This window comes from Dyella sp. (assembly GCF_036746095.1).
Taxonomy (GTDB): domain Bacteria; phylum Pseudomonadota; class Gammaproteobacteria; order Xanthomonadales; family Rhodanobacteraceae; genus Dyella_B.
Genome location: NZ_DAIOEU010000003.1, coordinates 1 through 57,671, shown reverse-complemented (window position 1 = coordinate 57,671; position 57,671 = coordinate 1). Strand labels below are relative to the sequence as shown.

General features: G+C 60.8%; 46 protein-coding genes and 5 tRNA genes (1 of these 51 running past the window's edge). 40 read left to right on the top strand and 11 right to left on the bottom strand.

The genetic code is table 11. The features are described 5' to 3' along the window. From V7M64_RS02395 to V7M64_RS02275, 25 genes are all read left to right on the top strand, one after another. Positions 1 to 1,158, top strand: partial view of a DNA packaging protein gene (locus V7M64_RS02395; RefSeq protein ID WP_333676759.1) — the 3' portion only. 411 nt of this gene lie to the left of the window's left edge; the window shows 1,158 of its 1,569 coding nt (coding positions 412-1,569); the start codon falls outside the window, past its left edge; the stop codon is at positions 1,156 to 1,158. After that, positions 1,155 to 1,331, top strand: a complete 177-nt coding sequence (locus V7M64_RS02390) for a hypothetical protein (RefSeq protein ID WP_333676758.1) — start codon at positions 1,155 to 1,157, stop codon at positions 1,329 to 1,331. The genes V7M64_RS02395 and V7M64_RS02390 overlap by 4 nt, the downstream gene beginning before the upstream one ends. After that, positions 1,331 to 1,825 (top strand): hypothetical protein, encoded by a 495-nt coding sequence (locus tag V7M64_RS02385; RefSeq protein ID WP_333676757.1) that lies wholly within the window; start codon positions 1,331 to 1,333, stop codon positions 1,823 to 1,825. Before V7M64_RS02390 ends, V7M64_RS02385 begins: the two co-directional genes overlap by 1 nt. A 3-nt stretch (positions 1,826 to 1,828) precedes the next feature. Further along, positions 1,829 to 4,039: a hypothetical protein gene (locus tag V7M64_RS02380; protein WP_333676756.1), complete on the top strand. Its 2,211-nt coding sequence runs from the start codon at positions 1,829 to 1,831 to the stop codon at positions 4,037 to 4,039. A gap of 13 nt (positions 4,040 to 4,052) precedes the next feature. Beyond that, on the top strand, positions 4,053 to 4,976 hold the full coding sequence (locus V7M64_RS02375; RefSeq protein ID WP_333676755.1) for a hypothetical protein: 924 nt from the start codon (positions 4,053 to 4,055) through the stop codon (positions 4,974 to 4,976). A gap of 1 nt (position 4,977) precedes the next feature. Next, positions 4,978 to 5,223, top strand: coding sequence for a hypothetical protein (locus V7M64_RS02370; RefSeq protein ID WP_333676754.1), 246 nt, complete (start codon positions 4,978 to 4,980; stop codon positions 5,221 to 5,223). Positions 5,224 to 5,298: 75 nt separating this feature from the next. Then, positions 5,299 to 6,426, top strand: coding sequence for a N4-gp56 family major capsid protein (locus V7M64_RS02365; protein WP_333676753.1), 1,128 nt, complete (start codon positions 5,299 to 5,301; stop codon positions 6,424 to 6,426). 84 nt (positions 6,427 to 6,510) lie between these two features. Next, the gene (locus V7M64_RS02360) at positions 6,511 to 6,993 is read left to right on the top strand and encodes a hypothetical protein (protein WP_333676752.1); all 483 of its coding nucleotides are present in this window, start codon (positions 6,511 to 6,513) and stop codon (positions 6,991 to 6,993) included. Positions 6,994 to 7,056: 63 nt separating this feature from the next. After that, positions 7,057 to 7,521 (top strand): hypothetical protein, encoded by a 465-nt coding sequence (locus V7M64_RS02355; RefSeq protein ID WP_333676751.1) that lies wholly within the window; start codon positions 7,057 to 7,059, stop codon positions 7,519 to 7,521. Between the two features lie 7 nt (positions 7,522 to 7,528). After that, positions 7,529 to 8,212: a hypothetical protein gene (locus V7M64_RS02350; protein ID WP_333676750.1), complete on the top strand. Its 684-nt coding sequence runs from the start codon at positions 7,529 to 7,531 to the stop codon at positions 8,210 to 8,212. 3 nt (positions 8,213 to 8,215) lie between these two features. Then, positions 8,216 to 8,890 (top strand): hypothetical protein, encoded by a 675-nt coding sequence (locus tag V7M64_RS02345; protein ID WP_333676749.1) that lies wholly within the window; start codon positions 8,216 to 8,218, stop codon positions 8,888 to 8,890. Positions 8,891 to 8,895: 5 nt separating this feature from the next. Then, a complete protein-coding gene (locus V7M64_RS02340) occupies positions 8,896 to 9,486 on the top strand; it encodes a hypothetical protein (RefSeq protein ID WP_333676748.1) in 591 nt (196 codons plus the stop codon). A gap of 10 nt (positions 9,487 to 9,496) precedes the next feature. Beyond that, the gene (locus V7M64_RS02335; protein ID WP_333676747.1) at positions 9,497 to 10,006 is read left to right on the top strand and encodes a hypothetical protein; all 510 of its coding nucleotides are present in this window, start codon (positions 9,497 to 9,499) and stop codon (positions 10,004 to 10,006) included. Positions 10,007 to 10,227: 221 nt separating this feature from the next. Next, positions 10,228 to 11,043, top strand: coding sequence for a hypothetical protein (locus tag V7M64_RS02330; RefSeq protein WP_333676746.1), 816 nt, complete (start codon positions 10,228 to 10,230; stop codon positions 11,041 to 11,043). A 346-nt stretch (positions 11,044 to 11,389) separates the two neighbouring features. Next, positions 11,390 to 12,673: a hypothetical protein gene (locus V7M64_RS02325; protein WP_333676745.1), complete on the top strand. Its 1,284-nt coding sequence runs from the start codon at positions 11,390 to 11,392 to the stop codon at positions 12,671 to 12,673. Between the two features lie 190 nt (positions 12,674 to 12,863). Then, positions 12,864 to 13,448: a hypothetical protein gene (locus V7M64_RS02320; RefSeq protein ID WP_333676744.1), complete on the top strand. Its 585-nt coding sequence runs from the start codon at positions 12,864 to 12,866 to the stop codon at positions 13,446 to 13,448. A gap of 3 nt (positions 13,449 to 13,451) precedes the next feature. After that, entirely contained in the window at positions 13,452 to 16,073 is a 2,622-nt protein-coding gene (locus tag V7M64_RS02315; RefSeq protein ID WP_333676743.1) for a hypothetical protein, read from the top strand. Then, the gene (locus V7M64_RS02310) at positions 16,073 to 16,537 is read left to right on the top strand and encodes a hypothetical protein (protein WP_333676742.1); all 465 of its coding nucleotides are present in this window, start codon (positions 16,073 to 16,075) and stop codon (positions 16,535 to 16,537) included. The genes V7M64_RS02315 and V7M64_RS02310 overlap by 1 nt, the downstream gene beginning before the upstream one ends. A 10-nt stretch (positions 16,538 to 16,547) precedes the next feature. Beyond that, positions 16,548 to 17,006 (top strand): hypothetical protein, encoded by a 459-nt coding sequence (locus V7M64_RS02305; RefSeq protein ID WP_333676741.1) that lies wholly within the window; start codon positions 16,548 to 16,550, stop codon positions 17,004 to 17,006. Positions 17,007 to 17,016: 10 nt separating this feature from the next. Continuing rightward, a complete protein-coding gene (locus tag V7M64_RS02300; protein WP_333676740.1) occupies positions 17,017 to 17,634 on the top strand; it encodes a hypothetical protein in 618 nt (205 codons plus the stop codon). A gap of 244 nt (positions 17,635 to 17,878) precedes the next feature. Further along, entirely contained in the window at positions 17,879 to 18,370 is a 492-nt protein-coding gene (locus V7M64_RS02295) for a hypothetical protein (RefSeq protein WP_333676739.1), read from the top strand. Continuing rightward, complete coding sequence (locus tag V7M64_RS02290; protein WP_333676738.1) at positions 18,370 to 19,689, top strand: hypothetical protein; 1,320 nt, start codon at positions 18,370 to 18,372, stop codon at positions 19,687 to 19,689. The genes V7M64_RS02295 and V7M64_RS02290 overlap by 1 nt, the downstream gene beginning before the upstream one ends. Then, the gene (locus V7M64_RS02285) at positions 19,689 to 20,825 is read left to right on the top strand and encodes a hypothetical protein (RefSeq protein WP_333676737.1); all 1,137 of its coding nucleotides are present in this window, start codon (positions 19,689 to 19,691) and stop codon (positions 20,823 to 20,825) included. The genes V7M64_RS02290 and V7M64_RS02285 overlap by 1 nt, the downstream gene beginning before the upstream one ends. 12 nt (positions 20,826 to 20,837) lie before the next feature. Further along, the gene (locus V7M64_RS02280; protein WP_333676736.1) at positions 20,838 to 22,460 is read left to right on the top strand and encodes a hypothetical protein; all 1,623 of its coding nucleotides are present in this window, start codon (positions 20,838 to 20,840) and stop codon (positions 22,458 to 22,460) included. A 110-nt stretch (positions 22,461 to 22,570) separates the two neighbouring features. Continuing rightward, positions 22,571 to 30,757 carry a PLxRFG domain-containing protein gene (locus V7M64_RS02275; RefSeq protein ID WP_333676735.1) on the top strand — a complete coding sequence of 2,729 codons (8,187 nt, stop codon included), beginning with the start codon at positions 22,571 to 22,573 and terminating at the stop codon, positions 30,755 to 30,757. Here the strand turns inward: V7M64_RS02275 and V7M64_RS02270 are convergent, their stop codons facing one another. Both V7M64_RS02270 and V7M64_RS02265 read right to left on the bottom strand, forming a co-directional pair. Further along, positions 30,758 to 30,931 carry a hypothetical protein gene (locus tag V7M64_RS02270; RefSeq protein WP_333676734.1) on the bottom strand — a complete coding sequence of 58 codons (174 nt, stop codon included), beginning with the start codon at positions 30,929 to 30,931 and terminating at the stop codon, positions 30,758 to 30,760. Between the two features lie 57 nt (positions 30,932 to 30,988). Continuing rightward, positions 30,989 to 31,135: a hypothetical protein gene (locus V7M64_RS02265; protein ID WP_333676733.1), complete on the bottom strand. Its 147-nt coding sequence runs from the start codon at positions 31,133 to 31,135 to the stop codon at positions 30,989 to 30,991. Between the two features lie 493 nt (positions 31,136 to 31,628). On the opposite strand from V7M64_RS02265, the gene V7M64_RS02260 reads away from it, so the two are divergent. Next, positions 31,629 to 33,968, top strand: a complete 2,340-nt coding sequence (locus tag V7M64_RS02260; RefSeq protein WP_333676732.1) for a glycoside hydrolase family 31 protein — start codon at positions 31,629 to 31,631, stop codon at positions 33,966 to 33,968. Positions 33,969 to 34,001: 33 nt separating this feature from the next. On the opposite strand, the gene V7M64_RS02255 is transcribed toward V7M64_RS02260, so the two are convergent. Both V7M64_RS02255 and V7M64_RS02250 read right to left on the bottom strand, forming a co-directional pair. Further along, entirely contained in the window at positions 34,002 to 36,845 is a 2,844-nt protein-coding gene (locus tag V7M64_RS02255) for a type 2 lanthipeptide synthetase LanM family protein (protein ID WP_333676731.1), read from the bottom strand. A 105-nt stretch (positions 36,846 to 36,950) separates the two neighbouring features. Beyond that, positions 36,951 to 37,154: a DUF6229 family protein gene (locus V7M64_RS02250; protein WP_324147740.1), complete on the bottom strand. Its 204-nt coding sequence runs from the start codon at positions 37,152 to 37,154 to the stop codon at positions 36,951 to 36,953. A 442-nt stretch (positions 37,155 to 37,596) separates the two neighbouring features. On the opposite strand from V7M64_RS02250, the gene V7M64_RS02245 reads away from it, so the two are divergent. From V7M64_RS02245 to V7M64_RS02205, 9 genes are all read left to right on the top strand, one after another. Continuing rightward, a tRNA-Leu gene (locus tag V7M64_RS02245) sits at positions 37,597 to 37,681 on the top strand. Positions 37,682 to 37,763: 82 nt separating this feature from the next. Beyond that, positions 37,764 to 39,056 carry a trigger factor gene (tig, locus tag V7M64_RS02240; RefSeq protein ID WP_333676730.1) on the top strand — a complete coding sequence of 431 codons (1,293 nt, stop codon included), beginning with the start codon at positions 37,764 to 37,766 and terminating at the stop codon, positions 39,054 to 39,056. A gap of 236 nt (positions 39,057 to 39,292) precedes the next feature. Then, entirely contained in the window at positions 39,293 to 39,922 is a 630-nt protein-coding gene (gene clpP, locus V7M64_RS02235; RefSeq protein WP_333676729.1) for an ATP-dependent Clp endopeptidase proteolytic subunit ClpP, read from the top strand. Positions 39,923 to 40,028: 106 nt separating this feature from the next. Beyond that, positions 40,029 to 41,336 carry an ATP-dependent Clp protease ATP-binding subunit ClpX gene (gene clpX, locus V7M64_RS02230; protein ID WP_333676728.1) on the top strand — a complete coding sequence of 436 codons (1,308 nt, stop codon included), beginning with the start codon at positions 40,029 to 40,031 and terminating at the stop codon, positions 41,334 to 41,336. Between the two features lie 263 nt (positions 41,337 to 41,599). Beyond that, complete coding sequence (gene lon / locus V7M64_RS02225; protein WP_333676727.1) at positions 41,600 to 44,092, top strand: endopeptidase La; 2,493 nt, start codon at positions 41,600 to 41,602, stop codon at positions 44,090 to 44,092. A 328-nt stretch (positions 44,093 to 44,420) separates the two neighbouring features. Then, positions 44,421 to 44,693 (top strand): HU family DNA-binding protein, encoded by a 273-nt coding sequence (locus tag V7M64_RS02220; RefSeq protein WP_284323064.1) that lies wholly within the window; start codon positions 44,421 to 44,423, stop codon positions 44,691 to 44,693. Between the two features lie 17 nt (positions 44,694 to 44,710). After that, positions 44,711 to 44,785, top strand: a tRNA-Val gene (locus tag V7M64_RS02215). A gap of 7 nt (positions 44,786 to 44,792) precedes the next feature. Next, positions 44,793 to 44,869: transfer RNA gene (locus tag V7M64_RS02210), tRNA-Asp, on the top strand. Between the two features lie 86 nt (positions 44,870 to 44,955). Further along, the gene (locus V7M64_RS02205; protein ID WP_333676724.1) at positions 44,956 to 46,878 is read left to right on the top strand and encodes a SurA N-terminal domain-containing protein; all 1,923 of its coding nucleotides are present in this window, start codon (positions 44,956 to 44,958) and stop codon (positions 46,876 to 46,878) included. 433 nt (positions 46,879 to 47,311) lie between these two features. Here V7M64_RS02205 and V7M64_RS02200 read toward each other — a convergent pair whose 3' ends face one another. Next, positions 47,312 to 48,358, bottom strand: coding sequence for a LysM peptidoglycan-binding domain-containing protein (locus V7M64_RS02200; protein ID WP_333676722.1), 1,047 nt, complete (start codon positions 48,356 to 48,358; stop codon positions 47,312 to 47,314). A gap of 191 nt (positions 48,359 to 48,549) precedes the next feature. Beyond that, the gene (gene gloB, locus V7M64_RS02195; protein ID WP_333676720.1) at positions 48,550 to 49,317 is read right to left on the bottom strand and encodes a hydroxyacylglutathione hydrolase; all 768 of its coding nucleotides are present in this window, start codon (positions 49,315 to 49,317) and stop codon (positions 48,550 to 48,552) included. A gap of 297 nt (positions 49,318 to 49,614) precedes the next feature. Here gloB and V7M64_RS02190 point away from each other — a divergent pair, with 297 nt between their 5' ends. From V7M64_RS02190 to dnaQ, 3 genes are read left to right on the top strand one after another with little or no spacing between them, the layout of a single operon-like run. After that, positions 49,615 to 50,253 carry a methyltransferase domain-containing protein gene (locus V7M64_RS02190; protein WP_333676718.1) on the top strand — a complete coding sequence of 213 codons (639 nt, stop codon included), beginning with the start codon at positions 49,615 to 49,617 and terminating at the stop codon, positions 50,251 to 50,253. A 41-nt stretch (positions 50,254 to 50,294) separates the two neighbouring features. Continuing rightward, positions 50,295 to 50,738, top strand: a complete 444-nt coding sequence (gene rnhA / locus V7M64_RS02185; protein WP_333676970.1) for a ribonuclease HI — start codon at positions 50,295 to 50,297, stop codon at positions 50,736 to 50,738. Next, a complete protein-coding gene (gene dnaQ, locus V7M64_RS02180) occupies positions 50,735 to 51,454 on the top strand; it encodes a DNA polymerase III subunit epsilon (RefSeq protein ID WP_333676716.1) in 720 nt (239 codons plus the stop codon). The genes rnhA and dnaQ overlap by 4 nt, the downstream gene beginning before the upstream one ends. A gap of 39 nt (positions 51,455 to 51,493) precedes the next feature. Here dnaQ and V7M64_RS02175 read toward each other — a convergent pair whose 3' ends face one another. The 4 genes from V7M64_RS02175 to ppsA form a co-directional block, all read right to left on the bottom strand. Continuing rightward, positions 51,494 to 52,195, bottom strand: coding sequence for a protein phosphatase 2C domain-containing protein (locus V7M64_RS02175; RefSeq protein ID WP_333676714.1), 702 nt, complete (start codon positions 52,193 to 52,195; stop codon positions 51,494 to 51,496). 327 nt (positions 52,196 to 52,522) lie between these two features. Beyond that, positions 52,523 to 52,612 (bottom strand) — tRNA-Ser (locus V7M64_RS02170). Positions 52,613 to 52,687: 75 nt separating this feature from the next. Then, positions 52,688 to 53,383, bottom strand: a complete 696-nt coding sequence (lepB, locus tag V7M64_RS02165; protein WP_333676712.1) for a signal peptidase I — start codon at positions 53,381 to 53,383, stop codon at positions 52,688 to 52,690. 121 nt (positions 53,384 to 53,504) lie between these two features. Continuing rightward, the gene (gene ppsA, locus V7M64_RS02160) at positions 53,505 to 55,880 is read right to left on the bottom strand and encodes a phosphoenolpyruvate synthase (protein ID WP_333676710.1); all 2,376 of its coding nucleotides are present in this window, start codon (positions 55,878 to 55,880) and stop codon (positions 53,505 to 53,507) included. A 226-nt stretch (positions 55,881 to 56,106) separates the two neighbouring features. On the opposite strand from ppsA, the gene V7M64_RS02155 reads away from it, so the two are divergent. Then, a complete protein-coding gene (locus V7M64_RS02155; protein WP_333676969.1) occupies positions 56,107 to 56,922 on the top strand; it encodes a pyruvate, water dikinase regulatory protein in 816 nt (271 codons plus the stop codon). A gap of 19 nt (positions 56,923 to 56,941) precedes the next feature. Beyond that, the gene (locus V7M64_RS02150; RefSeq protein WP_333676708.1) at positions 56,942 to 57,400 is read left to right on the top strand and encodes a DUF1249 domain-containing protein; all 459 of its coding nucleotides are present in this window, start codon (positions 56,942 to 56,944) and stop codon (positions 57,398 to 57,400) included. Positions 57,401 to 57,479: 79 nt separating this feature from the next. On the opposite strand, the gene V7M64_RS02145 is transcribed toward V7M64_RS02150, so the two are convergent. Beyond that, a tRNA-Asp gene (locus tag V7M64_RS02145) sits at positions 57,480 to 57,556 on the bottom strand. Positions 57,557 to 57,671: the final 115 nt, after the last annotated feature.

The following is a 57,671-nucleotide window of genomic DNA, read 5'->3' as shown; positions in this document are numbered from 1 at the left end:
AAGATCGAGGTAGGTTTGAGCCATCGCGGCGGAACGCTGCAGTGGCTATGGATCAGTGAATACGGTCCGATGTGCGCCTTCTACCCGAAGCGCGCAGAGGAAGTGAAGAGTGGTGCGTTAAACACGCTGGTGCCTGAAGGCCTGGTGACGTTCGAGAGCACAGCGCACGGACGGGGTAATGACTACCACCTGATGTGCACCCGAGCACAGCGGCTCGCGAACCTGGTGGAAGCCGGCACGGCGATCTACACCACGCTGGACTATAAGTTCCACTTCTTCGCATGGTTCGAAGATGCGGCCAACCAGCTCGATCCGACTGGCGTGCCGATATCGCGGGAACTGGAAGATTACTTCGAGCAACTCGAAGTCGAGCACAAGATCCCCCTGACACCAGCGCAACGCGCTTGGTACGCCAAGAAGGCGGAAGAGCAGGGCGAGGACATGAAGCGGGAACACCCGTCGACGCCGGAGGAAGCCTTCGAAGCGGCGATCGAGGGTGCGTACTACGGGAAGCTGCTGGTCAGGGCCGAGAAGGAAGGTCGCATATGCGATCTACCGATCATCCCGGGCATTCCAGTGAACACGTTCTGGGATATCGGCTTCAACGATACGACGGCCATCTGGTTCCACCAGCAGGTCGGACCGTGGCACCACTTCATCGACTACTACGAAAACTCGGGTGAGCAGGCCGCGCACTACGCGGACGTGCTCACCAAGCGCGGGTACCAGTACGGCAGGCACTACCTGCCGCACGATGCCGTGAATACGGACTGGTCGGGCAACAACGGGAACCTGACGCGTGCGCAGGTGCTATCCGGCCTGATCAGCGGCAAGGTCGAATGGGTACAGCGCATCGACCACATCGGCGACGGCATCGACATGGTGCGTCAGGCATTGCCGCGGTGCCGGTTCGATCGCACGCGTTGCGGCGAAACGAAGCCCGGCGAAGGCCGCGGCGGATTGCTGTCGCTGGCTGCGTACCAGAAGCAGTGGAACGAACTGACGGATACGTGGCGGGATCACCCGCTGCACAACTGGGCATCGAACGGCGCGGACGCTTTCCGCCAGTTCGCCCAGGGCTACCCCATCAACGGCGTAAACGACGCAGGCACACGCAGCCGGCGTCGCGAACGCGATCGCAATTGGAAGACGGTATGAACCAAGACATCCAGCGGCCCGCGTCGATGACCGAGCCGTTGCCGCGCTATCGCGTGCTGACGATCTGCATACGCGCAGCCATCGCGGTGGGCGGCTGGGATAACCCGACGGTCGCGCACATGGTTGAACGCAACCAGATGCTGGATCTCGCCAAGCAATCGGGAGTCCTTTGATGCAGCCCAAGGACGTCGGCGGCCAGAGCGGTTACGTCAACTTCGCAGCGTTGCTGAAACCGGGCATCGGCAACAGTGAAGACGACAACCCGACCATTCGTTGGCGGGACGTCGGCAAGAAGGGCGACCTGCGCGTGGAGTTGCACTACGGCGACTTCAAGACTGGCCACGGCCGGCAGGCTGCGCTGTGCTTGTACAAGCAGGACAAGCCACAGGCGCAGTACTTCGTGCCGCTGAGCGAGATGTGGATGTACGACCACGGCGAAAGCCTGGCGATCATGGCTCCGGAGATCGCCAAGCGACTGTATGGGTTTGTCACGAAGGACGACTGCTACCGCGTGTTGGATGCGGTGCTTGATTACCTCGACGACCTGCGCAAGTCGCCACCGGAACCCGAGTTCCTGAAGTGCAGCACGCTCAACGCCTTCCTGCAGTCCTGCGACGACGAAGGCCTCGAATTCTTCGCCGAAAAGAACGGCAAGCGGATCATCTAACCCATGATCAACGGAACGCCCGAAGCCCTGCAGGCGACTGCCAAGGGCGATAACACGGCGGGCATCGATCCGAACGTCACGCCAGGCGCAACGCCAAGCTACCTCGACAGCGAGCCGAGCCTGCGACTGGTGCGGCTGCTCGAAGACTGGTGGACCGAGGCGCGCGAAATGCACGCGCAGAACCGGCGCGAGATGATGATCGACGCCGATTACTACGACTCGATTCAGTGGCGAAACGATGAGGCCATGATCCTGATGGATCGTGGCCAAGCGCCGTTGACGTTCCCGCTGATCAAGCAGATGTGCGATTGGGTGATCGGTACCGAACGCCGCACGCGCATCGACTGGGACGTGCTGCCGCGCAAGGACTCTGACGTCAAGCTGGCGTACGTGAAGAAGGAGGTCCTGAAATGGATCTCCGACATCAACGGCGCCGGATGGGAGCGCTCCAAGCAGTTCGCTGACCAGATCCGCGTGGGCGTGGGCTGGACGGAAGAGTGCTACAACAACGACAAGTCCGAAGAGGCGGTCACCGTTCGCCATCAGGATTGGCGTGGGCTGTGGTGGGACCCGTACAGTCAGAGCAACACGCTGCGCGACTGCCGCTACATCAGCCGCGCGAAATGGCTGGACATTGATTACGGCATAGCGATGTTCCCCGATCGCGCCGAGCAGATTGCGGCCCGCGCGATCGACACGCTGGACCCGACCATGGAAATGATGGTCCTGGAAGCCAGCCTACCGCAGATGTTCTACAACACGCCGAACCCGTACATGACGGGCTTCAGCGCCGGTGCGTTCTCGCTGTTCGGTTCCACCATGATCGCCAAGCGTCCGCGCAAGCGCGTGCTGGCGATCGAGACGTGGTTCAAGAAGGCGGTCAACACGCCGATGCTGCTGGGCATCACGGACGATGATCTTGACAAGGTCATCTACGACAGGAATGACCCTCTACACCAGCAGGCGCTGGCCAACGGTTCGGTCAGCCTGATCGATAGCGTCACCGAAGAAATGTGGTGCGCGATCTGGACGCCTGGCGCGCTGTTGCGCGTCTTCAAGTCGCCGTACAAGCACAACAAGTTTCCGTTCACACCATCATGGGGCTATCGCCGGCACCGCGACGGCATGCCGTACGGCTTGATCCGGCCGGCCCGCGATGCGCAGGACGAGTACAACAAGCGTCGCTCGAAGATTTTGTTCGACCTCAACACTAATCAGGTGATTTACGAGGTCGACGCCATGGATGAGGCGGACGAAGATCGCAACCTCGAAGAGGCCAAGCGGCCAGACGGCGAGATCCGGTTGAAGTCCGGCAAGATGGATGGCTTCAAGATCGACCGCGGTGCCGACCGCGTGCAGGGCCAGATCGAGATGCTGGCCGAGGCCAAGCAGAACATCTACGAGACCAGCGGCGTCACGCGCGAAAACACCGGCAGCAGCACCGGCGACCAAAGCGGCCGCGCCATCCTGGCCAAGCAGCAGCAGGGCAGCGTCACAACGGCGGAGCTGTTCGATAACTTCCGGCAGGCCATCCAGGAATCAGGGCAGAAGATGCTCTCGCTGTGTGAGCAGTTCCTGTCGATGCCGAAGATCGTGCGCATCGTGGGCCCGGATGGTGCGGCCGACTGGCTTGGCATCAATCAGCCCATCTACGACCCGATGAGCGGCCAAGTGCTTTGGCAAAATGACATCACTGCATCGGAAGCAGACTTCATCGTCGACGAGACCGATTATCGCGAGACGGTTCGCATGGCGATGTCGGAGATGTTGTTCGAGTTGGTCGGCCGCATGCCGCCATCCGTCGCCATGGCGCTGCTCGATATCGCGGTCGAGATGACAGACCTACCGAACAAAGCGCAGCTGGCCAATCGCATCCGGCAGGTCACCGGTCAGATGGCGCCGGGACAGGAAGACTCACCCGAGGCGCAGGCCGCGCAACAGCAGCGCCAGCAGATGGAGCAGGCAAACCAGCAGCTCGATCTCGCGCAGAAGAAAGCGACCGTCGACTTCACACAATCACGCACGACCGCGAACAACGCGAAAGCGGGTCTCGACACGACCAAAGCCAACACCGAACAGGTGGCTGGCAAAGGCGAAGCCATGCGCACGGCCGCGATGGTGCATCAAGCACCGCAGCTCGCCCCCGCAGCCGACAAGTTGTGGAACCCGCTCAACGCGTTCCCCGCTCCACCCAACCAGTACGTCGCTGAATAACTGAGAGGTCACCATGGAAAACGAATCGACCACTACCGATAACCTGATCGATGGTGGCACTCCCACACCCCAAGAAGCTGCGCTGACGCAGGAACTGGCCAACGAGAATGCGGGCACGCCGACGGCTGCACCAGCCGCTGCTCCCGCACCGGCGCCTGCCGCAGCGACGCCGTCGCCGGCCGTCGTTGATCCGAATGCTGCCGCTGCCGTAGTGGACGCTGCGGCGAGTCCCGCCGCGTCGCCGGCGGCTTCTCCCGCACCCGCCGCACCGGATCCGACTGCCGCCGTCGCACAGGCAGCCTCGCAAGCGCTGATCAGCACGCCACCGGCACCGCCGAAGGACTTCGATGCCGAGTACGCCAGCCTGCAGCAGCGCTACGACGGCGGCGAAGTGGATGCGGTGGCGTATCAGAAGGAACTGCGCGCGCTGACGCGAGAGGAAAGCAGCTGGACCACCAAGCTGGAAATCTGGCAGCACAATCAGACCAGCGTCGTCGAGCGTGCGAAGAACGACTTCAATACCATGGCACTGGATTGGGAAGCCCGCAATCAATCCTTTATGGCGAATCCGCTGCGCGCCACGGCGATGCAACAGGCCATTGCTGCGGTCGACGCACAGACCCCTGGTCTTGCACCGAACGATCTGCTGTCGCGCGCCGAGAAGATCGCCTTCGAGGCCTACGACTGGAAAGGCTCGACAGATGGCAATGCGGCTGTCGCAGCCGCCGTGCAGGCACGCACGCCGTCACCGACGCCCGCCACCCTGGCCGCCGCGCCGGCAGCTGGACCAATTGACCCGCCTCAGGCGAATACCCAGTTCGCAGGTCTTGACGCGCTGGACATCAATCAGCTCGAAAACGCACTGGCCGCCATGCCGGCCGCGCAGCGCGAGGCGTATCTGCGTAGTTCGCCAGGCAGTAACGCCACGGGCGAGTGATATGGCGTTCTATCAGGAGCTCTTGCCCGGCGACACGCTGGTGGTTGGCAACTCGCGCATTCAGATCGAGCGCAAGACCGGTCAGCGGGTGCGCGTGGCAATTGATAGCACCGAGCACGTCGAACGCATCAAAGCTGGCGAGACCATGCCGGCGCAACAACCAAAGCAGCCGGCGCAGACACAGCCCGCAGCACCACAGCAAACGGCCTTTCTAAAACGACCCACCGTATCTACGCCGACGGGCTAATCCGTCAGCGCGCCGGCGCACGAGTGCTGGCATCCCGAACCAGGCGCATGAGTGCCATCCTCGAGGAATCTCGTCATGGCACAGACCATTGTTGGTTTGAATAGCCCGATCGCCGTCAAGCGGTGGTCGGCCACTCTCTTCTCGGACATGGCCCGCGAGTCGTACTGGGGTTCGCGCTTCATGTCGAAGAGCCCGGACGCTCCGACGCCCATCCAAGTGTTGACCGAGCTGGAAAACGAAGCCGGCGATACCGTCAGCTACGACTTGTTCGTGCAGCTGAAGCAGAAGCCGACCTACGGCGATCAAGTGCTCCGTGGCCGCGAAGAAGCGCTGAACAACTTCACGGATAAGATCAGCATCGACCAGGTACGTTGCGGCGTGAACGCCGGTGGCCGCATGAGCCGCAAGCGCACGCTGCACGACCTTCGCAGCGTGGCGCGCCAGAAGATGGCCGAATGGTGGGCACGCTGGACGGATGAAGTGACCTTCATCTATGGCTCCGGCATGCGCGGTACCAACCCGGACTTCATTGAAGATCCGGATTACGCCGGTTTCGCCAACAACGGGCTGACCGCACCGGATAGCGATCACGTGTTGCTCGGCGGCAACGCGACGAGCGATGGCACGATCGCCGTGGCTGACACCTTCGATCTCGGCATCATGGAACGCGCGGTGACCAAGGCGGACACCATGGGCGGCGGCTCGGACGGCAAGATCAAGATTCGCCCGATCAAGATCAACGGCGAAAAGCGGTACGTGATCGTGATGAGCACGTTCCAGGAGCACTCGCTGCGCCTGTCGGCCAACGGCACCAGCCAGTGGCTCGACATCCAGCGTGCGGCGGCGGCGGCGCAGGGCGCGAACAACCCTATCTTCACGGGTTCGATGGGCATGTATCGCGGCGTGATCCTGCACAGCCACCCGGCCGTGATTCGCTTCTATGCCGGCACCGATGGCCTGCAGCCCTGCGCTCGCGCGCTGTTCCTGGGTGCGCAGGCCATGGTGATGGCGTTCGGCTCGCCGGGTTCCGGTCTCCGTTACGACTGGAACGAGGAAACGGAAGACCGCGGCAACCAGATCGTGATCAGTTCCAGCACGATCCTGGGCATCAAGTCGACCCAGTACAACGGCGCTCGTTTCTCCGGCCTCGCGCTGGATACGTACGCCGCCGATCCTAACGTGTCGCCGCCGTCGACCAACTGATCGTCGCTTGCCATTGGGGCAGGGCCTTGAACGCGGTGCTCTCGGGCACCGCGTTCCTTTTCCAAGCTTTAAGAGGACACTCTCATGACTCAGTACAACAATGCTTTGCTGAAGTCGATGATCACGCCCGAAGCCAGCGGCGCGGTCTATGTCGACCGTCAGCAGCAGAATCTTGCGTTTCCCAACGTGGTGCCTGCGGCACTGAACATTGGCGATCAGTTCCAGATCGGCGTTGTGCCGGCTGGCTGCGTGCTCATTCCGTGGCTGTGCAATCTGCATTTCCCGGCATTGGACAGCAACGGCTCGCCCACGCTGGCCGGTTCGATCGGTACCGCCAACACGCCGGCCGCGCTCGCTGCTGCAGGTGCATTCACTGCCGCAAAGAACGTCGCTGGTTCATCGCTGCTCAATCCGCAGCAGGTGATCGGCGATCCTGAGGTGGACACGCCGATCTACCTCACCGTGACGGCGGCGGCGACGACGCCCGCGAAGACCGGCCTGATCTGGGCCGACCTGGCGTTGCGTGCGTGGCGTGACGACACCGACAGCGGCAACCAGACCGCGTAATAGGTCATTTACCTTCACCCGGCGCAAGCCGGGTGATCCCTTCTCCCCAAGCATGGTGATCGCATGAAGATCTGCAGCAAGATTCCCGCGCACAAGGGCAATGCCCGCGAAGTGGATATCCACGGCACGCGCTATGCCTTCAAGCACACGCTCGACAACCAGGATCGCGTGCACTACGTGGCAGACGTGAAGAACACGCACCACCAGGAAGTGCTGCTCAATAGCGGTGACTTCTATCCGTTCGATCCGAACGACGAGCGGCAATCAACGCTGCGCCGTGAGGAAAAGCCAAAGGATGAAACGACGCCGCCTGCAGATCCCGGCTTCGACCAGGCGACATTGGATGAAGCGAACAAGCTTCTGCTGGGCAACGTGCAAGCCGTATGCACAGGCATCGCCAAGGTGTCCAGCGCCAAAGTAGTCCTGGCGGCCATCGCCCTGGAGCAAAAAGACGCCAATCGCAAGGGCGTGCTGACGGTGCTTAACACCACTGTCGAAGGTCTCAAGGCAGCAGGTAAGTTGACCTAAGGCCGCCATGAACCTCCAGCAGCTGCGCTGTGCAACCCGTGAGGTGCTGAGAGATTTCGCCGAGCCGGTCTATTGGTCGGACGAGCAGATCAATCGGTACCTCAACAATGCAGTACGCGAAGCCTGTATTCGCGCGCGGCTGCTGAAAGACGATCACCTGAGCAATCCTGATCTGTGCCGTTACACCGTGGCACCCGGCAATCCAGTGATCAAGTTGAAGCCGGAAGTGCTGGTGGCGCGATCAGGTCATCTGGGCTGTCAGCGCGAGAAGTTGTGGATGGTGACGGCCGAGTCGATGGATCGGATTTATCCGCAGTGGGAAGCGGACACGGCATGTCCAGGGCAGGCCGGGTACGGGATCATGGACCTAGCGCAGAAAACCATTCGACTCTTTCCGCGGCCGATGGCTCCCGACGTGCTCCACCTGCGCGTATGGCGCTATCCGCTGGCGAGCGAGTTGATGTGCCGGGACACTGACTCGCCCGTGATCGTGCTGCCCGACGCGGAAGAGCTGAAGCACTGGGCGGCGTACGAGTGCTACCTGGCGCGCGATGGCGAGGAAAACCTCGATACGCGCGGGGCCACGCACCTCGCCACGTTCGAACAGCGATTCGGATCGCGGCCAAGTCTTCATGAAATGGCCCGGTGGGCGGATTCGCCGCCGCGGCACCGTCGCTCTGTCTTCTGGTGATCCATGGAACCCATCAAGCAGAATATCGAGATCCAGCAGGGCGCGACGTTCCAGCAGAGCCTGCAATGGTGCAACGGCACGCCCACGTTCAAACCGATCAGCAACGTCCAGATCGGACTGCCGACCGTCATCACGGTCACGGCGCACGGCCTGACGCAGCCCACGCCGGTGTGGATCACGAACGTGCGCGGCGCATGGTCGCTCAATACCAAAGGGTATCGGGACACGCAGCCGCGCTACGCCACAGTGATGGACGTGAACACCCTGGCGATCGACTTCGATACGGGCGACCAGCCGGCGTATCAGTCGGGCGGTGTGCTCACCTATTACGCACCGATGGATCTCACCGGTTATACCGCACGCCTGCAGATCCGGCCGGCACCAGGTCCGATCTTCGACAGTTATCCCCCAGGGCAATACAGTCCGGGTTCTATTCCGCCACCGTATATCGAACTCAACACGACCAACGGTGGCATCACGATCAATTCGACGGCGGGCACAATTTCGCTGTTGATCAATGCCACGCAGACACAAGGCTTCACCTGGCAGAACGCGGTGTATGACTTGCAGCTCACGGCAGCCGACGGCGTTACCGTCACGAAGCTGGCCGAAGGCGACGTGTCCGTAATCATGGCCGTCACACAACCGCCGTCACCGACGCCTACGCCGTCACCGTAACACCCATGGACCAGGACTCGCCGACCATCGTCGTTCGTGATGACGGTGACGCCACGCCCGTGGTAATTGATCCTGCGCCGCTCGTCATCGTCTCGGAGCGGCCGCAATTGATCGTGGTCAACGGGCAACCGTTGCAGCCGGTGGTGGTGAGCGATCAAGTGCGCTCGCAGCCAGTGATCGCGCCGAGCGACAAATCCGCAGTGGTTCGCATGGGATTGGCCGGGCCGCAAGGGGTGCCTGGGCAAAACGGCGATCTGAGTTTCACGGTGACGGCAGGGGTTGATCTCGGTTACCCACAGGTGGTGGCGATCTTTGATGGCGTTGCACACCTCGCCGACCCGACGAGCGTTGCGGATATGACGGCGGAGTTGGCCATCACTACGCAAGCCGCCGCGGCGGGGAATCCCGTAACGGTAAACATCACCTTCAGCCTGTCCGAGCCTGGATGGAACTGGCAGCCGGGCCGCATGTACCTGGGCCCCGCAGTGGGACAGATATCGCAATCACCGGCGACAACAGGCGCGCTTTTGGAAGTCGGCCGCGCCCTCAACGCGACCACCATCAACTTCAACATCCGCACGCCCATCATGCAGTGAGGCAAGAAACATGACCGTTCAAAAGCTGCTGGTTCTCAACAGCAATGGTATGGAGCAGCAATACACTCCGATAACGTCAAGTGCAGGATCAAGTAGTGCCGGGCAGATTCCCGCACTGGGAGCAGGTGGGCAGCTGGATGCGTCGTTTATCCCAAGCACGACAGGATCAATGAGCGCACCCGCCACCGAGGCGATCGCTGCCGGCGCAGCGGTAAATATCTACAACAACGCAGGCACCATTTCGCTGCGAAATGCAAACGCCACTGATGCGACGAAGCCCTGCAACGGCTTCGCGCCGTCCGCTATTGCAAGCGGATCAAGTGGCATGGTGAACTTTCCTGGACAGCTCAATAGCGGGGTATCAGGACTTACGCCCAGTGCCCTAGTATTTCTTGGCACCACCGCAGGTCAGTTCACGTCGACGCCACCAAACACCACGGGGAATCTCGTCCAGCCGTGCGGTTACGCACTGACAGCTACCGAAATGCTGCATCTGTGGTCGCCAGGAACGATTTGCTAAGCCATGTCGACAAGCCCGGCTTTAATCCTTGGTTCGAATGGTCTGCCACGGCAGCGTACGTCATCGGACACCTTACTGGTAACCGAAGCCGACGTAGCAACCGCACTATCCATTTCTACATCCCAGCTTGAAATGATTGTGGCACTTTGCCCGGACTTCCGTGCCACGGACACTACGGGAAGCAATCGCGTTAGTGATGCGGGCGCGTACAGGACTATCGTATGAGTCTTACACCCGTTCAGATTATCAATCTGCCATCGGCATCATCACTCAATGGAACGGAACAAATCGAGTTGCAGCAGGCTGCTGGAGGGGCAGGTTCTAGCCAACGTACTTCACTTACAGATATCGTTGCGCTTGGCCCTTCAATTGACTACATATCTGGGCTAAAAATGGAATGGGTAAGCGCCAACGCGCTTACCGTGACGTCGGGTGCTGCGTACATTCCAAGCCTTGGGTGCGTGTTGCGAGTGTCAGCATCCATCGCCAAAACTGGCTTGGTGCTCACTGCATCCACCATGTACCACGTCTATTTGTGGCTCAACGGAGCCAACGCGGATGTAGATATCGTGACTACTGCTCCGGCCGCGCCGTATGTTGGGACGGCCCGATCAAAGACCGGCGATACATCGCGTCGATATCTCGGCAGCGTGCTGACGGATGCAAGCGGGAATATCTACAACTTCCTTCATGATTCGTCGGACTTCATCTGCTATCTGACTCCAACCAACACAGCACCTTTTCGTTGCTTATCGGGCGGCACAGCTACAGCTGCGACGCCAGTTTCGTTGGCTGGATTGATTCCAGTCTCAACACAGACGGCAAAGCTCAACTTCCTCAATACCGACACGGCTGCACCGTTGGGACTCGGTAATTCACTCACAGGCAGCAACTATATTCATGTGATAAGACCCACATCAGGCACATTCGGCACATTCCCGACCGACGCTTCGCAAGCTGTCACATATTTTTTCGTTTCTGCACCTACTGGTGGTCTTGCTTACATCGATGTTCTTGGATATGGGCTTAGCCGATGACCATGTATGCCACAACTTCTACGGGCTACCGCGCGATTTCATCAGCCGATCAGGCGTTGCCGAATGAAATGGCGGTCGATGCGGTTCCCGAATCATTGCTTTCTGCCCTGTTGGAAGCAGAAGTTAGGCAGGAGCGCGATGGGTTGCTAACTGCGAGCGATTGGACGCAAGTGGCTGACGGGCCTCTTTCGTCCACGACGAGGGTAGCTTGGGCAGCGTACCGAGAAGCGCTACGGAATGTCCCACAGCAGGAGGGTTTCCCGGCCACGATCGAGTGGCCAACCGCACCAAATTGAAAAGTTCGGGGCGCCGAGCTGCGCTAACAGCTACCTTAGAGACATATTAAGTGATGGTAAGTCGTGAGGATGGATACACGGATCTGGAGTTTGGCGGCGGTGTCGATAACCGCAGCCGACCGATCAAGGTCAGCGATCGCCACGTCGTCCGAGCCGACAACGTCGATATTGACAAGGATGGCGTCGTCACACGCCGCACTGGCTATACCCCCTTCGCGGCGCTGGTGAACGCGCACTCGTTGTGGTCACATGACTTACTGAGCTTTGGACTTGTGGCCGACACCACCCAGCTCTATCGCATCGATAGCGATGGAAACCTTACCTCGATCGCCCAGAACCTCAACGGGGGCGATGTGAGCTGTGCCGTCATTGGCCAGCGGCTGCGCTGGTCCAATGGTGCGCAAACAGGACAGATGGACTTGTCGGGCACGGTGGCGCCGCTCGGTGTGGAGACGCCATTGCCATCGTTCGACGTGGTGGCGAACGCAACAGGCGGCCTGCCGGCTGGGCGTTACGGCGTTACGATGACGTTCGCCAACGCGATACGGGAAGAGGGTGGTGCGCCGGACACCACGTTTGTGGACGTCATCGACGGTGGTGGCATTCAGATCGTCGACGTCCCGACATCGCAAGCTGGCGACGCGGTGGAAGCAAGGATGTACGTCACGGAACCGAACGGAACGGAACTGTTCTACGCAGGATCGACACTTCCGGGTGCAGGCGCCTTTTTGATCGGTACAGGTGTACGGGCCCGCATCTTAGCCACGCAGTTCTGCGAGCCGTTTCCACCGGCCAAGAATCTCCTGGCCAAGGCTGGTCGGCTTTTCGGGACACTGGGCCGGCGCCTGATATGGTCGGAGCCGATGTACTACGGGCTATGGCGGCCTACGCTCAACGGTTTGCTGTTGCCTGACGACATCACGATGATCGCCGCTCCGGATACGCCACGCTTTCTTCTTTACCTCGGCACGAAGAAAAAGACCTATGTGCTCCAGGGCGATGCCATCGATTCCACGACGCTATCCGTTGCTTGTGCGGCCGGGGTGATTCCGGGCTCGATGGCGATGGCGCCCTCTGAGGTGCTCCATCTGGAAAAGGTCGACAAGCCAGTGCCACTTTGGGCAGGCACCGATGGCATCCCTTATGTCGGTACCGAGCTGGGCGTGCTTCCCTTGAGCAGTGTGTTTACGTATCCGATCTACGACCAGGCCGCCGCCGCATTCGTCCAACAAGACGGACTGAGTCGGTTCATCGTCAGCGGGAAGGGCGGAAGCCCCGCCTCGCTCGCCATGAACGATCGCGCCGTCGCGACCATCATCCAAAACGGCACATGACCCTTAAACAAGTTTTCGAGAAGGCGCCCGATGAAACCATCGACGCACGCCTGGCGGCCTGTCGCGCCTGTCCATCGCACGGGGAACTTCCCGTGGTGAAAACCGAAGTCTGCAAGGTGTGTGGTTGCCCCTTGCTCAACAAGACGAAGTTCCTTAAATCCACATGCCCTCAAGGGAAATGGTGATCGCCATGCACATGATTGATCGACTGAAAGCCGAGTTGGCGCGCGCGATGCGCAATTTCCGCTACGAGCGCACGGGCTCGGGGATCTTCTTCCCAGCGCAACGCATCGCATACGGCGGCATCTTCTTCACCAGTGAGAACGGTTCAGCGTTCGTGTCGAATGCCAACACGGTGGCGTACGAAGGCCTGGATGACCAGCTCAACTGCTACTTCAACAACGGCTCACCCCCGACGCTGTTCTCGATCGCGCCCTTCAGCAACAATGTGTCGCCGGCAGCATCGCTCACCGCCGCCACGTTCGCCTCGACGCAGGGCGAGTACACGGGCTACACGCAGGCAACGCGCCAGCAGTGGATCTCCAACGGTGCGTCCAGCGGGCAGACGGTCAGCAGCAGCAACTCCCCGGCGACGTTCACCATCGGCGCCTCCGCTGCCACGATCACGGGCGCTGGGATGATTGCCGGCGCATCGGCAAAGGGCGCGACGACCGGCAAACTGATTGCAGCCGCTTTGTTCGATAGCCCCCAGTCGCTCGGCGCGAACGGCCAGATCCAGATCTATTACCAGCTGCAGGCCACACCGCTGGGTTGATCGGTGTCTTCGTACGACGGCATCTGGTGGTTGAATTCAACACAACCTGTTCCGCCGAACGTTGTTGCTCTTGCACGTAAGCTGGTCGGCAGCATGGTGGATATCGGTGATATCCAACAGCGAACGCAGCGGCTTGCTGATGGGACCACCATCCACGCGCAGCTGGTGGATGGGCTACCGCGTGTCACCATCACAGCACCGGGAGAACAGACGTCTCAGCCAGCAGTCGGCTCGTCGCTTTGGGTGCCACGCGGATTCGTCGTCTATCCGGCGTGGTCGGATGCGCCGTTCGGCGTCGGCATCCCCATCATTCCGGATGCGAGTGCAGGACCCTACGATGCGCTAAACACGGCGCCAGGGTTGGATAGGACGCGCTGGACGGCCGGTGGCGTGTGGGGTGAAGTGCTGCTGTCGGCGGACCCTGATGCGGGCTATGGACCGCGCGAAACCGTTGCGGTGCCATTCCTGTATTACTCGCTTCGTGGGCCGCAATATCAAGGTGGTTCGCCTCAAGAAGGTACGGTGCCGACAGGTACATGGTCGTCATTCCGGCTTGAACTGGCTCCCTTCGTGCCGTTGTTTCAAGCCGATAACATCGCGGTACAGCAAGGTTTGTTCGAGGGCTTGAACGCTGTACGTGTCGCCGCTGGCCAACAGCCAGCAACCTTGCGCCTGCGTGGTTACGGTCGCCTGGCGGAAACCACCGCGCGTCTTATGGCGGTAAATGGCACCGATGTCGCCAGCAGCGCGGTGTATCCGCCGACGTACCAGAACGCGTACGACCGCTTGACGAAGGAAGGTTACAGTGCCGACTGGATCGTTGGACCGTTCACAGGCTTCACGCGCAAAGATGTTTTCTCAACGTACGAATTTCGGGCGGTGACGGGAAGCGCCGCGGCAGCCATTGCGGAATGGAATATTCCGGATAGTCCACTGGTCGCCAACTTCGGACGGTCGGCTCTCGCGGACGCCGGTTGTTGTAATGGGTATTGCGCACTCACCCTTGCCGACAACGACCGATGGATTCACGCCGGCAACATGGCATGGAAGAGTAGCGATGAGGCGTTGCCGCCACTCAGCTGGCACGGCTTCGCCAGCGTGAACCTGGCATGGGAAACCTACCCTGCCACGTATGGGACCGCCGACGCACCGCTCTCGCCGCTGTACGAGTTCACCAATGCCGTCGGCGATTGTTGGTTGACCTATCCACGTGCGACGTCACCTACCAGTAGCGACGTCGAGCCGGGCATGGGGCGGCATATCTTCAGCCGCGGGCGAGCGATCGCGCTGGCGCCCAACGGTGGGCTTGTCTGGGGTGCGTGTGTCATGCCCAATGGCAACAGTGATCGCCTGATTGCGTTGATCCACCATCCTGCCGATCAGCCTTCGGACTTCACGCACAACGGATGGACGCGTTATCTGAGGGTTTGGTGGGCCGACGTGCCGGTACGCGCGCTGCGTATTGACCCGGAACAGGTGATCTGCGGCACAGACACCACGGATCCCTGGGGGTGGCGTGGTGGCACGCTCGTCGACATGGGAGCAATGCCACCGCCTTCGACGGGTGGCACGCTACCGCCGGATACCTGCAGCAGCCTGAAGTACGCCAGCCAGTGGCGTTTCAGCAGCGATGGAACACGGGCAGTTTGCCTTCGCGATTACGGCACCTACGCGGATTACAGTGCGCTCGATACGCGCGGGCAAAGCCAGCCCAATGGCATGGAGGGTCGTGCGGTAGAACTGGTCTTCGCGATCAACGGTGCCGATGTGGGCACCAGCGTGGTGTGGCATGACTACACCGGCAATCCGACGCAGCCCGCGACGAACGTGGGTGCGATAACGAAGTTTCGCGCGATTGCGCAGGCGGTCGATTACGGACCGAACAACGAGCTGGTGTTCGCCTTCGTGGCCAACACCAACGAAACGGAAGGCATCGCCAACTCGCCCGATACCCATTACCTTGGCATCGGTGATGCATCCGCACAGTGGTTTACCGACCTGACGCACTGCGTGCAGTACGCGGTCGAGTTCAAAACGAAAGCGCAAAACTTCACGCCCAGCGACGTGCTGGTGGCAGATGTCCGCCAGGCTGCTTTTGTAGTCGCTGGCATGCGGCCAGAATTCATCGCGGGCGAGTCGGGAGGCATCATCGGTGTCAATCCCGACTGGCAGCAGTGCTGGCCCTTCACGCCAGCCAACGCGCATGGTGTTCGGATGTTCAAGGGTGGCGCGCTCATCGATGAGCACTGGTATCCGATCCCGGATGGTGTCGTGGTGTGTCCGGTCTTTACGTGCACGATACCGGTCGAGGGATCGAGTGATTTCCTGACATGGTTATCGCCGGCGAACAGCGCGACGGTGCAGGCCTACTGGGTCGAGCGCTTCGGCGAATGGATTTTCAGTTACCAGGTGAGTCCGGTACCGCAGTGCTGCCGTGTGCTTTCGGGCGATCCGCCTGTCGCACCGCCGCCATACACCAACTGTGGTTGCTGGGTCTCCACGTACGACGTCATCAATAACGCGGCCTGGATGACCGCCGCACAACTCAACCCGCGAGGCGGCCGAGCACTGGCCAGTGTCCCGCTTCCCGACCATGACTGGCTGATCTTCTCAAAGGTTGTCTAATGGCTCTCAACCTCTCTACGGCGTTCAAGCAGCTGCTGCTTGGGCCGCATGCCTTCGCAGACATTTTCAAGAACGGAGCCATCCGCGTCTTTGCGGGCACACAGCCAAGTTCAGCAGATGCGGCCGAAGTCGGCACGCTGCTTGGCGTGATTACCAACCAAGGTGCGCCATGGGTCGCCGGGCAACCGGCCAATGGGTTGGAGTTCCAATTGTTCGGGTCGTCCATGTCAATCGCGCTGGGTCAGAACTGGCGCTTGTCCGCAGCACTGAGCGGCACGGCCGGATGGTTTCGTCTCGTCGCCAACGGCGTAGATGGTGGTGGCGACAGCCTCACGCTTCCCCGCATCGATGGTGCGATCGGCACCACGTCGGCACCGGCCGAAATGATTTTGGCCCAGCCGCTGCTCACAGCGGGCGTGCAGTACCCGATCAACGCTTTTGTCTTCGCTCTTCCACCACTCTGAGGTACGCGTCATGTCCTGTCTTTGGTCTACCGCTTTGTCGAATGGCTCCTTCACCACCGGCAGCGTGAAGTCGCAGCTGGATGGCGGCTTTCTGTACATCTTCAGCACCAACGCGGGCACCATCCCGGCCAGTGCGGACGCCGCTGTCGATGCGAGTGCGGTGTTGTTGTGCAAGATCAGTTTGACAGGGGGAGCGACGGGTTTGACCTTCGCGACGCCCGCCGTCAACGGCGTCTTGTCAAAGACGGCATCGGAAGCGTGGAAAGGCACGAACGCGGCCTCGGGCAACGCGGCGTTCTGGCGCTTCTGCGCGAACAGCGCTGACGACGGCACTACGGCTGATACCACCTTCATCTATCCGCGCGTGCAGGGCACCTGCGGCGTTGATTCGAGCGCGGAGATGATCCTGCCGTCCGTCGCGCTGGTGTCCGGTGCCGAGCAAGACATCAACTTGTTCAACCTGAGCTGAGCATCGACCGGTGAGCTGCTTTTGGACGGACTTTGTCGGCTGCGTGGAAGACTGCCCTGCGGCGCCGGCCGCTTTCAACGTAGCGACATGGGATGTGAGTATCATAGGCTGCTGCAATGGTGGGCTACCAACTTGCTTCACGCCGCCTGCATCCGGCGATATCGCCGACACGTTCAACGACTACTCCAGCTTCTCGCAGAGTGCGTCGGGTTCGTTTGGTCCTGTAGGTATGACGGCGACGTTCGATGTGCCCTGCAATGCAGTGACGCGGACGCCGGTGCCGGCATGCATCGCCAATGGTGCCTCAGGTGCATCCTGGACGCTGCAAGGCACGTTGACGGTTACCCCTAACGCCAGTGCGTCTTACCAGCTTTCGTCAGGTTGTACCGTGACGCTGCTTGATGCCAATGGAACGGCCGTATGGACCCAAACACTCAATGTGTCGTTCCAGACGGGAAGTGGTTCGGTGGCCTACCGCGCGACACTGCTTGATCCAACATCCAACACCATCAATGTGACGGGCGGCAAGCTGCGTTTTTCTTTCTCCTTCCCGAGCGGCTTTAGCGGTGTCCCGACATTCACCATCTCAGCGGTCACCGGCGCGGTGATCGGAGACTGCCCGTGCTGATCAAACCGTTCGAGCAAACGTACGTGCCACCGGTACCAGGGAACGCCTATCAGCCCTATAGCCGCACGTGCCCGCCTCGGGCGCCCGCACCGTCACCATCACCGGCGCCTGGATTGACTGGCTGTTACGTCACCTACATCTGCCAAGGCCCCTATGGCGTGCAGAGTTTCACGTTCAAGGAAGGGTCTACTTTCACGTTGCCGAATGGCTACGCCGTTCTCACCGTGACAACGGCGTGCTATCCATGAGCGGGATCGACTGCAGCTTCGATGCATCCGGCTGCCTGGTTTGCCCGGAAATTCCAGCGGTGGCACCGGCGCCCGGCTACGTGAAGACAACGGCGGTCGTGGGCTGGAATGCAGGTGCCAACAGCATCCAGCAGCTCGATGGCAATCTGCACACCGTCTTCGTGGTACAGGCGGGTGATATCGGCACCGTCATCGGCTTGAAGTCGACGCGAATGCATCAAACCGTTCCGGATACACTGGACTTCGGCCTGTATTTTCAGTCGACCAACAGTAGCGATATGGTGCAGGTCGTCGAGCACGGCGTCCCTAAAACATCGGCCGTCGCGCGAGCCAGTAGCGATAAGTTCGAGATCCGCCGCTCGGGAGGCATTGTCAGTTATTTGCAGAATGGGACGCTCCTTTACACCTCAGCTGTAAAGAGCACTGGGCCACTCGTGGTCAGCGCTTGCATGTACGCAAGCGGTGATGCCGTGGGAGGGCTGAGTTGATGGATATCATCTTCGAAGCCTACGAAGGCCTCACTGCATCGGTCACCGCCGCGCATGCCCACCATGCATTCGCACTTCCGGTGTCGGAAACCATTGTTACAGGACAACGCGCCCGAGCCGCGACGATCAACGCAGGCACGACGTCCACGGCCACTGTGCAGGCGGTACGGCGCAAGCGAGCACGATTGAGTAGCGCTCTAGACCTCGTGGGCGCCAAGCATCTGCATGCTGCGACCGCAGCGGCGGCATCGCTGGCGCCGTCCTACGGTCTCGTCAATGCACAGCGTGCCCATGTAGCCAACGCCATCGCGGCCACGATCTATGACGACAGTGTTGCCGCGACGCGCAAACGCGGTGCATTGGCCACGGACCAGACCTCGATCGTCAGGGCGCAGCGCGGTCACCAGGCCCAAGTCCTCACACCGATTCCGTTCTCCGGCATGGTGTTGGCCCTGGCGGGTCCCACGCTGAACATCACCAACAGCGGGCTACCGATCTATGCACTCGTTGACCAGTTGAGGTTGGGCGACCAGGCCGATGCCAACTTCATCCTGGCGCTCCTGGACTTCTTCACAATCTCGGATCGGTCCAGCGCGCTGGCGCGCGTGCTGCAAGGACTCATGGATACGATGAGCCTTGCCGATGTGGCGGCATTGATCGTGCGAATGGGCTTGGTAGATCACTTCCTGGCCAGCGCTACGCTTGCCGGTTCTGCCCAGATCACCGTCTTCCTCAACGATACGCTGGTGATGGCCGATGGCATCAGTGAGATCGCCAAAATCCTGGCCGGTATCCGCGACGGATTTCATGTCGGGGTATCGCTAAGCACCGGGCAGGACACCTACACTGCGTGGGTGATGACAGCCGAAACGAAGGCGATGCGCAGCTATTCGAACTTCCCGTTCAACAGCTACGCGATGATCGGCGGTCAGCTGTATGGTGCGTGTGCTACGGGCATCTACCTGCTCAGCGCCGAGACGGATAACGGTGCCGCGATCCAGACGTCGATCATCACCGGCCTAAAGAATTTCGGTACGTCCAGCTTGAAGCGCATCGACAGGGCCTATCTGGGCACGAGCGCGCAAGGCGACCTGTACATGCGCGTGCAGGCCACGACGTTCGATGGCGAACTTTGCACCTACACCTACCGCATGCAGCAGGGACGGCCGGGCGACCCGCGCGAGCACCGCGTGGATATCGGTCGCGGTTTTCGCTCGGTGTACTGGCAGTTCGAGCTTTGCAACGACCCCACGGGCAGCGACTTCGAACTCTATGACGTCCTGGCACTACCCATGGTCCTCACCGGGAGATTGATCTGATGTCGAGCCAGCCCGCACTTCTTTACCCGGCGGCCACCGGTGCGGAACCGATCGTCTACGATGCCTACGATAAGTGGTCGGGGATCGCGCAGCAGGCCTTTGCGACCGCGCAATTGCTGGCAAGCGAGATCGCCAACCTGCCGGTGTCATCGGTCAACTTCAACGCGAACTTTTCGCCGCAGTTGGCCTTGAGTGGCTTTCCCACGCTTGCCGCGCCCAATGCACCGGGCGACCTGACGCTGACACCGCCGCCGGATCCGGGAACACCACCGGTGATCACCGTGCCCGTCGTCCCGCCCCTGCAATACGTCTCGGACTTGGCCAGCACGATTCGCAGCACGCTTATGACGCTGCTGGGTGGCAACCCGCTGCCGGCATCGGTCGCCCAGGCGATGCGCAATAGGGCGTATAGCGAAGCCTATGCCGAAGAGCAGCGCGCGATCTCGCAGGCCTTCGACGAATACGCGTCGCGGGGATTCGAGGAACCGAACGGGCTACTCAACAAACGCGTGACGGAAGCACGTGCCGATGCGAGGAACAAGCGGCAGCAGATCAATCGCGACGTCTACATTCAAGAGCAAACCATCGCCATCGAGAACCTGCGTTTTGCGGTGACGTCAGCCATCCAAGCCGAAGGTCAGAACATCGAGCTTTACCGCGCCCAATCGCAGCTTGAGATCTCCAACATGCAGGTGGCCATCGAGCAGAACCGTCTGGTTCTGGATGGATGGCGTGCGCAGGTCGAGCTTTACGACACACGTCTGAAAGCCGAGATCGCGATCGTCGATACCGCGCTGAGAGAATTCGACGCGCAAGTGGAGGTCTACAAGGCAAGTGCGCAGGTCGCGACAGCGGCCGGCGCGTACGATGAGCGGCGATTCCAGCTTAATGTGGCACAGCAGCAGGCGATCGTCGACACCGAAATGAAGCGTCAGGACCAGCTCTTCGAGCAGATGAAGTACATCACCTCCGTCATGCTTCAGGTGAAACAAGCCCTGGCGGATGTCGGTGCGCGGCTTGCATCAGCAGCGATGAGCGCGGTCAACATCGGTGCGACGGTCTCCAGCCAGACAAGCGAAGCTGTCGATTACAGCTTGCGCGTCGACTACTACGGTCAGATGGATTCCACGTCCTGATAGGGGGCAATCATGGCTAACAACTTTCCTGGCCTGGCGGGTATCGATCAGGGCATATTGGACGATGAGTCCAAGAACAACGCACCGAACGCACAGAGCGCGCTGCCTGTATTGAAGTGGAACGCTGCGAATGGTTATCAGGGAGCGCCTGCGCCGTCGCCAGCAGCAAAGACAAACGACAATACATGGTTCAAGCTGGGACCTGTCACAATCACGAAAGGCTTTCCCGAGGGCAGTGCGCCGGCACCAGGTTCGCCGATGGCGCTTGCTGATGCAGGCATTCCACACCCCGATCTATCGAATGTCACGGGCAGCGTCGTCACCCAACGCTCGAGGCCAGCGCAGCGAGAAGCTGCAACGCTACAGCGGGCATCTCTCAGTCTGCCCAGCGTACCCACGGTTTCGCCGGGGCCAGCCGCGCCGGGAACCGGTGTCGTCGGTGGCTGGGGGGGTGATGGCTTCTCTGCTCTCGATTTTGGCAACGGATCACCGAACGCCAACACACTCACGCCAGCGCAGGTAGCTGCGGCTGCGCCACAAGCAAAGGCCTATCTCTCGCGAGTGGCCAGCGCACCCGTTGATCCCACGACGGTAACGAATCCGGCTGCCGTGGTCCGCGGCCCGCAACCATCCCTGGCCAACGTCACGGGTGCCGTGCAGACGACGCTTGGGCCACGACCTTCACTGGTCGATCAAGGCGTAACACTGTCAGGTGGCCGCCGCTTGAATTACGGCGCGATGGTCAATGGAGTTCCCACCTTCAGTGATGGCAGTTCGGGCATTCCTGGGCGCGCAGGCAGCGTGCCACGCACGATGACGGATGCCGACATCCAGAACCTCGGCTCGCAACTCAGCACCTACGACCACAACGCAGGTCCACTGGCCAGCGATGCGCTCGGCTACACACCATCCACGGACCAGCGAGTCGCTACGCTCGTGCGCAATATGCAAAACGCCGGCACCGGCTTCACGCCCAGCGCATCGGATTACGCGCGCGCAAATGCGGCCGATATCGCCAGTGGCGACTGGCGAAGTGCTGCCGGCACCGTGGCACACAACCTCGGCGTCGATGCGCAATCGGGAAGTAGCGAGAACCGCAGAGCGGCATTGCAGCGGCTCGGCCAGTACACCAGTGCCGTGAACCAGGCCGACACGCTTGATCAGGATGCCGCCACCAAATCCGCACAGCTTAGTCAGCAAGGACAACAGGCATTGCAGCAGGAAAACCTGCGCGGACAGTACGGACTGCAGGAAGCCATGATGCCGGGCAAGCTCGCTCAGCTGTATCGCGAACGACACCCGCTCACGCTCTCCGACGGCACGATTGCCACCATGGATCCGATCACTGGGGACGTGCGGACGGCCACGTTGTCGAATGGCCAACCGGCGAAGGCATTCCAGCCGAAGGATGATGCAGCGACAAAGCGTACGGATCAGGTCACGGACGATCTCAACAAAGCAGCACTCGAATTCGGCAAGAACTTCATGCCAACAAAGGATAAGCCCGCACCCACGGCATCCGACTATTCCGCATGGCGTATGCAGGCCGCGAAGACGATGGGTCTCCCGACGGCGACGAATCCGAAGACCGGACAGAGCGTCGTCAACATCAATGGGCAGTGGGTGGCGCTCTAATGGCCAATAATCTCCAGCCACCATCTGGCTTCATGCTTGACGACAACGGTGGCAGCAACGGCAGTCCGTCACCAACGCTTCGGTCGCCTACTGCACCACCAGGATTCGTCTTGGATGGTGCATCGGCCGCCGCAACGCCCCAGGCTCAGCTGAAGCCACCCTCCGGCATCGGAGGCTGGGTTCGCTCTCAGTTGCAAGGCACTGGCCAGCAGGATTACGGGCAAGGTCTCGGCTATCTGGTCGACAACCCTGTCACACGTGGTCTCGGTGGCGCAGCCAACAGCGTCGCCACCGGCGCGGCCGAACTTGCGCAGCGCGGCGTAGGCGTCGTCAGCCCAAGTGGCGAAGCATGGTTGAAGCGAAACGTTACGACACCGCTGGCGCAGCGGCAGGCGCAATTCGAGGCACCGCAAAGCGCAGGTTTGGGTTCAAATGTCACGCAAGCGCTATCCGGTCTTGGCGCGCAAATCTCGGCCGCGGTGTTGAGTGGCGGCGAGGTGCCAGAAATGGAAGGGGCAGCCGCCGCGCCAGGCATCCTGTCGAAGGTTGCGCCGTACCTAACGCGTCCCGCACTACAGGGCGCCGCCACACTGGGCCTCACGCAAGCGGGCAGCGAAGCCGCGCAGCAAGAAGCTGCTGGGCAGCAACCCGAATCCACGGCGGCACTGTTGGGCAAGGGCTTGTTCGACACCGCCGCCAACCTGGTACCGATGGGTGGCCGCGGCAGTGTGTTGAAGCGCGCTCTCACCGGTGCTATCGCTGGCGAAGGAGTCAACGAAGCGCAGAACCTGGTCAACGGCCAGCCGGTCGGTACCGGCGCGCTGCTATCCACGGCGCTCGGTGCGGGCCTTGGACTGGTGCCGCATGCCCATGTGCCATATCCCGAAGCGCAGCCTGGATCGATGGCTGATGCCGCCAACACCATTGCGGAATCCAATGCGCGGACCTCAACGCTTCAGCGTCCATCGTTGAACCCCACCGAGGCATCGCCTGCACAACCTCAGGCAGGAGCAGCGCCGGCTCCGGCAGCAGAGCAAACGTCGCAGGCGTCCAATCGCGTAGCCCCAGCTGTGCCGCCATGGATCAATCCCGATACGGGCGAAATCACAGCACCGACGAAGGATCAGCTCACGCAAGCTATGGCAGACCACATGGCGGCGCAGTACGCGGCGACGGACGACATGCGCATCGTTCCAACGCAGTTGGCCCGCGAGTGGAATGTTCCGCAGACCGATGTCGCCGCAGCGAGGAAGGGCGCGCTCAAACTGGCGCAGGACAATCTGGCCTCGGCGGAGCGCGCAGCGATGCAGCCTCGCACGCCAGACGCGGCGCCGGAAACACCGGGCGAAGCTTCGGCGGCAACCAGCATGCTCGGCACGAGCGGCGATAATCCCGGTCAGCCGCTGCACCCATGGACGCCTGTGGACAACACCAAGCGCGTGCCGTACGCCGGCGGCGTAGCCAGCGATGGGCGCACCATCTATCTCGATCCTGCGCTGCCACAGAACGTCAAGGTCGATGGGAAGGATGTGAACGCGCACGATGCCGTGGCGTACCACGAGAGTGTCGAATATCCGCTCATGCATCTCACTGCGCCGATGTCCGATGCGGATTTGCAGGGACTTGCCGAACGCGCTGGCTTGAAGTCACCCGACGAGCTGCCGCCACAGGTGCTTTCCGATCTGAAGGAAGGCAAGAGCCTTGACTACGGCCCGGCGCACGACATCGCGACGCTGTCCGAGAACAAGTACGTCGCCGATCACTACGGCGTTGACCCTGAGAAATATCAGGCTGCGCTTCAAGAAGGGATCGACGCCGCACGCAAGGAAGCGCCTGGATCTGGCCAGACGCCAGCGGATCTCGATGCGAAGCCCTACGTCAACCAGGGCGAGTCTTCACTCGCCAATGGTATCGAGCCAACGACCGCCGATGCCGCCAACGAAGGAGACGGCCATGCCGCAGAAGTACGAAGCGATCAAGCAAGCGTTCCTGAAACGTCACATGCCGATGGAAACAGCGGAGCAGAAGGCAGCGAAGATCTACAACGCCCAGCGCAAGCCGAATCAGGCGCCAGTAACCAGGTACAGCGACAAGAAGAAGTAGCCGCCAAAGAGCCCAAGACTGAGACCCCGCCTGTTGGCGGGGTTGCTGCTTCTGAACGGAAGATTGTGCGTAAGCCCGACACCGCGGCCGAAGACGCACGCAGCGTGCGTGTGAAAACGCCAGAAGGCGAGGTCAACGGACAAGCGCACGTCGATCAGCTGATCAGTAAGGGCTACAACAAGCTGCAGAGCGTTCGGGCCGGCGACAAGCTGGTGCATAGCCTGGTCAACGATGCAGGTGATGCGCAGCGGCTGAAGGCCAAGCAACTGCGCTATGCCGAACAGGCAACCGAACGCGCCCGCCCACAGGCAGAGGAAAGCCCTTCGACGCCGGCCGAAAAAGTGGAATCAGCTGCCGCCCAGGCCGCCCTCTCGCCGCACAACGATCTTCCCGAGCCGACGCAAGCCCAGAAGGAAGCAGGCAATTACCAGAAGGGTCACGTCTCGCTGCACGGTCTCGACATCAGCATCGAGAACCCGCGCGGTTCGACCCGCAGCGGTCAGCGCGAAGATGGTTCGACCTGGTCGCACGAGATGTCCGATCACTACGGGTACATCAAGCGCACGGAAGGTGCCGACGGCGAACATGTCGATGTGTACATCGGACCTAAAGCGGAAAGCACGAAGGTCTACGTGGTCGATCAGCTCGACCAGAAGACGCGCGGCTTCGATGAGCACAAAGCAATGCTTGGCTTCACGTCGAAAAAGGATGCGATTGCGGCGTACAAGTCCAACTTCGATAAGGGCTGGAAAGTCGGCCCCGTACATGCCATGGACATGGACGAGTTCAAGGACTGGTTGAAGAATGGAGATACCACTCGCCCAGCAGCGGAGCGCACGCCAGAGCCTGAACCGGTAAAGGTGACCGAAGCGCCCAAGAAAGAGAATAAACCATCCGTTGCAAAGGAAGCGCCAAAGCGTGGTGGTATCACCACCAGTGGAGCGAAGGCGCGGGTCGTAGGCGGCAAGCTTGAATACATTCCAGGTGCGCGCGAGACCCTCGAAGCGTACTTCAAGCCCGGCAAGATCGTTGCGGCGTATGCCGGCAATGATCGTGTTCACTCGTTTGACTGGAACAATGGAAGCTGGAGCGTAAAGGTCCAAGAGGTCGACAAAGATGGCAACCCTCTGCGTGATCGCAGTGGTCGCGAAGAACCCATCCGCTCGCACAGCACCATGCCGAACAACAAGGAATTGTTGAAGGTGCTGGGACCTCCCAAGCTGCCCGAAAAGGCGGCGAAGGCGGCAACGAAGCCTGGAGAAGCTGCGCCTCTGTTTCGCAAATCGGCAGAGGTACAGGAAGTCACCGATGCGCAGCGCGATCACGAGGATCGCATCAACGACACCGTCGCCGAGCTTACAAAGGACTGGAAAGGCAACGACCTGCCTGGCGTGCATGTCGTGGCCACGGCCGACGAGTTGCCGGCGCGCTTCAAGACCGATCCCGGCTACAAAACGGCGAAGGGCGCGTACGACGGCAAAGGCATCTGGCTGGTTGCCGACCGTCACCCCGATACCGACGCCGGCCGTGCCGATCTGGCAAAAACGCTGGCGCACGAAGCCATCGGTCATTACGGCATCGATCGGATCGTCGGCCGCGAGCTGGGCGCCGATGCATGGCAGAAGATCCGCGATAGCATTGAGGGCCTGGAACAGAAAAAAGCCGGCGGCGACGCCATGCAGCGCGTGCTGGCTGACGTGCACAAGCGCTATCCCGGCGTGGATGCCGACACCTTCGCGCGGGAAACGCTCGCGGTCATGGCGGAGAAGGGCGTCCGCAATGGGCTACTTGATCGCGTTGTCTCGGGCGTTCGCCAGTTCCTGCGCAAGGTATTGCCGAGCCTTAAATTCAATGATGCCGAGCTGCGGCAGCTGCTGGCCAAGTCCAAGGACTTCCTGGAGCACGGCGAGTCCTATGCCGAGCGCGTGCAGGGCCGGGCGGCCATGGCCTTTTCACGGGATGGCTGGAGCGAGGACTTCCCCAACGTCGTGACCGCGCACACGCCGGGTTTCGTACGTGAGCACCCGGAATATGCCAAGGCTAAAGCGGGCGACGGACCAGCAGCCATGCTTCTGGCTAAGGATGCCGTCACCGACGAGTTCGTCGCCAAGGTCAAGCGCTCGCTGCCCGAGGACGTGCACGATCCGATCGTGGTGCCGGTGGAAGCGCGCGAGGCCTCTGGTAACAACAAGATCCCGGCCGCCGCCGCCGAGCTGCTGGCGCACAAGCTCGGAGGCGAGGCGAACCACGAGATTACCCAGCTGGACAAAGTTTCCCGAGGTGGTTCGGGCGCCATGCATCGTCTGGCGAACCAGCCGCGCTTTGGTGGCGAGGTTGAGCGCGGCCGCTACTACATCCTGCTGGACGACACACTAGGCCAGGGCGGCACGCTGGCGCAGCTGAAGACGCATATCGAGCGGGAAGGCGGCCGCGTGGTGCTGGCCACAGCCTTGACCGGCAAGGACTATTCCCGCAAGCTGGCACTGTTTCCCGATACTCTCGGACAGGTACGTGAACGCTTTGGTCGCATCGAAGGATGGTTCAAGCGCGAATTCGGTTACGGCTACGACGGCCTTACCGAATCCGAAGCGCGCACCATGCTCACGTACGACGGCGGACGTCTGTCACCTGACACCCTCCGAGATCGAATCCTTGCGAAACGAATTCCGGACCTTCGGGGCTTGGGCGAGGGCCCAGCTGGCGATCGATCCGGAGCTGAAGCATCTGGCGCAGGAGAGCGAGGAATATCCGACGCATCCGCCGGCGAGCATCAGCCGGGCACGTCGCGAAGCCTGGGCGTAACCGACAGCCCTGAGTTCAAGAAATTCTTTGGTGACTCGAAGGTCGTCGACAGCGACGGTAAGCCGCTGCCGGTGTATCACGGCACTGGCGAGGATTTCTCGGTCTTTGACAAGAATAAGAGCGGCGAGGCAACCGGCCACGACACTTCACCGCTCGGCCACTACTTCACGCCTGATCGCGCGCTAGCAGAGCGCTACGCGACGAACGCCAGCGAAGGGCGTCCAGCCGACCAACGTGTTGTGGATGCGTACCTGTCGGTGCAGAAGCCCTACGAGCTGCCACTGAAGGACGCGCAGGCGATCAAGTCCACGGAACAAGCGCAGGCGCTCCGCGACAAGCTGGAAGCTGAAGGCTACGACGGCATCCACGTGCCCGAATCGGATACCTGGGTGGCTTTCCATCCGGAACAGATCAAGTCAGCCAGCGAGAACCGCGGCACCTTCGACAAAGCCAATCCGAGCATCTACTTCCGGCGTGATGTGGACGACAGCGGCGAGCCAGAAGAACCCGGCAAGCCGCGGCGACCCTTCAGCCAAGCGGCTGCTTCGATCGAGTCGATGCATGAAGCGCTTCCCAAGCAGGATGCAGGTGTTATGCAGCAAGCAAAGGATTGGATCAGCGGCAAAGCTCGCGACATGGAACCGGCAGCATTGGGTGCGTTGCAGTTGCGCCATGTGCTCGAGCTGGCGAGCGATGTTGATGTGCTCAAGAGCAATGCGCGCCGTTACGGCGATACCTTCCAGAAGATGGATGGTGATCGCAACAAGATGATCACCGACGGCGCAGAGAAGGCGCAGCGCCTGCAGAAATGGGCGTTCGAAAGTGGCCCGGCTGGCTGGCGCGGCAAACTGAAAGCGGAAGCCAAGAATCTGTTCCAGTTCATGCACCAGGTGACGCAGCTGGGCGTCGATCCCACGGATGCGTACGAGCGCTTGCTGATGCGCGACAGCCGCGGCGAGCAGATGCCGTGGACCGAGCCGCTGCGAAAGGAACGCATCAAAGAGCTGCAGGGCCAGATGCGCGGCCGTAGTGGCGACGATAAGCAGGCCTTCGTGGATGAGATCAAGGACCTGAAGTCACTGCCCTCGCGCGAGCGCACGCGTCAGCAGAAATATCCCCAGTTGGTCGCCAAGTGGAATGCTCTATCGCCGCAAGCCAAAGAGATGTTCGGCATGATGCGCGATCACTACCGCGAGCAGTCGGAAGACCTTCAGAAGGCAGTCGAAGAGCGCATCAACGGCCTGGATATTCCCAAGCAGAACAAGCTAGCGGCGATCGCCCAGATCCGGCAAAACTTCGATGACGCCAAGGTCAACGGTGTCTATTTCCCACTGATGCGCTTTGGCGATTTCTGGATCTCCGGCCAAACCAAGGATGGCGAGTACTTCTTTGCCAAGTATGAGAACGCCAAGCAGGCCCAAGAAGCCGAGCAGCGCTTTAAGGCATCGGATGCCGAGATCGAGCAGGTAGGGCGCCAAGACAACACGTACCGAGCGAAGGAGGCGCCCAGCGGTTCGTTCATCCGTCAACTGACTGATCACTTGGCGAAGAGCGGCGCACCGGAGCGAGTGGTTGACGAGATCAACCAGATGTTCCTCAAGACGCTGCCGGAATTATCGCTGCAGAAGCGAGGTATTCACCGCAAGAACGTCGCCGGCTATACCGATAACGTGCCGCGCGCTTTTGCCAGCAGCGTCTTCCATGGTGCTCACCAAATCTCGCGCATGCGCTATGGCTGGCAACTCGGCGACACCATGGAGCAGATGAAAGCCCGCTTGGATGCTTGGCGGATGACCAGCGATGCCAATGTCGCCAAGGCGTCGCACGCTGATGCACTGATGGGTGAACTGCGCCGGCGCAACGACTGGATCCTCAATCCCAACAACAGCAAACTGGCCAGCAAGCTATCGAGCATCGCATTCGCGTACCACCTCAGCGCAAGCCCGGTATCGGCCATCACGTACCTGCTGCAGATGCCGCAGATCGTCCTGCCGGTACTCGGTGCACACCATGGATGGCCAGCCGCCATGCGTGTGCTGGGCGCGGCAACGCGCGATGCCATTCGCACGGGTGGCCACATCGATCGGGTCCTGCAGGGCGAAGAGCTGCTGGCGCACAAGGCGCTGCAGGCGCAAGGCACCTTCCAGCGCACCGGCACGCACACACTTGCGGGCCTGAGCGAAGGGGACCTGCTCAAATCGAACCCAGCGTGGGCAAAGGTCATGGGTGCGGTGAGCTACATGTTCCACACCAGCGAGCTGATCAACCGCGAAGCCACCGGCATGGCCGCCTACCGGCTTGGACGCATGAAGGGGCAGTCCTTCGAGCAAGCCGTGAAGTACGCCGACGAGATGACCAACGGCACGCACGGCGACTACAGCAACGCCAACCGTGCCCGCTACATGCAGGGCAACCTGGCCAAGATCGCCCTTCAGTTCAAGAGCTACGCCCTGGCAATGAGCTGGCTATGGGGGCGCAACTTCTACCAGGCGTTCAAGGCCGAGTCGCCCGAGGTACGCGCGGTCGCACGCAAGACGCTGACTGGACTCACCGGCATGACGGCACTGCTCGCCGGCGCCATGGGTTTGCCCATGTACAACGCGCTGAAGGCCGGCGGCAACGCTGTCCATGCCGTGACGGGCGACCCGAACGAGCCCTGGGATTTCGATACGGAGTTCCGTGGATGGCTGGGCGAGCACCTGGGCGACACGGCGGCCAGCCTGATCGCCGACGGCGCGGCCAACAAGCTGGGTGCTGATATCGCCGGCCGCACCAGCATGTCTGATCTGTGGTTCCGCGATGCCGATCGGCAACTGGAAGGCGAGTCGGCGTACGACAACCTGCTGGAGTCGATCGCCGGACCGCTGGGTGCCATGGTCAAGAACATGTACGTCGGCGCGCAGCAATACAACCAGGGCAACGTCTGGCGAGGTGTCGAAACCATGATGCCGACGGCTGCCAAGAACGCGATGAAGGCCATGCGGTACGCCAACGATGGTGTGAACACGCTGAAGGGTGACCCGATCGTGCCAGACATCAGCGTGCCGGAGGACCTGATCCAGGCCATGGGCTTCACGCCCACCCGCGTGGCGGACCAGATGCGACTCAACTCGGCGCTGGAGAATTACAGCCAGCAGATCCAGTCGCGGCGCACGTCCCTGATGAATGCGTTCGCCATGGCCACGGCCGCCGGCGACCAGGATGGGCAAAGCGACGTGATCTCGAAGATCCAGGACTTCAACCAGGCTAACCCTGAGATTGCCATCAGGATGAGCGCGCTACGTGACAGCATGCGCACGCGGGCGCAGCATTCGGAGCAGGCCGTCAACGGGATCGTGCTGAACAAGCGGATCGCCAGCAGCGTGCGGGAAGCGGTGGGAGTGGACCAGTAGTCACAGACGCGGCAGTCGTGGGGCGCCGGCACCATGGCCGAGATCCTGCGCAGGTAGGCGTTCCCAGTTGAACGTTGCCCAGCGCTCGAACTGTCGAATAGCGTGCGCGCGGCTCGCGTAGCGGACCACGAAGTCGGGCCGGGTACCACGGCCGCCGGGAAAGATGGTAGCCATCCACCGATTGTCGGCCGAGCGCGTCACATAGCCGAACATGATGGAGTAGATGGGTGATCATAGGCGTGCATGCCAGGTGTCCAGCATGGTGCCACCAAAGCCAGAGCGGTCCCATTCGAGTTCCACCGGCAGGGATGCATGACCGCGCCGATCACCCGGTTCCAGCAGTCGATGGATGGTGGTGCGCTGCTCGTCAATATCCATGGCGCGATAGCGTACGGCGCGCCGTCTCAAAGGTAGCGAAGGGACCCATTTACCCCGTAAAAATATTCGGCAAATACTTGATATGCCTGGACCGACAGGACCGCTAAACCGTAAAAATATCAATCGCAAGTTGATGATTTTTAAAGTAACTGTTGGTGACTCTTAATCAATTGGTCGTAGGTTCGAATCCTACACGGCCCACCAGCTAAACGAGGCACTCAGGGTTTCCTGGGTGCCTTTTTCTTTGCTTGCGCTCCTGCGCGGTGCGGTCAGCCTTCAGGCTGCGCAAAGCAGCGAGTCCAGCGTAAGGCGTCTTGCCTGCGGCCTGTCGATCACCCGGCCTTTTACTTAATCACCCAACCCGGATAGCGAATTTGATCGCTTCGCCGGGAGGGGCGGCAGGCAAGCTCGATTTATATGATAAATACCCAGCCGATCGACCGCGCGCCTTGGCGCCGCGGGAATTTTTGCTTGCTAGCGGTGAGAGGGCGTCGTGCGTAGATCCAACATTGCATTGCTCAGTCTGGCGTTGTCTTTCGTCGGCGCAGCTACTGTGGCCAACGCCGCACCGATGGCCACGCTCGACCGTCATGGTGCGTGGGTGACGGTTGAGGCCTACGGCCCCAACGTCGTCCACGTCACGATCGCCGCCGACAAGGCCGAGGCGCTGAAGGCCCCGGGCTACGGCATTCTGGCCAACCACGCTGATAACTCGACCTTCCATGAAACGAGTGATCAGGGCGGTGACACGTTTGCGTCTTCGGATTTGACCCTGCACGTCGATGCCGCGCCGCCGCCGCACACGCCGGGAGTGATGGAGCGGTACTTTGCGCCGGAGCTGGCGCCGGTTCGCTTGCAAGTGAAGAATGCCAAGGGCGAAACCGTCGTCAACATGATCGACTGGAACATGTCGCCGCATGAAGTGGCGGGCGAGGCCACTTATCAGGTGGGTGCTACGTTTTCGGCGCCGGCGGACGAACACTATTACGGCATGGGCCAGAATCAGGGCAGTCTTGGTCCGCTCGATTTGCGCGGTCGTGTGATCGACTGCCAGCACTGGTATGACGCACCGAGTGGCGAGACGGTCTGTGTGCCTTTCATGGTGTCGTCCAAGGGTTACGGCATTATTTGGGACAACCCGTCCGATACGCGTTTCGTCGCCGGTATTCGTGGCCGCACCAGCTTCGAGTCGAAGGTTGGCGAGCGCGTCAGTTTCTTCGTGATCACCGGCGATACGCCGGAAGCGATCTATTCGGCCTATGCACGGGTGACCGGCAAGACGCCGATTCCGCCCAAGGCTGCCTTCGGCCTGATCCAGTCCAAGGCGCGCTACGCCAGCCAGGCGGAAGTTTTGCGCGTCGCGCACACCTATCGTGAAAAGCACTACCCGCTCGACATTATGGTGGTCGACTGGTTCTATTGGACGCACATGGGACAGCTGGATATCAATCCCGCTGAATTTCCGGATCCCGATGGCATGAACAAGCAGCTGCATGACATGGGCATGCAGTCGATCATATCGATCTGGCCGCGTTTCGAACGTGCCAGTCGTTATTTCAAGGAGCTTGATGCCAAGGGTTATTTCCTGAAGGACAAGCACGGAAAAACGGTCGATGGCTTGCCGTTCCGTTCCGATCGTGCGGGCGCATTGATCGATTCGACCAACCCTGCGGCGCGGAAGTGGTACTGGGAGCATGCGCGCGACAACATCCTGTCGCACGGCTTTGACTACCCGTGGCTCGATGAGACCGAGCCGGACCTGGTGCCGGATGGGTTTTTCTACTCGATTGGCTCAGGCGACCGGTATCACAACGTTTTCCCGCTGCTGCATGTGGAAGGCTTCGCGCAAGGCATGCGCGCCTGGAAACCTAACAAGCGCGTGCTGATACTTTCGCGCGCTGCCTATCTGGGATCGCAGCGTACCGGTGCATTGTTCTGGTCGTCGGATATCGATCCGACCTGGGAAGCTTTGCAGCGCCAGATTCCCACGGGCCTCAACATGACGGCATCGGGTATTGCCTATTGGGGAAATGACATTGGCGGTTGGCAGTACCTGCCGCAAACGACCACTGCTACCAAGCCACCGTTGCTTGACCCATCGGATGCGCGCGATGTGGTGGGCCAGAACAACGATTATCCGGAACTGCTTACGCGCTGGTTCGAATACGGTACTTTCTTGCCGACGCTGCGTTTGCATGGCGACCGCAAACACACGGAGATTTGGGCTTTCGGCCATCAAGCCGAGGCGATCATGGCGAAGTACGATGCGCTTCGCTACCGGCTGATTCCGTACATCTACAGCCAGGCCAAGAAAACCTATGACACGGGCGCGCCGTTCATGCGCGCGTTGTGGATGGATTTCCCCAACGATCCCAACGTTGCCAACATCGGCACGGAATACATGTTTGGCCCTGCGTTCTTGGTGGCTCCGGTCACCGAGCAGGGTCAGACGGAGAAAGAGGTTTACCTGCCCGCCGGCAGCGACTGGTACAACTTCTGGACCAATGAAAAATTGACCGGTGGGCGTTGGGTCAAGGTGGCCTCGCCCATCGATCAGATTCCCGTGTTTGTCCGCGCGGGTTCGATCGTGCCGTTGGGCTCGGCGATCCAGTCGACGGCGTCGAAACAGTCCATTGCCGAGATTCGTGTCTATCCAGGCAAGGACGACGATTTCGCCCTGTATAGCGACGACGGTACGTCATACGGCTATCAAGCGGGCAAGAGCACCACGACTCAGCTGCATTGGAACAATGCATCGGGTGCTTTGAGCGCCACCGGTGGCGATGAAGCGTTCGACAGGACGGCTTCCAGTCTCGTCAAAGTGATCAAGTAAACAGAGGAAGGCCACGCAATGGATGCCTGGCCTTCAGCCTGTCCTGGTCTCAAGCAGCAAAGGTGAGGGCAGACTGCATTCCGGATGCATTCGGTTGAGGCTGTAGACGGCCCCCGCCAATCCCGTCATCAGGCCCGGCGTGAAGGCATCGCGCGCCATGCCGCCCACGATGCCGCCGTGTTCCTCGATGGCTGAGACGACGCGCGCCACAGGATGGATGGCATCCAGCCGGCAGCCCTCCGGATCCCATTGCGCTGCGCGCACCAGCCATTCGCACAGCGAGAAGTCGCCGTGGCAGAGCGTGTGGCTGGAACCCCATTTGCCGCGCGCGGTGGCAACCGCGCGACGCAGCGTATGCAGGTGTTTTTGATCGCCACTGCGCGCATAGAGATCACCCGCAGCCAAACCGATACCAACGCTGCCGTAGCACCAGTTGTGGAAGCTTTCGCGACGTGCGCCTTGTTGCGTGATGAACCAGTTGCCGACGGTTTCGTCGTATTGCTCGTGCGGAAGGCGGAAACCGCGTTCCGCTATGGCACTCCAGCGTGCACGATCGGCATCGTTGCCTGCATCGGCCAACACGAGCCGGGCTATTGACCAAGCGATTCCCATCGACCCATGCGCGAATCCGCCGATCGGATCGGGCGTGCGCATGGTTGGCCAATAGGCAGCATCACCGGTGACGACGGCGGTGGTGGTGAGGTGATCGGCCGCGCGTGCGGCCAGATCGAGCCAACGCTGTTGGCAGGTCGCTTCGGCCAGGCCGATCAGCGGCACGATGGCGCCCGATGCGCCGCCGAGAATGTCGAACGCTTTATCGCCTTCAAAGCCCAACTGCCCCAGCGCTTCGCCGAAATGTATGGCGCGATCGAGGCAAGCGGGGTCTCTTTGCAGATGATGCAACGTCAACCATGTCCAGATCTGCGCGCCGTAACCGGTAAAGCCGCCGGACAGTTCCTGCTGTTCTTCGGCTTCCATCGCGCGCAAAACCTGCAGTGCTCCTGACAGTGTTTCTTCAACACCCGCCACGGCATCGGCGCGATTCGCAGCGGTTTCGTGCAGATAGCCTGCCAGCGCAACGGCCACCCCGGCCAGGCCGAAATACAGATCCGTTGCCAGCGGTTGCACTTGCCAGCCGGCGCGGTTGATTTCCGGCGTGATCCACGTCACCGAGTGATCCTTGCCGCGCACGGAAAGCCGCAGCAATCGCTCGACGGCTTCGGCAGCCAGCTTGCGTCGGCGTTGGTCCAGCTGATCGGCATGCGGATGGCACGCGGCATAGCGGCGTGCGCTGCGCGCGTCCTCGGGTTGATCTTCGGAAAGATTGAGGTGCGTGGCGACCAGTGCGCTGCGAATGGTGAGTTCTTCCAACTCCAGGCGCATGGCGCGCCAGTCGGCCAGTGCTTCATCGATGCGCGTACGCGTCAATGGCGCGGCGAAAATGGGAATGTCGCCGTAACACAAATCGGCAATCTCCGTATCTATTTCTGCCAAAGCGGACGGTGCCTGCGGCAATACGGCAGCATTGCGTGCTAGAAGATCGCGGGCACGCTCGATGGCTTTGGGCTCGTCGTGCAACGAAGCGGGGTGCCAAAGCATGCGCCCGATTTCCACGTAGGCCTGGGTCGGGCGACGAATGTCGCGCGCCTGGCAATTTTCAAAATCAGCCAGCAGCGGCGCGAGTTCGCCCCGTGCATCCAATTGCCGTAACCGTGTCGTTGCTTCGAGGAAACCGTCGCTGAGCTGGTTCCAATATTTTGAAACGTCTGGCTCAGGACTCGGGTGATTCTGCGCGGGCAGCAAATCGGCCTTGATAATGTCGAGCCGTGCAGCCGTGGTGCCTTCTTGCGCGATCACTGGCACGTGCACTTGCGGTTGTTCGCCAGGCAACGCGCCGGCCGCAGACATGTCGACGCCGAAGAAACCCAGCGCCGGTGCACGATAGGGAACAATGCCGGTGCGCAGTACTGAATTGCGGATCAGTTCTGCCGCCACGTCGAATGCATCGCCATAGTTTGATGGCGCGGCTTTCGGCATCATCGAGAACAGGCTTTCGACGTCGACTGCCACGGGCACCGGGCCGCAGGCGATCAGGTTTTCATGGTGAATGTCCGTGCCGCCGAGTACGCGCAGTATTGCCAGCCATGCCCCCAGGTTGCGATAGAACACACGTAGTTCAGCATCGTTGTGACAATAGCGATGAGTGATGAATTCGGCCCAGCCATGGTCGCCGCAATCAATCACGTCAGGCACGCGTATCCGATTGGGATCAGCGCCAAAGACGCGCGACAGGAATGTTTCGAGCACGCGATCGATTCGCAGCGAGCGCGGTTTGAAAATGACTTCACCGCCATCCAATGTCAGCTTCGCCACCGACTGCCCGCCGCCGTGCAAATCGCCTTGGCCGAGGCTCAAGCCAATGAGGGGCCCACGCGGCTGACCTGGCAGTTGTGCAAGCTTGTTGCGATCGGCCACGAATCGTGCGACCAGCGCTTCGATCGCATGGCGTTGCGCATTCAAGGCGCGCGAGAGACGTGCGTACAGGCTTGGGTAACGCTGATTGAGATGTGCAAGGAAAGCTGGCTGTCGAGCGCCTTGCACGAATTGAGCAAAACGACCCGCATCGTCGGGACATGTCAATTCGCCCGCGCGCTTGGCAGCGTGCAATTCCAGCAACAAGACGCGGCTGAGTTTGAAGCTGGCATTGGCATTGAGCGCTTCTTCCGCGGTGTGGCGAATGAGCGCTATTTCATCGGGTGACAGTGCCGCAGCAAGTTCGGCAAGCCGCGCTGCGAACATGGCTCGAATCGGAGCGGTAAAACCCAGGATGATTGGCGCAAAGGAATCGGGAGCACTCGTTTCGGTCGTTATCGACACAGGCAGGTTCCTTGCTGTGGTCGTGGAAAACCGCAGAGAACGGATGCAACGCCAACGCGCAGCGTGTGGCAAAAAAAGTAACGCTGCGCGTTGGCCGGTTTTACATCAGCAGCAAGCGCAGGTGCTTGCGCAAATCTTGCCGCTGAACGAGCAGGTCGTAGCGCCCGAGATGAGCACCTTGCCGATGCCTGGATCGGTCAGCGCCGCTTCGGTAGCCGCAGCACCTTCGATATAAAGCGGGCCTGCGGGATTGTCCAGGCCTTCATCACCACTCAGCCAACCCGAAACGACTTCATCAATCTGTTGCATAACTATCTCCTTTTGCGAAGCAAAGAGTTAGAACAGCGAAGACGCGGATTCGATGCCACATGCCGCCACGGTTCCCGAATCCGAGCCGGTTCAGAACGTTGACACACACATGGACGCAGGTTTGCCGTGGACAGTGGTTCCCCTCCTGCAAGCAGGTGACCCTGGGCAAACCGCGGCCACCTTGCTCCCGGCCCACGTGGCTGTCAATTGCCGGTTACGGGTATTGGAATCACCGTCAAAAAAAGCGGAGAGGTTGCTGCGGTGCGAAAAGTGGCGGCATGCAAGCCCCGTGCGCTTGTGCTGGGCCGTCGCCGAACCTTAAAATGGATCTCTTTGGCGCAAGGTCGCCATCGCCCAGGTCGCGGCAGGGCAGGCATTCGAAGGTTGTGGGTCGACCGGAGAAAGTCTTTGAGAATCCGCAGCTTGTAATCCGGCGAACGATGCGAAAGTGGCGGAATTGGTAGACGCACTGGATTTAGGTTCCAGCGGGTAACCCCGTAAGGGTTCGAGTCCCTTCTTTCGCACCACCCGAACCTTGAGCTGATTTTTGCGGGCGGCGAGCCGCCTCGGCGCCGGTACGGGCCACTACAGGACATTCCAGGAGACGTCATGCAGTTTTCAGTTGAAAACGTCGGCAAGCTCGAGCGCAAGCTCACGGTCAAATTTCCGGCAGAGCGCTTTGAGTCGCAGGTCAGCGCGCGCATCGCCGAGATGAGCCGCACGGTACGGCTGAAAGGCTTCCGCCCGGGCAAGGTGCCCGCCAACGTGATCCAGCAGCGCTTCGGTGCGCAGGTGCGCGGCGAAGTGCTCTCCGACCTTATCAGCAGCACCCTGCGCGAGGCGTTCGAAAAGGAAAACCTGCGCCCGGTCGCCAATCCCGCCATCGACACCACCGGCCAGCCGGAAAATGGCGAGATTGCCTACACGGCCATCTTCGAGGTGATGCCGGAATTCCCTGAAATCGACGTCGCCGCACTGGAAATCAGCCGCCCGACGGCGGAAGTCAGCGATGCCGACGTCGAAAAGATGATCGAAACCCTGCGCCAGCAGCGCCGCAGCTTCAACGAAGTCGAGCGCGCGTCGGTGGAAGGCGATTTCGTGATGTTCGAATACGACGCCGTCGCCGGCGACTACCGCTTCCCGGCCGAAGGCCAGGAGCGTGCCGGCAGCGTGCTGGGTTCCGGCACCCTGTTCAAGGCGCTGGACGGCGCGCTCGCCGGCCGCAAGACAGGCGAGACGTTCGAAAGCGATATCGAATTCCCGGCTGATTTCCGCAACGAGCAGCTCGCCGGCAAGACTGCCAAGGTGAACTTCAGCATCGTGAAGGTGCAAGAACCCCAGCTGCCGGAAGTGGACGCCGAGTTCATCAAGCTGTTCGGCATCGACGATGGCGACATGGATCATTTCCGCAAGGAAGTGCGAGCCAACCTGGAGCGCGAACTCAAGGCCGCCTTGATGGGCCGCCTGAAGTCCCAGGTAGCCGAGAAGCTGGCCCAGACCTACAACGGCCTCGAAGTTCCCAACCTGATGGTGCAAGGCGAAGCGCGCAACCTGGCGGCTGCCAGCGTGCCGCGCGGCCAGCAACCCCCGCAGCAGTTGATCGATGCCGCCGCACCGGCCGCACGCCTGCGCGTCATCGCCGGCCTCCTGATGGGCGAGATCGCGCGCAAGAGCGAACTCAAGCTTGACCGTATGCGTCTGGCCGAGCAGCTTGCCGCCATTGCCTCGACCTACGAGGAGCCGGAGAAGGTCATTGAACTCTACAACGGCGATCCCCAACTGATGTCCGGGCTGCAGAACCGCGTCATGGAAGACCAGGTGGCCGAGTGGGTGGCCGAACACGCCAATACCACCGTGCAGAACCTGAGCTTCGACGAAGTGATGCGCCCGGTCGGCGCCTGAGACGATTCGTTCAGGCCTGGCGAGCACGACAAGACGCGTTGAGAGTGCCTTCCTGTACTTTTCCCCGCGCCAAGTTCACTAGACATTCGAACGCGGCATCGCGAATCGGGCACACACGTGATGTGCCGATTCGCGACTTGTCTCGCCGGCCTAGCTAGCGGATGGAATTATCGACCTGCTAGTCTGGCTTGATCATACGAATCGCTATTCAGTCCCCACTTCGGAGAGCCGCACGCATGGCCATGGACCCGATCCAGAATCTCAACCTGGTGCCGATCGTTGTCGAGCAGACCGCTCGCGGCGAACGTTCGTATGACATCTATTCGCGCTTGCTGAAGGAACGCGTGATCTTCCTGGTCGGCGAAGTGAACGACCAGGTGGCCAATCTGCTGGTGGCGCAGATGCTGTTCCTCGAATCGGAGAATCCCGACAAGGACATTCATCTGTACATCAACAGTCCCGGCGGCGCTGTTACCGCGGGCCTGGCGATCTACGACACCATGCAATTCATCAAGCCCGACGTCAGCACGATGTGCGTCGGGCAGGCCTGCAGCGCCGCTTCGTTGCTGCTGATGGCCGGCGCCAAGGGCAAGCGTTATTCATTGCCCAATTCGCGCGTGATGATCCATCAGCCGTCGGGCGGAGCCCGCGGGCAGGCCACCGATATCGAGATCCAGGCCCAGGAAATCCTGTACCTGCGTCGCCGATTGAACGACATCTATGTCCGTCACACCGGCCAGCCACTCGATAGGATTGAACGTGATATGGAGCGTGATCGTTTCATGAGCGCCGAGCAGGCCAAGGAATACGGGCTGATCGACGCCGTTCTGGACCGTCGCGCCGTCGAAACGGTCAAGTCGGCCTGATTTTTAGTCGATCTTCATCACGTAACCGGGGTTCCGGGCCGGGTGCGGTCTCGGAACCCTGTGCTATTCTCGACCCGTACCGGGATTTTCTAGCAGGATCAAACGAATGACTGACGAGCGGCAAGGCCGTTCCAACGACAGCGGCAAGATTCTTTACTGCTCCTTCTGCGGCAAAAGCCAGCATGAGGTGCGCAAGCTGATCGCGGGTCCATCCGTGTTCATCTGCGACGAGTGCGTGGAGCTGTGCAACGACATCATCCGTGAAGAGCTGGAAGAGAAAGCCGCCTCCGGGCGCAGCCAGCTTCCCAAGCCCAAGGAGATCATGGAGACCCTCGACCAATACGTGGTCGGGCAGACGCGCGCCAAAAAGGCGCTGGCCGTCGCGGTCTACAATCACTACAAGCGGATGGAATCGCGCCAGCGCAGCGATGACGTCGAGCTGGGCAAGTCCAATATTCTTCTTATTGGCCCGACCGGTTCGGGCAAGACGTTGCTGGCGGAAACGCTGGCGCGCTTGCTCAATGTGCCGTTCACCATCGCCGACGCCACCACGCTGACCGAAGCGGGCTATGTCGGCGAGGATGTGGAAAACATTATCCAAAAGCTGTTGCAGAAGTGCGACTACGACGTGGAGAAAGCGCAGTCGGGTATCGTCTACATCGACGAGATCGACAAGATCTCGCGCAAGAGCGAGAACCCGTCCATCACGCGCGATGTTTCCGGTGAAGGTGTGCAGCAGGCACTGCTCAAGCTGATCGAAGGTACGCTGGCTTCGGTGCCCCCGCAGGGTGGCCGCAAGCATCCGCAGCAGGAATTCCTGCAGGTCGACACGAAGAACATTCTGTTCATTTGCGGTGGTGCGTTTGCGGGCTTGGAGAAGGTCATCCAGCAACGCTCCGAAACCACCGGTATCGGCTTCTCTGCGGAAGTGCGGTCGAAAGAACGCACGGAAAATCTCGGCAAGGTCTTGGCCGAAGTGGAACCCTCGGACCTGGTGCGTTTCGGTCTGATTCCGGAATTCGTTGGCCGTCTCCCGGTCGTCGCTACTCTGGATGAGCTTGACGAAGCGGCACTGGTAAAAATCCTTACCGAGCCGCGCAACGCTGTCACCAAGCAGTTCCGCAAGTTGTTCGAGATGGAAGGCGTTGAGCTGGAGTTCCGGCCGGAAGCACTGCAGGCGATAGCGCGCAAGGCGCTCAAGCGCAAGACAGGCGCTCGTGGCCTGCGCACGATTCTGGAGCAGGTCCTGTTGGACACCATGTACGAACTGCCCTCACTTGAGCACGTCAGCAAGGTCGTGGTGGACGATGCTGTCATTGAAGGCCAAGCAGAGCCTTATCTGATTTATCGCGGCAACCTGCAACAGCAACAGGCGCGCATCGGTAGCGAAAAGAGCGGCGACGCGGCTGCCTGATCACTGCTTTTGGATGTCAGAAAAACGGCCTCGGCGGTCCTCCGCCGGGGCCGTATGTTTTCCGTTATACGGCCAGCACTTGTGTGAACCACACGTCGCCTCCACTTGACGACTCAATGGCCTCGGCGCAGTGTCGGGGTCGTCAGCCACGGTGGCGCTGGATGTGCCGTGTGTGCTCGGGCGAACCGGGCCGGCTGATGCCGCAAGGATGGCCTGGACGGCTATTCAAGGTTTTCCACCTTTTTCGCGAGAGATCCCCTGCGATGGCAAAAAGTGCCGCAATTCCCACCACGACTGGCGCCGCCTTGGATGTACTGCCGGTGCTTCCGCTGCGTGACGTGGTCGTGTACCCGCACATGGTGATACCGCTGTTTGTGGGACGCGACAAATCCATGCGTGCACTTGAGCGCGCGATGGAAGGCGAACGCCAGATACTGCTGGTCGCCCAGAAAAGCCCGGATATCGACGATCCGGCCATCAAAGATCTGCATCAGGTCGGTACGCTGGCCGGCGTGCTGCAATTGCTGAAACTTCCCGATGGCACCGTGAAAGTGCTGGTCGAAGGCCAGGCACGCGTGTCCATCGATGAATATCACGACGAAAGCGGCATGCTGGTGGCGCGCTCGCACGTCATCGAGCCCGTCTACAGCATCAAGGAGCGCGAGCTGGATGTGGTGTCGCGCACATTGGTGTCATTGTTCGAGCAGTTGGTCAAGCAGAGCCGCAAGCTGCCGCCCGAAGTGCTGGCGACGCTGTCGGGCATTGATGATCCTTCGCGCTTGGCCGATTCCATCGCCGCGCATTTGTCCGTGCGCATGGCCGACAAGCAGAAGGTGCTGGAAACGGCCGACGTCGCTCAGCGCCTCGAATTGCTGATTGGCCTTGTCGATGGCGAAATCGATCTGCAGCAGGTAGAAAAGCGCATCCGCGGCCGCGTGAAGTCGCAGATGGAAAAAAGCCAGCGCGAGTACTACCTCAACGAGCAGATGAAGGCGATTCAGAAGGAATTGGGAGAGGGCGAGGAAGGCCCGAACGAAATCGAAGAACTGCAGAAAAAGATCGAAGACGCCGGGATGCCCAAACCGGTGCTCGCCAAGGCGCGCCAGGAATTCGGCAAGCTGCGCCAGATGTCGCCGATGTCGGCCGAAGCCACCGTGGTGCGCAACTACCTCGATTGGCTGATTGGTGTGCCATGGAAAAAGCGCAGCAAGGTTCGCAAGGATCTCGCTTTGGCGCAGCAGGTGCTGGACGCCGATCATTTCGGCCTGGAGAAGGTAAAAGAGCGCATCCTCGAATATCTAGCAGTGCAACAACGCGTCAGCAGCATGAAGGGACCGATCTTGTGCCTCGTCGGTCCGCCCGGCGTGGGCAAGACCTCGCTCGGTCAATCCATCGCCAAGGCGACCAACCGCAAATTCGTTCGCATGAGTTTGGGCGGTGTGCGCGACGAAGCGGAAATTCGCGGCCATCGTCGAACCTACATCGGTTCGATGCCGGGCCGCATCGTGCAGAACATGAACAAGGTCGGCAGCAAGAATCCGCTGTTCGTACTGGATGAAATCGACAAGATGTCGATGGATTTTCGTGGCGATCCTTCGTCGGCGCTGCTCGAAGTGCTCGATCCGGAGCAGAACCACACGTTCAACGATCACTATCTGGAGGTCGACCTCGACCTTTCGGAAGTGATGTGGATTGCCACGGCCAATTCGCTGAACATTCCAGGGCCGCTACTGGATCGTATGGAAGTCATTCGCATCCCTGGTTACACCGAGGACGAGAAACTTGCCATCGCGCAGAAGTATCTATTGCCCAAGCAAGTCAAGGCCAACGGTTTGAGGCCCGACGAAGTTGCGGTCGATGAAGAAGCTGTGCGCGACATCGTGCGCTATTACACGCGCGAGTCGGGCGTGCGCAATCTTGAGCGCGAGATTTCCAAGATCTGCCGTAAGGTCGTCAAGCAGCTCACCCTGGGTGAACTCAAGGAAGGTGCTGAATCCGCGAAGGCGAAGAAGTCTGCCAAGGCCGGGTCGGGTAAGGTCAAGGTGAATTCCGACAATCTCGAAAAATATCTCGGCGTGCGCCGTTTTGATTTTGGCCGCAAGGAACAGCAAAACGAGATCGGCCTTGTCACTGGTCTTGCATGGACGCAGGTGGGCGGTGATTTGCTCAGCATCGAAGCATCGATCGTGCCGGGCAAGGGGCGCCAAGTGCATACCGGGCAGCTTGGTGACGTCATGAAGGAGTCGATCCAGGCTGCCCTGTCGGTGGTGCGCGCGCGTGCCAACCAACTGGGTATCGATCCGGATTTCCATGAGAAATTCGACCTGCACATCCACGTGCCGGAAGGCGCCACGCCGAAGGATGGTCCGAGTGCAGGCATTGCGATGTGCACGGCACTCGTGTCGGCGTTAACCAAGGTGCCGGTGCGTTCCGAAGTGGCGATGACGGGTGAAATCACCCTGCGCGGCCGCGTGCTGCCGATCGGTGGCTTGAAGGAAAAATTGCTGGCGGCGCACCGTGGCGGTATCACCACCGTGATCATTCCGGATGAGAACCGCAAGGACCTTGCGGACATTCCGGAAAACATCACCGGTTCGCTGGATATCCATCCGGTGCGCTGGATCGATGAAGTGCTCGACATTGCGCTGGAGCATCCGCTGCAACCGCTGCCGGCCAAAGAACCTGCCGAGGCCGGTACCACCACGGAAGCGGTGCCGCACGAGGATGGTGCTGAAACACCCGCGCGTCCACACTAGTCCGTTTTGTTTCCAGGCTGCCTTGCGATGGGCGACACGTCACGCGTGCCGCCCATTTCGCATTGCGACATAACACAGCCGGATGGCTTTTGCATAGCTTTTCCGTGTACGCAAATGGCCCTGCTGAATCTCCGCAATGCGTTGGTATTGCTTGTATTGCGGACCCTTGGGGGCGCTGGTATAAAGTCTCACCTCATCCTGACGTCCACCCGACGCGCAGTGATGCGGGTCTGCGTGGCAGCGCCCAGCACGAATCCGACTCTTTCCCGCCAAGCCCTCAAGTCCCAATCTTTCCGCGGGCCGAATACCTGTTTAAGGGAGTAACTCAATGAACAAAACCGATCTGATCAATGCCGTCGCCGAAAAGGCCGAACTGACCAAGGCCGACGCAGGCCGTGCGCTCGAAGCGTTCTTCGAGACCGTGCAGAAGGCGCTGCAAAATGGTGACGACGTCGCGGTCGTCGGCTTTGGTACCTTCACCGTACGCAGCCGTGCTGCCCGTACCGGCCGCAATCCGCGCACGAATGAGGAAATCAAGATCGCCGCCTCCAAGGTTCCCGCATTCAAGGCTGGCAAGACGCTCAAGGACGCCCTAAACTAAGCGGCCCGCTAGGGTCCGGGTGCTTAGCTCAGCGGTAGAGCGTCGCCCTTACAAGGCGAGGGTCGTAGGTTCGATCCCTACAGCACCCACCAGTAACGTGGAGCGGTAGTTCAGTCGGTTAGAATGCTGGCCTGTCACGCCGGAGGTCGCGGGTTCGAGTCCCGTCCGCTCCGCCACGGTTTGCAAGGGCGCCCCCGTGGCGCCCTTGTTGTTTAGATTACGCGCGGCGACGCGCAGAACATCATCATCGCGGGAAGAATCCATGCTGCAGTCACTACGCGACAAGATGCAAGGATGGCCGGCCATCATCGTGCTGGGTGTTGCCGTATTCGCCATGTCCTTCTTCGGTATCGAAGGCTACTTCAACTCGCACGTTGAAACCTTTGTCGCCAAAGTCGGCAAGCGCGAGGTCAGCCAGCAGCAGTTCCAGGACACGGTCAACCGCCTGCGTCAGCAGCAGCGTGCGCAACTGGGCGATCACTTCGATCCGACCGTGTTCGACAAGCCCGAATTCAAGCAGCAGATCCTGGACGAACTGGTCGGACAGCAATTGCTGCTGCAGGCCAATGAAGACCTCGGCATGCGCGTTTCCGATCAGGCGCTACGCGACACCATCGCTTCCATGCCGGCCTTTCAGGTCGACGGCAAATTCAACGCCGACATGTATCGCGCGCAGTTGGCTGGCGCGGGCATGACGCCGGAGATGTACCAGGCCAACGTGCGCAGCTCATTGGAAGGCAGCTTGCTGCCTGATGCCATCAGCAGCAGCGCCATCATCACGCCCGCTGACCTCGATCGTTATTTGGACATCAAGCTGCAGCGTCGCGACATCCGCTATTTCGTGCTGCCGCGCCCGACGCCTGCAGACAGCCAGGTCACGGATGCGCAGGTACAGGACTATTACAAGGCGCATCAAGCGGATTTCATGAATCCGGAACAGGTCTCGCTGAAGTACATCGAAGTGAACGGCGCGGATCTGAAAGCCGATACACAACCCACCGATGAAGATCTGAAGAAACGCTACCAGGCGGAGCTTTCGCGTTTCGGCATGCCGGAAGAGCGCGAGGTCTCGCACATTCTGGTCAATGTGCCGAAGAACGCCACGCCTGCGCAGCAGAAAACAGCATTGGACAAGGCGGAAAAGATCGCTTCCGAAGCCACGCCTGCGAATTTTGCCAAGCTGGCGCAGCAGGATTCGGACGACCTTGGTTCGAAGCTGCAAGGTGGTGACCTGGGCTGGTTGCAGAAAGGCGTCACCAATCCCGCTTTCGATGCGGCGATGTTTGCCATGCAGAAGGGACAGATTTCCAAGCCTGTGCTGTCCGACGAGGGCTACCACATCATCTACCTGCGCGACGTTCGCAGTGGCCAGACCAAGCCATTCGAGCAGGTGCGGGACCAGCTTTTGAAGGAAGCCACCACCGGCGAACGCGACCGCGTCTACAACGAGACTGCCGGCAAGATGACCGATCTAACCTCGCAGAATCCGGGCTCATTGGAACCGGCTGCGCAGGCTTTGCATCTGCAGATCAAGCAAACGCCGCTGTTCGGTCGCGAAGGCGGCCAGGGCATTGCCGCCAATCCAAAAGTGACTGCCGCCGCGTTCTCCAATGACGTGCTTGCATCGGGCAACAATTCACCTCTGATCAACCTCGACAAGACTGATTCGGTGGTAGTGCGTGTCGACAAGCATGTACCGGCGTCGGCCAAGCCGATTGCTGAAGTGCATGACGCGATCGTGCAGAAGATTCTCGATCAGCGCATTGCCGAGGCTGCACGCCAGAAGGCAGACGTGCTGGTACAGCGACTTGGCAAGGGCGAGGATATCGTCGCCCTCGCCGGCGCCGAACATGCTGATCTGCAAACGGCGAGCCAGGTGCAGCGTATCCAGCAAGCCCAGCAGGGCACGAACGTGCCGCAGCCGGTGCTGACCCAGGCATTCAAGACCCCGCACCCTACTGCCGATGGCAAGCCGGAGTACGCCAGCGTTGCGCTCGATCACGGCACGTACGCCGTGCTGGCTGTCGACAAGGTCGAGCCAGGTGATCTTTCCAAGTTGACTTCCGATGACCGCCAACAGCTTTATCGCCAGATGGTGCAGGTTTACGGTGGCGTGGAAACGCAGGGTTTTGTCGATATGCTCAAGGCGAAAACCAAGATCGAGATTGCCAAGGACCGCATGTAACGCAAGTCGTGGCGCCCTGTCGAAAAAGCGGCTCGCAAGAGCCGCTTTTTTTTATGTGTGCTGCTCTGGAGATTTAAGGCAACACTGATTAAGTATCGCCGTCGTCATGATGTCTGGAAGGCTTGCAGGATGTGTTGCGTGGCATTGGGAAGATTGGTTGTCTTGCCAAGCCGCGCGGCGCAGCCTGCGGGCCTTCCAGACATCACCCCATCACTTTGAATTCAACATGTTGGGACCAGCCCTGTCTGTCCGCATGCCGCGGGTCCCCGTCTCGCCAGACGGCCAGTCTGCCTTCGGCGACAGCCCTGTGGCCTGCGAACAGACAGGGCTGGTGATGACGGCGATACTTAATCAGTGTTGCCTTAAACGCGAGCCCTGCCTGGTTACCGCCTCTATGCGGGTTGGCAATGGCCAGTGGCATGCCGCCACGCGTTTAGTGACCAACCGAGTCGAGCTTGAGCACCTGGCCAGGCTTCAGCGGCTTGCCGTGCAAATGGTTCAGCCGTTCGAGCGTGTTGACACTGACCGAATAATTGCGCGCGATTTGCCACAGGCTTTCACCGGATTTCACTATATGTGTCCTGGCATGACGCGGGGCTTCGTCTTGCGTGCTCTGGTCTTGCTTGTCGGCATACATCGCCGGCAGCGGCGTGTTGGGAGACGTGCTGGCCGTCATGCCCTGTTCATTGGCGATTTGCATCGCGCTGCGCAGCAGCTCCGCGTTGCGACGTGGCATCAATAAATGTCCGGGCGTATCCGCACTGAGGAAATTGCCTTGCAAGGCAGGATTCAGCCGCTTCAAGTCGTCGGTTTCCATGCCGGCATGATCGGCTGCGGTGGATAGCGTCATGTCATGCTTTATCTGCACCGTTTCCAGGTGTTGATCGGCAGGAAGCGTGGGCAGATCCACATTGAAACGCGACGGGTCTCTTACCACGCAGGAGATCGCCAGCAGCTTGGTGAGATGTTCCCGAGTAACCTTCGGTACCGGCCATTTGGGAATGGCCGGTTCGTCCGGCGGCATGCCGTGCTGCTGCACCATTCGCTGCACGCCGTTTTCGCCACGGTTGAATGCATAGTCGACCAGGCGCCAATCATGCAGTTCGTCGTGATAGTCGTGCAGCATGCGCATCACGCTGTCCGTGGCCGCAGACGTATCCAGGCGCCCGTCATAGCCATGGCCCACATGCAGGCCCATCACACGAGCCGTGCTTTGCACGAGCTGCCACATGCCTGCCGGAAGATTGCGATGGCCGGGCACGGGGCGATACTGGCTTTCCACCCACGGCAGCAGCACGAACTCGCCGGCCACGTCGTGTTTTTCTGCAGCCTGTTGCACGTAAACGATGCGCGGCAGCGCATCGCTCATTTCCTGCTCGAAACGCTGCGGGTTTTGCGTATAGCGGTGCGCCCAGACCATGATCTGCGGATCGGCATCGCAATCGGCCATGGCAAAGCTGTTGCGCAGCTTGTCCCACACGTTGGCGTTTGATTCCTCGGTTGCAGCCGGGGAAGGAGATGCTTCGGGTGCAGGCAATGGCGTAGCGGGGACGGGACTTGGCGCCGGGATGACCGTGGCGGGCGCAGGCATCCTCGGTTTGTTCGCAGGCGGCGTTGCACACGCTGCCAGCAGGGAGGTCAGGGCAACCGGCAGAAGTCGTCGTGCGTATCTCATGCCTGAAACCCATCCTTGGCGGAGCGAAGAGCTGCAAAGCGGGCGACAGCATCGTCATTGGCCGCGCCGTGTCGACGGCACCAGGCGATCACATCATCGCTGTTCACGCGCAGGAATGGATTGCAGGCAAGCTCGCTCGAAAGCGTTGCCGGTACGCTGGGCTGCTGCTTCCCGCGCAGGGTTGCGACATCATCCAGTCGCTGTTTGAGCGCCGTGTTGTCGGGTTCCACCGTTTGCGCGAAGCGTCCGTTCGCAGCCGTGTATTCGTGGCCACAGCAAACCAGCAGGTTGCCGGGTAGCGCCGCTATGCGTTGCAGCGAGGCAAGCATCTGTGCCGGCGTGCCTTCAAACAGACGGCCACAGCCGAGGCTGAACAACGTATCGCCACACAGCAACACGCCTGCACCGGCATACACGATATGGCTGAGCGTGTGCCCGGGTACCGCGAGGACCTGAAAACGCACCGCAGGCTCGGCGAGCGCCAGCATCTCGCCATCACGTACGCGATGGGTGGCCGCTGGGATGCGCTCATCCTCAGGCGCGTAGATGGGGGCCCCGTGTGCCGCCCGCAGAGCCGCTGCACCACCAATGTGGTCGCTATGGTGGTGGGTCAGCAGAATCGCGCACAGCTTGAGCTTGCGCGCGCGCAGGGCGTCTTCCACAGGATGCGCTTCACCCGGGTCGACGACGATGGCGTGACCGCTGTCATCGTAGAGCAGCCAGATATAGTTGTCGGCAAGCGCCGGTAACGGTACGACGTGCAAGGGCGTTCTCCGCTCTGTTGCGCTGGCCCTTGCCGTGTGGACATCAGGTCCGTCCAGGGGCATCAGGCCAGTGCATCCTTCGTATCGACTGGCGCAGGCGTCCTGGCATGCGCGAGACCGCCGACTATATAGCCCGGAGCTCCCAGGATCGTTAGATACGTGTTAATCGAAATATCCTGCGAAAGCGGTTCGGCCATGGTTCGTCTTTGTAAAGCCAGCCGCTAAACTCTGCCTATGCTTCTGACAGGCCTCCCGTAGATGCCACCGCGCGCCCACGATATTTATGCAAGTGCGCCCATGCGTGGTCTGATGGCTGACGAAACGGTGGCCTATATGCCCGACGTTCGCCGTTGCGCGGGCGCTCGCGCGCTGCTGCTCTCGGCCGCTGAAGGTGATGGGCCGCCGAACCCTCCATATCTGGGACAGTGGGTCACCCTTCGCCTGGCGGGCGAGCGTTTCCGGGGTGATGTCTGCGCTCGCGCCGATGAGCCGCTGCCGTTCGCAGACGGGGCCTTTGATCTGATCCTGCTGCGCCATGCATTGGAGCTGGCGCCGCTGTCGCTGGATGAGATTGTGCGCGTGCTGGCGCCGGGCGGCCTGCTTGTGCTTACGGGCATGATCCCTTTGAGCGGGTGGACCCCTTGGTGGCTTTGGCGGACGCGTGGCAGCACTGCACATGCCCGATCGCCCATGCAGTTGGCTGCGCGCTTGCGGCGCGCCGAAGTGCAGGTTGAGCGGGTACAGCGCGTAGGCCAATGGCTACCGCTCGCCTCGGCTGTTCGCGGCAGCGGACCTGGCTGGCTGGGTGGGGGCTATGTGCTGGTGGCGCGCAAACGAGGGCCCGCCAGCGCGCCAACGCGGCTGCGGCCCAAGCCCGTTACCGCTCCTGTGCGAGCTGGCTTGGCGCCTGGCGCACGGCGCAGCTCGGTGAGTTGAGCAAACACGACTATCGATACGAAAACAACGGAGCGGAACGAGTGGCGGAAGTGGAAGCGTTTACCGATGGCGCGTGCCTCGGCAATCCCGGCCCGGGAGGGTGGGCGGCTCTGTTGAGAGCCAAAGGTACCGAGCGTTTGCTCAGCGGTGGCGAAGCGCAAACCACCAATAACCGCATGGAGTTGCTGGCGGCCATTCAAGCGCTCGAAGCGCTCAAGCGTCCTTGCCAAGTGGTGCTGACGACGGACTCCCGCTACGTGATGCAAGGTATCGAGGAATGGGTGCCGCGCTGGATCAGCAACGGTTGGCGCACGGCCGACAAGAAGCCGGTGAAAAACCAGGATCTCTGGCAACGGCTTTCGGCCGCTGCAGCCCCGCACAAGATTCGCTGGGAATGGGTGCGTGGCCATAGCGGCCACGACGAAAACGAGCGCGTGGATCAGGCCGCGCGGCAGCAAGCAGAACTATTTCGGAAAACGGCATGAGACAGATCATTCTCGATACGGAAACCACTGGCCTTGAAGTCCGCCAGGGGCATCGTTTGATCGAAATCGCCTGTGTGGAAATGGTGGAGCGCCGACTCACCGGCCGGCACTACCAGACCTATCTCAATCCCGATCGCGCCATCGACGAAGGCGCTCGCGAAGTCACCGGTATCGCCGATGAATTCCTGCTCGACAAGCCGCGTTTCCACGAAATCGTGGATGAGTTTCTGGCCTTCATCGACGGCGCCGAATTGATCATCCACAACGCGGCGTTCGACGTCGGCTTCCTCAATGCCGAACTGGCACGCGCAGGTGCGCACTACGGCGCCATTGCCGATCGCTGCAACGTGCTCGATACGTTGCTGATGGCGCGGGAACGCTATCCCGGTCAGCGCAACAGCCTGGATGCGTTGTGCAAACGCCTGGGCGTCGACAACTCCGCGCGTGATCTGCACGGTGGCTTGATCGACGCGCAGCTGCTGGCGGACGTCTATCTTGCGATGACGTCAGGCCAGGTGGTGCTGGACCTCGGCTTTGAAGGTGGCGCGGAAACCACAGGCGTGCACAGCATCGTTACGCCCTTGGTGTTGGCGCGCCGGCCGCGAGTGTTGTGCGCCAGCGAAGACGAAATCAGCGCGCATTTGCAGCGCCTGGATATGCTGGACAAGAGTGCAGGGGGGCAATCGATATGGCGCAAGCAGGAAGCGGAGGCTTAATCAGTGTTGCCTTGATCGTCCGCAACGGCTCGTTCGAGCTTAGTGAATCCGCGCCAGGATTGCCGTGATGTTGTCGCTGCCGCCACCCTCGAGTGCGGCGAGCAGCAAATGATCGAGACATTCCTGCGCGGCCAGATCACGCCGGCCGATGATTTCCGCAATGCGCCTGTCGCTCACTTCTTCCGTCAGGCCATCACTGCAGGCTAGAAAGCTCATGCCAGGTTCGAGCTTTCCCTTCGCCATGCTGATGTGCAATTGCTCCAGGGCCGTAATGCCCAGGGCTTGCGTAAGGATGTTGCGTTGGGGATGGCGTTTGGCTTGTACTTCGTCGATGGCGCCAGCTTCTACCAGCCGTTGCACGAGCGAGTGATCGTGGCTGATCTGGCGTAAACCGTTTTTCCATTGATAGATGCGGCTATCGCCCACCCAGACCACTTCATAATCTTGCTCTGTAAAGCGGATGGCGGCCACCGTGGTGCCCATTGGCAGCGCATCGTCGTAGCGCTGTGCGTGCTCCAGCAATCGTGCCGCCGCGCCATGCACGGCTTCGGCCAATGACTTTCCCTTGCGCACCGAGCTCACAATGGCATCGCGCGCCATGGCCGAGGCCACCTCGCCATGCTGATGCCCGCCCATGCCGTCCGCGACCAGGAACAGGCCAAGCGACGCGTCGGCATAGTAGGTGTCTTCGTTGCGCGCGCGGCGCAGACCGACATGGGTTCCGTGTCCGAATTCGATCATGGGCGTCCGCCGAGTGGATGCGCGAAGCATGCCGGATATGGAGGCGTGGCGCAAAAAGGCAGAGATGTTCTCAATGCCTCAGCTATTGAATAGCTGGGATGCCATTGCAGTTGTAAGCAACGCAAACGTAGAGCGTTTGCGTTGCTGGCGCAGAGGGTGGGATTGTTCGGCTCATCCATGGGCCGAACCCTTCGCGCAAAGCGCGGAGGGCCAGCCTCCGGCTGCCCAAATTTGTTCCCAACAAATTTGTCGAACCGATGGGTTCTCATCGGGCCACCCTCTCCGCCAGCTATAAAAAAACGCCCACGAGGGGCGTTTTTTTATAGCTGGCGGAGAGGGTGGGATTCGAACCCACGGTACGCTTACACGTACGCCTGATTTCGAGTCAGGTACATTCGACCACTCTGCCACCTCTCCAAAGGGTGCGTTGCTGGTCGCGCGAGCCGGATATGATACGTGTTGCTCGTCGCGGTGACAACTGCCGGGACCAAGTCACCGGGCAGCGGCTGCCGTCCCATCCAGCCGGGCTCCCAGCCGCCGTGCGCGGGGGAGGTAGTAGTGATCCGGATCCAACGACAGCGCCACGTAGCGGGAGCGGCCGACGATTTCGTTGCGCGGGAAGAATCCCAAGTAGCGCGAGTCCATGCTGTTATCGCGATTGTCACCAAGCAGCAGATACTGGCCGGCGGGCACGGTGACGGGCCCGAAGTCGCGCGCTTCGCTGGGCCGATAGAGCGAAAGCCGGATAAGGTGCTGCATATCGCCCACTCGCTCCACTTCGTAGCGGCCCGGGTCCTCAAGGTCGTCATGGATGCCGGTGACGGTCGCCGGTGAATAGCGTGCGGCATTGCCATTCACGTAGAGGACGTTATTGCGCATCGCGATGATGTCGCCGGGAACGCCAACCACGCGTTTCACCAGCTTTTCGTCAGCCGCGTGTGAATCGAGTACGACGATGTCGCCGCGCTGGGGATCGGCCAGATGAATCAGCGAAAGGTGGGTAAACGGTACGCGAAGGTCGTAAGCCGCCTTATCGACCAGGATGCGATCGCCGACCTGGATGGTGGGTTGCATCGAGCCGGTCGGCACATCGTTCCAGTCGGCGAGCGCGCTGCGGAACAGCAGCATGCCGAGCATGAAGACGAAGAAGCCTTTGTTCCTGGAAAGGAAGGACAAGACCTGGCGCATGAAATACCCCTTGGTTGGCCGGAATGACACACCAGCAGGATGGACACCAGCTTCGCCGTTGGAGTTTCCGCTCTTCAACCAGCATAAAGGGGGGCGATATCGCATCGCCCCCTTTGCCTGGTTATGCCGCGGCCTTCTTTTTCGCCAGCCGCAACCAGGTATCCACCACGGTGTCGGGATTGAGCGATACGGACTCGATGCCCTGGTCCATCAGCCATTCGGCCAGGTCCGGATGATCCGACGGGCCTTGGCCGCAGATGCCGACGTACTTGCCGCGTGCACGCGCGGTCTTGATCGCCATCGCCAGCAGCTTCTTCACCGCCGGATCGCGTTCGTCGAACAGGTGGGCGACCACGCTGGAATCGCGATCCAATCCAAGAGTGAGCTGGGTGAGATCGTTCGAGCCGATCGAGAAGCCGTCGAAGATGTCGAGGAATTCGTCCGCGAGCAGGGCGTTCGAAGGCAGCTCGCACATCATGATGACCTTGAGCTCATGCTCGCCTTGCTTGAGGCCGTTTTTGGCCAGCACCTCGACCACCTTGCGGCCTTCGTCGAGCGTGCGCACGAAAGGAATCATCACCCAAACGTTGGTGAGTTCCATCACTTCACGCACATGCTTGACGGCTTTGCATTCCAGGCCGAACGATTCGGCAAAGCCCGCGTCGACGTAACGGCTGGCGCCGCGGTAGCCGATCATCGGGTTTTCTTCGTGAGGCTCGTAGCGCTGGCCGCCGAGCAGGTTGGCGTATTCGTTGGATTTGAAATCCGAGAGGCGCACGATTACCGGTTTGGGATACACCGATGCGGCAATGGTGGCGATGCCTTCGGCAAGGCGATCGACATAGAAGCTCACCGGATCTTTGTAGCCGGCAATGCGCGCATCGATCTTGGCCTTGGTTTCGGGATCCTGCTTGTTGTATTCGAGCAGCGCCTTCGGATGCACGCCGATATGGCTGGCGATGATCATTTCCAGGCGCGCCAGGCCGATGCCCGCGTTGGGCAACATGCCGAAATCAAACGCGCGCTCCGGGTTGGCGACGTTCATCATGATCTTGAGCGGCGCTTCAGGCATGGCGCCGAGATCGGCCGTGACGCGATCGAATTTGAGCTGGCCTTCGTAGATCAGGCCGGTATCGCCTTCGGAGCATGAAACCGTGACGTCGTGGCCGTCGGGAATCGTATCGAGTGCATGGCCCGTGCCGACGACGGCAGGTACGCCCAGTTCACGCGCAATGATCGCGGCGTGGCAGGTGCGGCCGCCGCGATTGGTGACGATGGCCGACGCGCGTTTCATCACCGGTTCCCAATCCGGGTCGGTCATGTCGGCAACCAGCACGTCGCCTGGCTGCACCTTGTTCATGTCGGCAAGCGAGCGGATCACGCGCGCCTTGCCGCTGCCAATCTTCTGGCCGATGGCGCGGCCTTCGGCCAGCACCTTGCCCTTTTCGTTGAGATGGAAGCGCTCAAGCTGGGTGGCGTGCGCGCGCGACTTCACCGTTTCCGGCCGCGCCTGCACGATGTACAGCTTGCCGGTGTTGCCGTCCTTCGCCCATTCAATGTCCATCGGGCGCTTGTAATGCTGTTCGATCACCAGCGACTGTTTGGCCAGTTCCTGCACGTCTTCGTCGCTGATGCAGAAACGATTGCGGTCGGCGGCCGGTGTTTCTTCGATGCGCACGCGCTCGCCCGGTTTGTTCGAATACACCATGCGCTGCTGTTTTGCGCCCAGACTGCGGCGCAGCACGGCCGGCTTGCCTGCCTTCAGTGTGGGCTTGAACACGTAGAACTCATCCGGATTGACGGCGCCTTGCACCACCATTTCACCCAGCCCATAGCTGCCGGTGACGAACACTACGTCGCGGAAACCCGATTCAGTGTCGAGCGTGAACAGCACGCCGGAGGCGCCCACGTCGGAGCGCACCATCAGCTGCACGCCGGCGGAGAGGAACACGTCCTCGTGCTTGAAGCCCTGGTGCACGCGATAGGCGATGGCGCGGTCGTTATAGAGCGAGGCGAAAACTTCCTTGACCTTGTGCAACACGTCTTCGACGCCGACGACGTTGAGGAAAGTTTCCTGCTGGCCGGCGAAGGAGGCGTCCGGCAAGTCTTCGGCGGTGGCGGAAGAGCGCACGGCCACGGCGATGTTGTCGGCGCCCGCGTCCTTGCATAGCTGGGCGTAGGCGTCCCGGATCGCCTGTTCCAGGTCAGCGGGCAGGGCGGTGTCGACAATCCAGCCGCGGATTTCCTTGCCGCCGGCGACCAGGGCGTCTACGTCGTCGACGTCCAGCGTGACCAGCCGGTCGGCGATCCGCTTGGACAGGCCGCTCTTTTCGAGGTACTGCTGAAAGGCTTGCGCCGTGGTGGCGAAACCGCCGGGTACCGATACCCCCAGCTGAGCGAGGTTGCCGATCATCTCGCCTAGCGACGCGTTCTTGCCGCCTACCTTGCCAAGGTCGGTCATGCGCAGTTGGTCGAGCCAAAGCACCAGATCGTTCAAGGGGATCTCCTCAAGAGCTTCAATGGAAAAAGCAGGCAGTCGTACCGGACAAACCCGGTCGCATAAGACTGGTATTGTCCGCTGCCGATGGTGCGAGGCACAAGAAGACCATTGCGATCACAGGGCGCGCCACCTGCATACCAGTCAGATAAAAGTCAAGCAACGACAAGGCTTCGTGCTTGGGTTAAGGTGCAAATCAGCGATTCATCCTGCCCAGGGAAAACGCATGCAACGCTCGGTTTTTTTCATCTCAGATTCCACTGGTATTACGGCCGAGACGATCGGAAACAGCATTCTTGCCCAGTTCGAGGGGGTGCAGTTCGAAAAGCACCGCTTGCCGTTCATCGACACCCCCCAGAAGGCGGAGAATGCCGCGCTGCGCATCAAGACGCGGTATGCGCAGAGCGGGCATCGGCCGATCGTGGTCAACACCATGGCCGACCCCGCGCTATGCGAGGTGGTGGCGACCAGCGGCGCGCTGATGCTGGATGTGTTCGCGCCGTTTATCGGTCCGCTGGAGGATGAACTGGGGACCCGGCATTCGGGCGCGGTCAACCGTTCGCACGGCCTCGTGGATTCCGCCAAATATGAGGCGCGCATCAACGCCACCAATTACGCCTTGAGCCATGACGATGGCATGGCGGTGGACTACGCCCAGGCGGATCTGATCCTGGTAGGTGTGTCGCGCTCAGGCAAAACGCCGACATGTCTGTACATGGCCTTGCATTACGGTGTCTGCGCCGCCAACTACCCGCTGACCGAGGAAGATCTGGACAAGCTCGAACTTCCGGGTCGCCTGCGTACCAATAAGCATCGCCTGTTCGGCCTCACCATTGAAGCGCAGCGCCTGGCGCAGATTCGCGAAGAGCGGCGCCCAGGCAGCCGGTATGCCACGCTGAAGCAATGCCGCTGGGAGCTGGAGCAAGCTGAGCGGCTGATGCGCCAGGCGGGTATTCCGTATCTCAACACCACGCACGTTTCTATCGAAGAGATTGCGAGCAAAATCCTCGATCAATTCGGTATCGAAAAAGCCATGTACTAACTGAGGTCGCCCCAACTTCATGAGTGCCGTACTTGACCGCCGCTCCGCCTTGCTGCCAGGACGCTTCGAGTTCCTGATGGGGCTCTATGCCGAAAATTATCATCGGCTGACGCGCCTGTTCGCGCCCCAGCAGCTGGACCTGGGTGATTACGTCTCGGATGTCGATGACGGCCTGCCGGTGCATTTGGTGTTGCAGGAGCGCCATCCGTACACGCTGGAACTCGAACTCACCTACGGGTTTGTCGACACGCAGACCGGCCGCCGTTCGCCATCGGCACAGTTGCGCATGTACAGCGATGCGCACGTCGCCGAAGCCTTGCACTGCCATCCCGGTCGCCACTTGTGGCAAGTGCTGGGTCCATTTCCGCCGGCGCATTCGGTATTCCAGCACCGCTTGCAGATGAACACTTTTCTCACGCGCTGGCTTGAGTACCTGGCGGAGCAGGGCCACTCGGCGGGAACGCTGGAGCGCGCCTAGGTAGGGCGGGCGAGGGTGAATCCCAACATCACTATGCTGTAGGCAACAAAAAACCCGCATCGCGCGGGCTTCTTGGAAGTGGCGGAGCGGACGGGACTCGAACCCGCGACCTCCGGCGTGACAGGCCAGCATTCTAACCGACTGAACTACCGCTCCACGTTGTACAGCAACCAACTCACTAAATCCTTTTCCATTCCGCCCAGCGTTTGGGTGAAATGGCGTCCCCACGGGGATTCGAACCCCGGTCGCCACCGTGAAAGGGTGATGTCCT

Bases quoted from the DNA above. Each gene is read 5' to 3' on its own strand.
- V7M64_RS02390 (WP_333676758.1), top strand. From the start codon at position 1,155: ATGAACCAAGACATCCAGCGGCCCGCGTCGATGACCGAGCCGTTGCCG.
- V7M64_RS02385 (WP_333676757.1), top strand. From the start codon at position 1,331: ATGCAGCCCAAGGACGTCGGCGGCCAGAGCGGTTACGTCAACTTCGCA.
- V7M64_RS02380 (WP_333676756.1), top strand. From the start codon at position 1,829: ATGATCAACGGAACGCCCGAAGCCCTGCAGGCGACTGCCAAGGGCGAT.
- V7M64_RS02375 (WP_333676755.1), top strand. From the start codon at position 4,053: ATGGAAAACGAATCGACCACTACCGATAACCTGATCGATGGTGGCACT.
- V7M64_RS02370 (WP_333676754.1), top strand. From the start codon at position 4,978: ATGGCGTTCTATCAGGAGCTCTTGCCCGGCGACACGCTGGTGGTTGGC.
- V7M64_RS02365 (WP_333676753.1), top strand. From the start codon at position 5,299: ATGGCACAGACCATTGTTGGTTTGAATAGCCCGATCGCCGTCAAGCGG.
- V7M64_RS02360 (WP_333676752.1), top strand. From the start codon at position 6,511: ATGACTCAGTACAACAATGCTTTGCTGAAGTCGATGATCACGCCCGAA.
- V7M64_RS02355 (WP_333676751.1), top strand. From the start codon at position 7,057: ATGAAGATCTGCAGCAAGATTCCCGCGCACAAGGGCAATGCCCGCGAA.
- V7M64_RS02350 (WP_333676750.1), top strand. From the start codon at position 7,529: ATGAACCTCCAGCAGCTGCGCTGTGCAACCCGTGAGGTGCTGAGAGAT.
- V7M64_RS02345 (WP_333676749.1), top strand. From the start codon at position 8,216: ATGGAACCCATCAAGCAGAATATCGAGATCCAGCAGGGCGCGACGTTC.
- V7M64_RS02340 (WP_333676748.1), top strand. From the start codon at position 8,896: ATGGACCAGGACTCGCCGACCATCGTCGTTCGTGATGACGGTGACGCC.
- V7M64_RS02335 (WP_333676747.1), top strand. From the start codon at position 9,497: ATGACCGTTCAAAAGCTGCTGGTTCTCAACAGCAATGGTATGGAGCAG.
- V7M64_RS02330 (WP_333676746.1), top strand. From the start codon at position 10,228: ATGAGTCTTACACCCGTTCAGATTATCAATCTGCCATCGGCATCATCA.
- V7M64_RS02320 (WP_333676744.1), top strand. From the start codon at position 12,864: ATGCACATGATTGATCGACTGAAAGCCGAGTTGGCGCGCGCGATGCGC.
- V7M64_RS02310 (WP_333676742.1), top strand. From the start codon at position 16,073: ATGGCTCTCAACCTCTCTACGGCGTTCAAGCAGCTGCTGCTTGGGCCG.
- V7M64_RS02305 (WP_333676741.1), top strand. From the start codon at position 16,548: ATGTCCTGTCTTTGGTCTACCGCTTTGTCGAATGGCTCCTTCACCACC.
- V7M64_RS02295 (WP_333676739.1), top strand. From the start codon at position 17,879: ATGAGCGGGATCGACTGCAGCTTCGATGCATCCGGCTGCCTGGTTTGC.
- V7M64_RS02290 (WP_333676738.1), top strand. From the start codon at position 18,370: ATGGATATCATCTTCGAAGCCTACGAAGGCCTCACTGCATCGGTCACC.
- V7M64_RS02285 (WP_333676737.1), top strand. From the start codon at position 19,689: ATGTCGAGCCAGCCCGCACTTCTTTACCCGGCGGCCACCGGTGCGGAA.
- V7M64_RS02280 (WP_333676736.1), top strand. From the start codon at position 20,838: ATGGCTAACAACTTTCCTGGCCTGGCGGGTATCGATCAGGGCATATTG.
- V7M64_RS02270 (WP_333676734.1), bottom strand. From the start codon at position 30,931: ATGGCTACCATCTTTCCCGGCGGCCGTGGTACCCGGCCCGACTTCGTG.
- V7M64_RS02265 (WP_333676733.1), bottom strand. From the start codon at position 31,135: ATGGATATTGACGAGCAGCGCACCACCATCCATCGACTGCTGGAACCG.
- V7M64_RS02250 (WP_324147740.1), bottom strand. From the start codon at position 37,154: ATGCAACAGATTGATGAAGTCGTTTCGGGTTGGCTGAGTGGTGATGAA.
- tig (WP_333676730.1), top strand. From the start codon at position 37,764: ATGCAGTTTTCAGTTGAAAACGTCGGCAAGCTCGAGCGCAAGCTCACG.
- clpP (WP_333676729.1), top strand. From the start codon at position 39,293: ATGGCCATGGACCCGATCCAGAATCTCAACCTGGTGCCGATCGTTGTC.
- clpX (WP_333676728.1), top strand. From the start codon at position 40,029: ATGACTGACGAGCGGCAAGGCCGTTCCAACGACAGCGGCAAGATTCTT.
- lon (WP_333676727.1), top strand. From the start codon at position 41,600: ATGGCAAAAAGTGCCGCAATTCCCACCACGACTGGCGCCGCCTTGGAT.
- V7M64_RS02220 (WP_284323064.1), top strand. From the start codon at position 44,421: ATGAACAAAACCGATCTGATCAATGCCGTCGCCGAAAAGGCCGAACTG.
- V7M64_RS02205 (WP_333676724.1), top strand. From the start codon at position 44,956: ATGCTGCAGTCACTACGCGACAAGATGCAAGGATGGCCGGCCATCATC.
- V7M64_RS02190 (WP_333676718.1), top strand. From the start codon at position 49,615: ATGCGTGGTCTGATGGCTGACGAAACGGTGGCCTATATGCCCGACGTT.
- dnaQ (WP_333676716.1), top strand. From the start codon at position 50,735: ATGAGACAGATCATTCTCGATACGGAAACCACTGGCCTTGAAGTCCGC.
- V7M64_RS02175 (WP_333676714.1), bottom strand. From the start codon at position 52,195: ATGATCGAATTCGGACACGGAACCCATGTCGGTCTGCGCCGCGCGCGC.
- lepB (WP_333676712.1), bottom strand. From the start codon at position 53,383: ATGCGCCAGGTCTTGTCCTTCCTTTCCAGGAACAAAGGCTTCTTCGTC.
- V7M64_RS02155 (WP_333676969.1), top strand. From the start codon at position 56,107: ATGCAACGCTCGGTTTTTTTCATCTCAGATTCCACTGGTATTACGGCC.
- V7M64_RS02150 (WP_333676708.1), top strand. From the start codon at position 56,942: ATGAGTGCCGTACTTGACCGCCGCTCCGCCTTGCTGCCAGGACGCTTC.